Consider the following 53444-nt stretch of genomic DNA (forward strand, 5'->3'; position numbering starts at 1 on the left):
CGCGGGACTGGACGTCCGGCTGACCGATCTTCCGGTGGGCGACTATGTGTTCGGGCCCGGACTGGCCATTGAGCGCAAGGGTCCCCATGACTTGGGGGCATCGATCCGCGATGGGCGGATCTTCGATCAGGCAGTGCGGTTGCAGTCCGCCTTCTCCCAAGCCGTGCTGTTGCTGGAGGGTGAGCCGCGCGGCATCGCCGAGGACGCCTGGCGCGGTGCCGTGTGTCGACTGATCGAGGACGGGTTCACCGTCCTGCACAGCCTGGACGCCGAGGACAGCGCGGCATGGCTCGTCCGCCTCGCGAAGCGTGCCCGCCGCGCCGGACCGACCATCCACACCGTGGGCCCGCGCCGCGCACCTCGACACCCCTCGGCCCAGGCCGAGGCGATGCTCTCGGTGGTTCCCGGGATCAGCGCCGCCATGGCCCGCAGCCTGCTCGCCGCCCATGGCAGCCTTGCCTCGGTCGCTGCAGCCGCGCCCGAGGGCCTGCGGCATCATCCCGGCATCGGTCGGGTGCGTGCGACTCGCCTTGCCGAGGCCCTGCACGGTGAGTTCGTGGCGCCCGTTGATCGCGACCCGGAGCCCGCCCGGCCTTCGCGCACGGAGCGCGCGCCACGTCGCTGGATCCTCACCGGCCCGATTCCCGAGGCGGAGGTGCAGTCGTTCGACCGTCGCGCGATCGCCCTGCGCGCACTGGGCTCCAGCGTCGATGGCACCCAGCTGATCGACGGACTCACCGGCGAGGTGGTCGCCACCGCCGGCGAGGCGGCAGGCTAGTCACAGCTCGGCCGAGCGCGGTTGGCGCACACTCTCCCCCCGTCGAGTCGGCAGTTGTTGACGCCCACGGTGGTCAACAACTGCCGGGTCGACGGGTCGGGGTGTCAACAACTGCCGGGTCGACGGGTCGGGTCAGAGGTCGTACGTCGCACCCGTGCGGGCCATGTCGAGCGGACCGTCCCAGATGCTCTTCGCCTCGTCCAGCGCGATCTGCCGGTCGTGCCACGGCGGAATGTGGGTGAGCACGAGATGACCGGCGCCGGCACGCTGGGCGAGCTCGGCGACCTCGACCCCGGTCAGGTGCAGGTCCTCGGGGTTCTCGTCGCCGTCGCAGAACGCGGCTTCGGCGAGCAGGAGGTCTGCCCCGTCGGCGGCCCGGTCCAGTCCCTCGCACGGTCCGCAGTCGCCGGTGTAGACGAGCAGCTTCTCCTGCGCGGTCACGCGCAGCGAATAGGCAGGCACGGGGTGCACGACCTCGACCGCCTCGACGGTGAACGGTCCGAACTCGAAGGTCCCGAGCGGATAGGTGCGGAAGTCGAACTCCTCGTGCATCCCCGGGCCCAGCGGCAGGTCGTAGGAGACCGCCAGCCGGTCGGCGGTGCCGGGTGGGCCCCAGACCGGGATCTGCGGCTGGGCGCCGGTCGGGTGATATTTCCGCATCACGTAGTAGCCGCAGAGGTCCATGAAGTGATCCGCGTGCAGGTGGCTGAGGAAGACCGCGTCGATGCTCAGCGGATCGACGTGGTTGTGCAGCTCGCCGAGTGCGCCGTTGCCCAGGTCGAGCAGGATCCGCCAGGTGCGCGTCTCCCCGTGCTCGTCGGTCCAGTCCTGCTCGACGAGATAGCAGCTGGCAGGAGAGTCCGGCCCGGGATAGGAACCGGAGCAACCGATGACCGTCAGCCTCATGGGCGCACTCCTGCGAAAGGGGCGGTCCCGGCGATCTGGCCAGCCCCGGCGACCTGCCTCGGCCCGGCGAACGGTCCTGCCCCGGCGAACTGGCCGGCAGAGTGCAGCTCCGGACCGAGGAACCTCCGCCCGATGCTCTCGAACTCATCGGGCCGGCCCGTGGTCAGGAACTGGTGGCTGGGCTCGCCCGAGGCCGCGGCGAGATCGTTGCGCACCAGAAGCTTGTAGACGTCCTTCGCGCACTCCTCGGCACTACTCACCAACGTCACCTGGTCACCCATCACATAGGAGATGACACCAGTCAGCAGCGGATAATGGGTGCACCCCAGGATCAGCGTGTCGACGCCGTCGGAGATCAGCGGGTCGAGATAGTCGTGCGCGGCCTCGATCAGCTCGGGCCCGCCAGTGACCCCGCGCTCGACGAAGTCGACGAACAGCGGGCATGCCCGGGTGAGCAGCTCGACGTGCGGAGCCGCCGCGAACGCGTCCTCATAGGCCATCGACTCGGCGGTCGCAGTGGTACAGATGACGCCGATCCGACCGGTGCGGCTGGCCGCGACGGCGCGACGGGTGGCCGGCAGGATCACCTCGACCACGGGCACGTCATAGCGTTCCCGGGCGTCACGGAGCATCGCCGCGCTGGCACTGTTGCAGGCGATCACCAGTGCCTTGACGCCCTGGTCGACGAGGTGGTCGAGGCATTCGAGCGCATATTCACGCACCTCGCCGATCCGCTTCGAGCCATAGGGCGCCCGCGCAGTGTCGCCGAGATAGAGGATCGACTCGTGCGGAAGCTGGTCGATGACTGACCGGGCGACGGTCAGTCCACCGAAGCCGGAGTCGAAGATGCCAATGGGTCGGTCAGCCACAGTCGACCAATCTAGACGCTCACCCCAACGGACGCCGCACATGGCGATCCATGTCACTGTGGAGTGCCGCTTCAGGCCTCAGGCCCAGAGCTGTCCCTCGAGGCGGTCCTCGGCCTCGTCGATGGTGCCCTCGTAGGCGCCGGTGGAGAGATATTTCCACCCGCCGTCGGCCACGACGAAGGCGATGTCCGCCGATTCCCCGGCCTTGACCGCCTTGGCGGCCTGGCCGATCGCGGCATGCAGGATCGCTCCCGAGGAGATGCCTGCGAAGATGCCCTCGAGCTCGAGCAGCTCACGGACACGGCGTACGGCGTCGCGCGGTCCCACCGAGAAGCGGGAGTCGATCAGGGACGCGTCATAGAGCTCGGGAACGAAGCCCTCGTCGAGGTTGCGCAGGCCATAGACGAGCTCGCCGTAGCGCGGCTCGGCGGCGACGATCTTGACCTCCGGCTTGGCCGTGCGGAAGAACCGGCTGACACCCATCAGGGTGCCGGTGGTGCCGAGCCCGGCGACGAAGTGGGTGATCGTGGGCAGGTCCTCGAGGATCTCGGGACCCGTGCCCTCCTCGTGGGCGAGCGCGTTGGCCGCGTTGCCGTACTGGTAGAGCATCACCCAGTCGGGGTGCTCCTCGCTCATCTTCTTGGCCACGCGCACGGCCTCGTTGGAGCCTCCGGCGGCGGGCGAGGAGAAGATCTCCGCACCCCACATCCGCAGCAGCAGGCGACGCTCCTCGGAGGTGTTCTCCGGCATCACGCAGACCAACCGGTAGCCCTTGAGCTTGGCTGCCATCGCCAGCGAGATCCCGGTGTTGCCCGAGGTCGGCTCGAGAATGGTGCAGCCGGGACGGAGCATTCCGTCCTTCTCGGCCTGTTCGATCATCTTCAGGCCCGGTCGGTCCTTGATCGAGCCGGTCGGGTTGCGGTCCTCGAGCTTGGCCCAGATGCGGACCTCGGTGCCGTTGGCCTGCACTCCCGGGGACAGCCGGGGAAGCCCGATCAGCGGCGTGCCGCCGACCGAGGCCAGGAGGTTGTCGAACCTCATCCGCCGGCGACTGCGGGCAGGACGACGACCTGATCACCGTCGTTGAGGGTGGCCTCGAGCCCACCGATGAAGCGGACGTCCTCGTCGTTGATGTAGACGTTGACGAAGCGACGCAGGTCGCTGCTGCCATCGTCCTTGGTGTCGAGGAGGCGCTCGCCGATTCCCGGGTGGTTCGCCTCGAGGTCGCCGATCAGTGCCGACAGGGTCTCGCCCTTGGCCTCGACGGCCTTCTCACCGTTGGTGTAGGTGCGCAGGATGGTGGGGATCCGGACCTCGATGGCCATCAGTCAATGCTCCTCATGAGCCAGTGCTCGTAGTGGTGATGGTGACCTCTTCCTCGGTCACCTCTCCGTCGATGATTCTGTAGGACCTGAACTCCACAGGGCCCTCGTTATTCCCGTGCTCCTTGGTGGAGACCAGCACGTAGTGCGCGTTCGGCTCGCTGGCCAGGCCGATGTCGGTACGACTCGGGTAGGCCTCCGTGGCGGTGTGCGAGTGGTAAACGACCACCGGCTCCTCGTCGCGATCCCACATCTGCTTGTAGAGCTCGAGCAGCTCGGTGCTGTCGAACTCATAGAACGTGGGGCTGCTCGCGGCGTTCAGCATCTCGATGTGTCGCTCGGGACGGTCGCTGCCCTCGGGGCCCGCGACGATGCCACAGGCCTCGTCGGGGTGGTCCCGCTTGGCGTGCGCGACGATGGCGTCGTACGTCGCTCGATCGATGTTCAGCACGACTCCCAGCGTAGGTGAGCGTGTCCGGATCCCGAGCACTCGCCCACTCCCCGGACCGGCCTGGTCACGCTCACATCCATTGGGCGGACGCGTGCGTCTCGTCTCATGGCGAGCCTTGGACTCCTCACGGCCTCACAAGTCGACGTACCCTGCAGCCATGGCTGAACTTGATCCTGCGCTCTCGCGCGTCTTCTCGACTGTCCTCGACCGCAACCCCGGTGAGGCCGAGTTCCACCAGGCTGTCCGCGAGGTCCTCGACACCCTGAACCCGGTGGTGGCACGTCACCCGGAATATGCCGAGGGCTCCATCATCGAGCGTCTGTGCGAGCCGGAACGGCAGATCATGTTCCGCGTGCCGTGGACCGATGACCAGGGCAACGTGAGGATCAACCGCGGTTTCCGGGTGGAGTTCAACTCCGCACTCGGGCCCTACAAGGGCGGCCTGCGCTTCCACCCGACGGTGAACCTCGGCATCGTGAAGTTCCTCGGCTTCGAGCAGATCTTCAAGAACGCTCTGACCGGTATGCCGATCGGTGGCGGCAAAGGTGGCTCGGACTTCGACCCGAAGGGTCGCAGCGACGCCGAAGTGATGCGCTTCTGCCAGTCGTTCATGACCGAGCTCTACCGCCACATCGGTGAGTACACCGACGTGCCGGCTGGTGACATCGGCGTCGGTGGCCGCGAGATCGGCTACCTCTTCGGCCAGTACAAGCGGATCACCAACCGCTATGAGTCCGGTGTGCTCACCGGCAAGGGCATCGGCTGGGGCGGTTCGCTGGTCCGCACCGAGGCGACCGGCTATGGCACCGTCTTCTTCACCCGCGAGATGCTCGCCACCCGTGGCCTCTCCCTGTCCGGACGCCGCGTGATCGTCTCCGGTTCGGGCAACGTGGCCATCTATGCCGCCGAGAAGGCCGCACAGCTGGGTGCGCAGGTCGTCGCCTGTTCCGACTCCGGCGGGTACGTCGTCGACGAGGCCGGCCTCGACATCGCGCTGCTCCGGGAGATCAAGGAGATCCGCCGCGGCCGCCTGACCGACTATGCCGCAGAGCGCGAGTCCGCCACCCACCATGCCGAGGGCTCGGTCTGGGACGTCCCGGCCGAGATCGCCCTCCCCTGCGCCACCCAGAACGAGCTCGACGGCTCCCACGCCAAGACTCTCGTCGCCAACGGTGTGCTCGCGATCGCCGAGGGCGCCAACATGCCGTGCACGCCCGAGGCCGTCTCGATCCTCGCCGAGAACAACGTGCTCTTCGCGCCCGGCAAGGCCGCGAACGCCGGTGGCGTGGCGACCTCCGCCCTGGAGATGCAGCAGAACGCCTCGCGGGACCGCTGGCACTTCGACCACACCGAGCAGCGCTTGGACCAGATCATGGTCGACGTGCACGCGCGGTGCGCCGAGGCGGCCGAGACCTACGACTGCCCGGGCAACTACGTGGCCGGCGCCAACATCACCAGCTTCATCCAGGTCTCCGACGCGATGCTCGCGCTGGGCGTCATCTGAGACGGGTCCCGGGGGCGCTCATACCTCGATGACCCCGCCGGGATTCGGGTCGTAGGAGGAGACGTAGGGCTGGCACCGGCTGAAGACGCCGTCGTACTTCCCTTCCTCGCGGTCCACCTCCTCGGCCTGCTTGCGCATCCTGGCGGTGATGTCACCGCGATCGGTGTCGTCGTAGTGGTCTGCGCAGATCTTCACCTTGTCGCCGGTCTCGTCGACGTAGAACGCGGTGCTGACCAGGACTTCTCTCAACGCTTCGTTGGCGTTGTCGAGACGGAGGAACGGGCCGTCCGCTCCGATGCCGAGCGCGGCGTCCTTGGTGAAGATCGACCGTGGGACGAAGCACGCGTGCGCCGCGCTGCGCATGTCATCGGCGGCCGGGTGGGTCGTCCGGGCGTAGTGCCGCAGCCTCGAGGTGTCCACCGTGAAACCGCGAGTGTTCGCGATGTCGCCCTTGTCGTCGGCGTCCAGCAACCTCGTGGCCCTGCCCGGGTGGAACGTGTGCGGTGAGCACTTGAGCTCCTGGAGGAGAGCATCCATCCGGTCGGCGACGTACTGCTCCTGGGTGAGCATCCCGCGGTTGATCGTGGACAGTTCTTCCTCGATCTTCGAGAAGACCTCATCCGGGGTTCCACCCATCGGAGCGGGTTCGACCGTTTCGTTCGGCAGGTTGCTCGCCGTCAGGCCGGCAGCACCCGCAGCTGTCGCGAGCGCGACGGCCCCGACCACCGGCACGGCGCAGGCGACGACGGTGGCGACTGCGGCGAAGATCTGAAGGCCGAGGATCGCGCCGCCGTTGTCCTGCGCCGGGGGCTCGATCGCCTCCATCCCGGCGAGGGCTCGCTCCGCCAGGTTGGCGACATCCGTGCGCGCCGCCTCACAGATGGCCCCTTCCTGCTCGAGCGCACCCTTGAGCAGGATGACCGCGTAGAACTTCGCTGCGGTGGTCTTGGGCAGGTCCTCGACGAAGGAGCGCCTGAAGCTGTCCGCGGCCGGTCCGTGCCAGCTCAGCAGCTCGTCATCGCCCCCGAGCAGGCGTCCGATGGAGCCGTTGGCCGGGGTCAGGGTCGAGTCGATGCCCTGGCTGGTGAAGTAGCCGGCGCTCAGCAACTCCGCAGGCGTGTCGTAGTTGGCCGACGCATCCTTGAAGAGTTCCGGATCGGGAATGCTCAGGAAGGGTGCAAAGGCGTCATAGATCTTGTTCGGCCACTTCGCGCGGATGGCGGCATATTCGGCCACCTCGTCCTCGGGATAGAGGAGCGAGTCCTCAGGGTCCTGCTCACGGCCGGCGAAACCCGGGTCCACCTCGTGGACCCACTCCCCCTCCCAGGTGAGTCGGATCGACGACATCCCGCCACGCTTCAGGAAGCTGTCGGGGTGGGAGAAGGTGGTGCCGAAGGATCCGTCCTTGAGTCCGTCGAGCAACCCTGCCGCGGAGTAGCGGGGCTCCCAGCCCGCCAACTCCATGTCCGCGGTGATGGCTGCGTCGACCAGTTGACTGAGGGTGTCGCAGATCTTCAAGTAGTCGACCATGGCCGAGATCCTTTGCCCGAGAGAAAGACTGACCCCCAGCATCTTCCCGGGCTGGCCCCACCCCAAACGGAGCCGCAGAGAACACGACGTACGACGTCAACAAGTGAGCCTTCGGGCATCAACAACTGACACTCGCGACGCGAGACCGACACTGCGTTTCAGTCCATCAGTGCTTGGACCAGCGTCTCCTGGAGATAGCCGACCCACTCGTAGATGTCGTGCGCCTGGGCCTCGGGGTCCTCGTCGGGCAGGGCGTACCACTTCTCCTCGTCACCGTCCTCGACGCCGAGGCGGGTGGCGAGGGCGAGGCGCAGGTCGGTGAAGGAGCGCATCCAGACCTCGGCCGTCGCCTCGTCGAGCTCCACGTCGAAGTGCAGCCCGTCCTCGGTCAGCTCCGGGGGCAGGCCTGCCTCCTCGAGTCCGTCGATGATCGCCACGGCGGCGCGGGCCTTGCCGTCGCGCAACGTCGACTCGGTGAACCGGCGGAACTCGCCCGCGGCCTCCTCGTCGTCGACATAGGCCGACGGGAAGAGTCGGGCCAGGACCGGATCCTCGGGTGCCGTGGTCGGACCGGAGAAGTCCATCAACGCCTCGAACGGATCCCTGTCGTCACTCGGGACGGCTGCCTCGTTGCGCAGCAGCTCGACCAGCTGCGAGGCGAGGGAGCGCAGCAGCTCGGCCTCGAACCCGGTGAAGTTGGCGATGATGTTGCCGCTACGGCGATGCCTGGCGAACCCGCTCACGAGCTCTTCTCCATCGTGGCCCACAGGCCATATTCGTGCATCGCCTGCACGTCGCGTTCCATCTCCTCGCGGGTGCCGGTCGAGACCACCGAGCGGCCGTCGTTGTGCACCTCGAGCATCAACTTCTCGCACTTCTTCTTGTCGTAGCCGAAGTACTTTCCGAACACGTAGGTCACGTAGGACATCAGGTTCACCGGGTCGTTCCAGACGATGGTCACCCACGGCTTGGCCAGGAAGGTGATCTCGTCCGGAGTCAGTGACTGGTCCACCGTGGGATCGGCATGGATCGGGCTCGCAGTTGACACTGCCCCATCGTGACACACCGCGAGCACGGTCCCTGACCACGATCTGCCAGAGTGTGAACGTGACCACGACACCGAGCGCGCCTTCTCCGGCGCCATCCACTGCGCTGCTCACCGACCACTACGAGCTGACCATGGTCCAGGCCGCCCTCAAGGCCGGCACCGCGGACCGCAGGAGCGTCTTCGAGCTCTTCCCGCGCCGGCTGCCGGAGGGCCGGCGCTATGGCGTCGTGGCCGGTGTCGGCCGCGCCCTGGACTCCTTCGAGCGGTTCCGGTTCGGCGACGCCGAGCTGGCGGTGCTGCGAGACGGGCAGGTCGTGGACGAGGCGACCCTGGACTGGTTGGCCGACTTCCGCTTCTCCGGAGACGTGTGGGGCTACGCCGAGGGTGAGGCCTACTTCCCCTACTCCCCGTTGATGATCGTGGAGTCCACGTTCGCCGAGGCGGTGATGCTCGAGACGCTCTTCCTCTCGATCTACAACCACGACTCGGCGATCGCCTCTGCCGCCTCGCGGATGACGATGGCGGCCGGCGAGCGGCCCTGCATCGAGATGGGCTCGCGGCGCACCCACGAGCTCTCGGCCGTGGCGGCCGCGCGGGCGGCGTACATCGCCGGCTTTGCGACCACCTCCAACCTCGCGGCGCGGCAGCGGTACGGCGTACCCACCGCAGGCACCTCGGCCCACAGCTTCACGCTCCTGCACGACAGCGAGGAGGACGCCTTCCGCGCGCAGGTCGCCTCGCTCGGCACCGGCACCTCCCTGCTCGTCGACACCTATGACATCGCGGAAGCGGTCCGACTCGGGGTGGAGATCGCCGGCCCGGAGCTGGGCGCAGTGCGGATCGACTCGGGTGACCTCGGCGTGATGGCCCACAAGGTCCGCGACCTGCTCGACTCGCTGGGCGCGACCGAGACCCGGATCGTGGTCACCAGCGACCTGGACGAGCACGCCATCGCCTCACTCGCCGCGGCCCCGGTCGACGGCTATGGGGTGGGCACCCAGCTGGTCACCGGCAGCGGCCATCCGACCTGCGGCTTCGTCTACAAGCTGGTGGCCCGCGAGGGCGACGACGGCGAGATGGTCGCGGTCGCGAAGAAGAGCAAGGACAAGATCTCGATCGGTGGGCGCAAGTATGCGCTGCGCCGACGCAACGCCAAGGGTGTCGCCGAGGCCGAGGTGGTGGGGATCGGCGAGGCGCCCCTCGACGACGGCGACGACCGAGCCCTCCTGGTCCCGCTGGTCCGGGGCGGGGAGGTCGTCGGGCGCGAGTCACTCGACGCCGCGCGAGAGCGCCACCTGGCCTCGCGCAACGAGCTCCCGCTGGCCGCTCAGATGCTGTCGAAGGGTGAGCCGGTCATCGGGACCCAGCACGTCTGAGGCGTGAGCATCGCGCTCAGACGGTGATGCCGGCCTCGTGCATCTCGATCAGGGCGGCCTGGGTGGACTCAGGCGCAACGCCGGCACAAAGATCGGGCAGCAGGCGTACGGCGAAGCCGCTCTTCACCGCGTCCAGAGCGGTGGCACGCACGCAGTAGTCGGTCGCGATGCCGCACACGTCCACCTCGGTGACGCCCTGTGCGCGCAACCACGTGGCCAGGTCCTGGTCGTCGCCGTTCTTGCCCTCGAAGCCGGAATAAGCCGCTTCGTATTCGCCCTTGAGGAAGATCGCGTCGAAGGGCTGCGGGTCGAGGTTGGGGTGGAATGCCTCACCATCGGTGCCCACCTTGCAGTGCACCGGCCAGGACTCCTTGTAGTCCGGCTCGGTGCCGCGGGGTGCCCAGTGCGCACCCGGGTCGATGTGGTGGTCCTTGGTGGCCACCGCATGCGACCACTCGGGGGCATCGGCGGCCTTGCTCGACCACGCGTGGAGCAGCGCTCCCACGTCGTGCGCCACCTGCGCGCCACCGGCGACGGCGAGCGATCCGCCCTCGCAGAAGTCATTCTGGACGTCCACCACGATCAGTGCCCGGGTCATGTCCCCACCCTAGCCCGCGGGGTGCTCACGACACACGGACGAGATTCACTCCCCCGTGAACGTCGGGTGGCGCTTCTCGGAGAAGGCCCGCATCCCCTCGGCGACATCTGCGGTGCCGAGCAGCATCGTCTGGGTGGTCCGCTCGCTCTCCAGCGCCGCGTCGAGCGTACCCAGGGTCGCCGCGTTCACCGAGCGCTTGGTGGCAGCCTGGGCCAGCGGCGCACCGTGGCTTAGTCGCTTGGCCAGCTTGGCCAGGACGTCGTCGTACTCCTCGTCGGTGACCAAGTGTGAGACCAACCCGGCCTCGAACGCCTCGGCCGCTCCGAGTGGTTCGGCGAGCAGCGCCAGCCGCATGGTCCGAGCGCGCCCGATCGCGGAGGCCACGGTCACGCTGGCACCCCCATCGGGCATCAGCCCGACGCGGGCGAAGGCGAGAAGGAAGGCCGCCGATTCCTTGCAGACCTGGAGGTCGCAGGCGAGTGCGGCCGAGAGGCCGACGCCCGCCGCGATGCCGTTAACCCCAGCCACTACGGGCTTGTCGCAGTTGACGATCGCGCGGATCAGCCGGTTGGCGGCGTCCAGGGCGCGCACGTCGAACCGCTCGTGCGCGTTCTCCCCGCCGATGTCGGCACCGGTGCTGAACGCAGGCCCGGTGCCGGTGAGGACCACGACGCGTACGTCGTCGCGCGCGCTGGCTTCCTCGAGGAGCCGGGAGGTCTCGAGCACCATCTCCCCGGAGAAGGCATTGAAGGCCTCGGGGCGGTCGAAACGGATGGTCAGGATGGCGTCGGAATTCGTCACGACAAGACCTGGTGTGCTCATGGCGCATCACCCTAGCGGTGGGCCTATGGCATCGTTTGGCCAATGCGCGACAGCTCTGGTCCGAGACGATGATGTGGTCCTCAGGACCGCTCGCCGAGCTGAACTTCCGGTGGTACTTCCTGGCTCGCACGGTGAACATGATCGGCGGCACGATGGCCTCGGTCGCGCTAGCGTTCGCTGTCCTCGAGATCAGTGACTCGCCCGCGGCGCTGGGCCAGGTCCTGGCCGCCAACAGCATCCCAATGGTGGTCTTCCTGCTGATCGGCGGCGTGATCGCGGATCGCTTCAACCGGGCCACCCTGATGCGGGTCTGCAACCTGCTTGCCGGCCTCAGCCAGGGGGCGAGCGCGATCCTGGTCCTCACCGGTCGCGCCGAGCTGTGGCACCTGGTCGCGCTGAGCGCGCTCAACGGAACCGTCTTCGCGGTCAGCCTGCCGGCAATGTCGAGCGTGCTGCCGCAGCTGGTGCCCCGCGAGCACCTCCAGCAGGCCAACGTGCTGGTCTCGATGATGCGCGGCGCGTTGACCATCTTGGGCCCTTCGACGGCAGGAGTGATCGTGGTTGCCTTCAGCCCCGGTTGGGCCCTGGCGGTCGATGCCGCATCGTGGCTGCTGTCAGCGGCGATCCTGCTGGGGGTTCGCATCCCCAGCCGGCTGCGAGGCTCGAGCCCCACGTCGACATTGGCAGATCTCAAGGCTGGCTGGTCCCTGTTCATCGGCCACACCTGGTTGTGGGTCGTCGTGCTCGCCTTCGGTGCGCTCAACGCGATCCACGCCGGCGCCTGGTCGACGCTCGGGCCGGCCCTGGCGAAGGACACGATCGGCGAACGCGGTTGGGGGCTTGCCCTCTCCGCCGAGGCAGCGGGATTGCTGCTGATGACGGTGATCCTGCTCAAGGCGAGGTTCCAGCGGCCCCTGCTCGCAGGCATGCTCGGATGCTCTTTGTTCAGCCTGCCCCTGGTGGCGCTCGGGCTCGATCCCTCACTCGTGGTCATCCTCGTCGCGGCGTTCATCGCCGGGATGGGCATGGAGATCTTCGGGATCGGCTGGAACCTGGCGATGCAGGAGAACATCGATGAGTCGATGCTCTCGCGCGCCTACTCCTACGACATGCTCGGATCCTTCGTCGCCATTCCGGTGGGACAACTGCTCTTCGGTCCGCTCGGCGAGCGGTGGGGCGTGCAGGACGTGATCCTGTGGGCCGGTGTCGCCTATGCCGCGATCTGCCTGCTCACCCTGACCAGCGCGTCGGTGCGCAGGCTGAGCCGAGGCGAGGTCAGCACCACTTCCGCGCCAGCGTCGTGACGACGTTGAAGTTGCGGTTGGTCGCGACCCCGAGGAACTTCTCGGTGCGAAGCGGGTCAGCCACACCATCCTGATAGCCCTCGACGAGCAGCAGGTGGCAGGCACGGCCGCGGATCACGGCCCGGTGGCCGCCCTTGTCGAGTGCATGCACCGCCTCGACGGCGTCGGCGTCAGGCTCCTGCTTGAGCAGCCAGATGTAGTGGCGCGCCAGCTCGGGTGAGGTCAGCTCCTCCGCGTCGCGAGCGACCGCGGCGAGCTCCGTCGTACTGAACACGATCGTCGGGACCTCGAAGCCCCGGTCGGTAAGGAATGCCGCCTCGAGCTTCGCCTCGATCCGCTCACGCGATCGCATCGCGGTGGAGAGCCGCACGTTGCCGGTGTTGATGTGCGTCTCCACGTCGGTGAACCCCGCGGACTCGACCGCAGAGCGGATGTCGTCCTTGGGGAACTTGCGGTTTGCCCCGAGGTTGATGGCACGCAGGAAGGCGACGTACGACGGCATGCGGCCATCCTGCCGCATACCGTCGGTTCGGTCAGAGCGAATTTCGGAGCAGCTGTCAGGGCAGCAGGAACGAGGCGCGCCATGCCTTGCGGTTGTGGCCACCGCCGACCATTCCCTGCTCCGCCAGGTAGGGCATGACCTTCTCCCCCATCCACGCGATCGTCGCGCGGTAGTTCTCGTTGCCGAGCGCCGCTCGACGCCCTTGCGCCGGGTCGATGCCGACGGACTTGTAGACGTCGGGGTGGACCAGCGAGCGCATCATCACGAAGGCGCCCTGGGCGGTCAGAGTCTGCGCGATGAGCCGCTCGGCACGCGACATCTTCGCGACGGCGAGCTCGAGCTCGGTCCTGGCGAACGTCACGTGGCGGGCCTCCTCGAGCACGTGAATGCGGGAGACCATCCGGGTCAACGGCTGGATGTCGTCACGCTTCATCATGTCGCGCTGCCACCGGTCGACGGGCTCCTCGCCGATCAGGATCGAGGCATAGGCAGCAGCCCCGTGGGCGATGTGGGGATAGAGCTTCCCGAGGCGCCCGACCAGGTTGCGCGGGCCGTAGGCGGGGATTCCCATCCGGCCGATCGCCTTGCCGAACATCAGCGAGTGCCGGCACTCGTCCGCGATCTCGGTCAGTGCGTAGTGCGTGCGCGGCGAGCGAGGGTCCTGGGTGTAGACGTCGCGCAGCAGGATCTGCATCAGGATGATCTCGAACCACAGCCCGACGCTCGCGATGGAGGCGACCTCGTGCTTGGAGAGCTCGATCTGCTGTTCGCGACTGAGCCCGTCCCACAGCTTCGTGCCATAGAGCGACATCCGCTCGGGCTGCATGAAGAACTTGTCCGGGTCGGGGGGTGCGTCCCAGTCGATGTCGATCTCGGGGTCGTAGGAGTGTCGCGCGGAGGACGCCAGGAGGCGCTCGGCAACGGGGTGCGACTCGACGGTGTTCCCGGTTGGGTGCCCGCTCGAGTGCCCTGTTCGGTGCTTGGTGACGGTCATGGAAAAGACTGCCCTTCACTAACTGTTACTTTGAGTAACGGATAACGCTAGGATGGCTCACATGACACGCAAGGTCAAGACTCCCGACGGCCGCGCCTCACGATGGGACGACCACCGCGAGCAGCGTCGTACCCAGCTGGTCGACGCGGCGATCATCGCCATCGACCGGCTCGGCCACCAGGCCGGAATCGCCGACATCGCGGCCGAGGCGGGGGTGAGCAAGCCGGTCCTCTATCGCTACTTCGCCGACAAGTCCGAGCTGCACGCGGCCGTGGGCGCACGGATGGCCGAGGAGACGATGGCCCAAGTCATCGGCCCGCTGATGACGGCAGCGCCGATCCGCGAGCGGGTCGGCGCCGCGGTCGACGGATATCTCGAGGCCATCTCCGAGCACCCGCAGGTCTTCCTGCTCGTCGTCCAGCACCGCACCGAGGGCGACGCCCTCTCCGACGGGAAGGCGCAGTTCGCCACCACGTTCGCGCGGGTGATCGGCGACGGACTGCGCCAGCTGGGCGTGGACTCCGCCGGCGCCGAGCCCTGGGCGCACGGCCTGGTCGGGCTGGGACTGTCGGTCGGCGAGTGGTGGCTAATCCGGGAGACCATGTCGCGCGCCGCCGCCGGGCGCTATCTGACCGAGTTCATCTGGCATGCCTTCGAGGGGATCTGCCAGGAGTACGGCGTACCCCTCACCGCCCTGGACCAGCCAACTGAAGCCCCCACCCCGATCCGCAAGGAGCGCAAGCGATGACTGCACCCGAAGAGGCCCTGCGTGTGGACCCGGACGATTATGCCGGCCCGGCAACCGTGGCCGGAGTGCCGGTGCAGGTGAACCTGCACAGCTGGTTCGAGCCGATCGACGGCCACGTCCACTGGATCGGTCGGATTGCGGCCAACGACGCCCTGGCCGAGGCCTGCTCGGCCGGCAAGCCGGCGCAGATCGTCGTCGGCGACGCCTCGGCGGAGGGCCGGCTGAGCGATGTCGACCCGTGGGGTCGGTTCCGGATCAGCGGCATCGGCGCGCCACCTATCCCGGCGTCATGACGGAGCACCGGGCCACCCTTGGTCAGGGTGGCCCGGTCACCGATCAGCTGCGTGCGCGCGCCTCATAGGCCGCACGTGCGGCGGGGTCGGCATCGGCAAGGACGCTGTCCGCCTTCAGGGCATGGGTGACGATCTCCTGGAAGCGACGCGGCATGACCTGGGTCAGTTTGGTCAGCCCCTGGCTCCACCGCGGGACCCAGAGCTCGGCCTTGGGCCGGCGCAGGGTCGCCTCGATCACCCGGGCCACGTCGTCGGCCGACACCGGCTTCACCCCACGGGCGGCGGGGACACCGCTCGCGAGCTCAGTCATCACCACCGTGGGCAGCACGACGGACACGTCGATGCCCAGGGGCGCCAGCTCTGAACGGGTGGCCTCGCTGAAGCCGACCGCGGCGAACTTCGAGGCGGTGTACGTCGCACCGTCGGCCAGCGCGACGCGGCCCACCGCGGAGGCCACGTTGACGATGTGGCCGCGCCCGCGCTCGGCCATCCCCGGGGCCAGGGCCTTCGTGCCGTGGATGATTCCGTGCAGGTTCACGTCGACGATCGAGCGCGAGAGTTCCTCGGACTCCTTGAGCACCGAGCCGAGCGGCATGATGCCGGCATTGTTGACGAGCACGTCGATCGGCCCGGCAGCAGCGGTCTCCACGAGGAAGTTGTTCCAGGACTCGGCCGAGGTGACATCGAGGCCAGCGGCCACGATACCGTGGCCGATCTCGGCGGCCGTCTGCCGGACGAGGTCCTGATCACGGTCACCGATGATCACCTTCGCGCCCTGGCGCGCGAGGCGTTCGGCAGTCGCCCGGCCGATGCCGCGGGCACCGCCGGTGATCGCGACGGTCATGGTGGCGATGTCCCGCTGGGTCCTGATGCTCATGCTCGTGCTCCTGTCGGGGCGGCTCGTTCGAGTCGCGCCAGATTGATGGGTTGTCCGTCCTTGGGGAACGGGAGGGAGTGGTAGTTCATCGGGGCGACGTACCCCTTGTCGACGCTCCAGTCGAAGCGCCGCAGCAGCTGGTGGACGATCGTCTTGACCTCGAGCCCGGCGAAGTGCAGGCCGAGGCATTTGTGCACCCCGCCACCGAAGGGCTCCCATGCGTGCCGGTGGCGAAGGTCCTCACGGCGCGGATCCGCGAAGCGGGCGGGGTCAAAGCGCTCGGGCTCGTCCCAATATTCGGCCATGTGGTGCTGGTGGTGCACCATCACCGCGGTCAGCCTGCCAGCGGGGATCCGGTGGCCCATCACCTCCACCTCGGCGACGGTCTTGCGAGCCAGGACCGGAACCGGGGGCACCATCCGCAACGCCTCTCGCATCACCAGATCGAGGCTTTCGAGCCCCTGCAGCTCGTCGATGCTGGGGAACTCCGGCAACTCCATCGACTCCTGCCGGCAGCGTTCCTGCCACTGCGGGGACTGGCCGAGGTGCTGCAGGATCGTGGAGACGGTGATCGTGGTGGTGTCGTGCGCGGCCATCAACAGGAAGATCATGTGATTGATGACCTCCGCGTCGGTGAACCCGGTGCCGTCGTCGTCGACGAGGGTGCACAGTGCGGAGAAGAGGTCGTCGCCCGGCCGCGCGCGTCGCAACGGCAGGTGCTTGCCGAGGAACTCCTCGAGCACCGCTCGTCCTGCCGTGGCCCTGCCCCATCGCGTGCCCGGCAGCGGGGCACGCACGATGCCCATCGCGGCCTGCACACAGGCGATGAAGGCGTCGTTGACCTCCTGCATGCCTTTGTCGTCGGTCAGTTCGTGGCCACCCATGAAGATGTCGGTGGCGATGTCCAGGGTCAGCGACTTCAGCGCCGGGTAGGCCCGGAACCCCGTGCCCGGGCGCCATTCGGTCAAGCCGGTGGCCACTGCCGGGCCGAGCGCACCGAGGTAGCCCTCCAGGCGCTGGCGGGTGAACGCCTGCTGCAGCACTCGGCGGTGGCGGTGGTGCTCTCCGAAATCGAGCAGCATCAGGCCGCCGTGGAAGAAGGGGCCCACCAGTCGACCCCAGCCGGGCTCGCTGGCGAAGGCCTTCTCCGGGTTGCGCAGCGCTGCCGAGGTCGCGTCGGGGCCGAGGAGCACGGTCCAACGCTGGCCGATGAAGTCCATCTCCGAGACCGGACCGAAGCGTGCGTAGTGCTCACTCATCATCCGTTGCGGATCCTTGAGGTAGTCCCAGGTGCCACCCAGGTAGGGAATCCCACGACGGCGAGGGGTTGTTTCGACCATGACGCCTCCATCTGACAGAACGTCCTGTCAGTTTGGCCGTGACCGCCACCACTGTCAAGATGTTGTTCGTGGTCACATCGAGCGAGTCCCGGCGCAGTTATGGCGGCATGACCAGCGAGGAGCGCTCCTCGGCCCGCCGCGAACGCCTGGTCGCCGCCACCATCGAGGTGCTCGCGACCCGCGGCGAGACGGCGACGACGATGACGGCCATCTGCGCCGAGGCCTCGTTGACCGAGCGCTACTTCTATGAGAGCTTCCGCAACCGCGACGAAGCGCTGATGGCCGCCTTGGACCAGGTCTGCAACGAGATCGCAGCGGCCGCCCTGGCAGCGGTCGAGCAGACCGACGGCGACCCCGGCGTACGATCGCGCGCGGCGATCCGGGCCTTCGTCGACCTCGTCGTCGCCGACCCCGCACGCGGCCGGGTCGCGGTCATCGAGTCGACGAGCACGCCCGCGCTACGCGCACGGCGCCACGAGCTGGTGGACTGGTTCGCCGAACTGGTCGCCCAGGAAGCAGCCACGCTCTATGGCGAGGAGGCATGGCCGAGGGAGCGCGCCAAGCTGCACGGCATCGTCTTCGTCGCCGGCTTTGCCGAGCTGCTCGCGGGCTGGCTCGGCTCGGAGATCCGTCTCGACTCCGACCAGCTCGTGGACCTGGTCGGCGAGCTGATCGAGACGTTGAGCCGGCGCACCTGAGCCGGTCTCAGAGGTTTCCGCGGAGCTCCTGCTCGCGCTCGATCGCCTCGAAGAGGGCCTTGAAGTTGCCCTTGCCGAAGCCGAGCGAGCCGTGCCGCTCGATGAACTCGTAGAAGACCGTCGGCCGGTCCCCCATCGGCTTGGTGAAGATCTGTAGCAGGTAACCGTCCTCGTCACGGTCCACCAGGATCTTGCGCTTCTTCAGCTCCTCGATCGGCACCCGGACCTCGCCGATCCGCTCGCGCAGCTCGGGGTCGTCGTAGTAGGAGTCCGGGGTGTCGAGGAACTGGATGCCGCTGCTGCGCAGGATGTCGACGGTGCGCAGGATGTCGTTGGTGGCCAGCGCGATGTGCTGGCAGCCGGCGCCGTCGTAGAACTCGAGATATTCATCGATCTGCGACTTCTTCTGCGCGATCGCGGGCTCGTTGAGCGGGAACTTCACCCGGTGGTTGCCCGACGCCACGACCTTCGACATCAGCGCGGAGTAGTCGGTGGCGATGTCGTCGCCGATGAACTCGGCCATGTTCGTGAAGCCGAGCACCTTGTTGTAGAACTCGACCCACTCGTCCATTCGGCCCAGCTCGACGTTGCCGACACAGTGGTCGACCGCCTGGAAGAGTCGCTTGGGATGCCCCTCGCCTCGGGTCACCGTGGTGCGCGCCTCCACGAAGCCGGGCAGGTAGGGACCGTCGTACCTGCTGCGATCGACAAGGGTGTGCAGCGTCTCGCCATAGGTGGCGATGGAGGCGCGGCGTACGGTGCCGTGCTCGTCACTGATGTCGTGGGGCTCGTCGACGATCGTCGCGCCCATCGCGCGGGCGTGCTCGATGCACTTGTCCACGTCGGGCACCTCGAGCGCGAGATCCACCACGCCGTCGCCGTGCTTGCGGTGGTGATCGAGCACCGCGCTGTCCGGGCGGATCCCGCCGACGAAGACGAATCGCGCCGAGCCCGACCGCAGCACGTAGGCCTTGGAGTCCGCGTGGCCGTTCTCCGGGCCGCGGTAGGCCTCGAGCTCCATCCCCATCGCGAGTTGGTAGAAGTTGGCGGTCTGGGTGGCATTGCCGACCACGAAGCAGATCGCGTCCATGCCGATGACCGGGAACGGGTCGGTGCTGGCGTCGTACTCCACCAGGCCCACGAGCTGCTTGAGCTGGTCGAGCGAGAGCCCGGCCTGCTCTTCCTCGTGCGTCAGCGCGGTCAGGGTGGAGTGCGTCGAGGTCGTCGTCATGACCTCAGGGTGTCGAGGTTCTGGCAAGGTGTGCAACAGTACGTCGAAACATTGCGCAATCTGTCCAGCGAAGGAGTGCTCATGGACGCACTTGATGCCACATTGCTCGACTTGTTCGCCCAGAAGCCGCGGATCGGCGTGCTCGAGGCGTCGAGACGGCTGGGCGTGGCCCGTGGGACCGTGCAGGCCAGGCTCGACAAGCTCGAGGCCGGCGGCGTCGTCACGGGATGGGGGCCGGATCTGGACCCGGAGGCGTTGGGCTATCCGGTGACCGCGTTCCTGACCCTCGAGATCCGCCAGGACACCACCACCGGCGGTGGGCACGACACCGTCGCAGCCAAGCTGGAGACGATCCCCGAAGTGCTCGAGGCCTACACGATCACCGGAGCCGGTGACATGTGGGTGCGGGTGGTGGCACGGTCCAATGCCGACCTGCAGCGGGTCATCGACCGGGTGCTGGGTGACCCCGCGATCGTTCGCTCGACGACCGTGATCGGTCTGGCCCGACAGGTGCCCTACCGGGTGCTGCCGCTGACCCACGTCACCAAGGATTGACCGCTCGGTCCTCAACAACTGCAGGTTCGCGGCGCAACAACTGCAGGTTCGTCGCGCAAGAAGTGCAGGCTCGCGGCACAACAACTGCCAGTTCGTCGAGCAAGAACTGCCGGTTGGACGCGCAACAACTGCAGGTTCGGCGCTAGGCGAGGCGCTTGGCGACCTCGGTGGCCGCAGCCGCGACCATCGGGCCGACCTTCTCGACGTCCAGCTTGCCCAGGGTGACGATGCCGACCGAGGCCTCGAGGCCCTCGACCCCGCGTACCGGGGCGGCCAGGCCCCTCGCGCCGGCCTGGAGCTCGCCGGCGGTGACGGCGAAGTGGGCGGAGGCCGTGTCGCGCAGCATCAGGATCGCCTTGCCGGCGGCACCCTGGGCCAGCGGGTGCCGGGCACCCACCCGGTAGGAGACGTGGAAGTCGGTCCAGGAGGGCTCGACCACGGCCAGGGCCAGCGCCTCATCCCCGTCGGCAACGGTCAGGTGCGCGGTGCATCCGGCCGCCTCGGCGAGCGAGCGCAGGACCGGGACCGCCATCTCGCGCAGCACCGGCTGCACTGCGGAGGCAAGGTGCAGGACACCGAGGCCGACGTGCAGGCGGGCATGCGAGTCACGACGTACCAACGCGTGCTGCTCCAGGGTCGCGACCAGGCGATAGACGACCGTCCGGTTCACCGCGAGACGTGTCGCGAGCTCGGTGATCGTCAGGCCTGACTGGGCTTCGGCGAGCACGCGGAGCACCTGCAGGCCACGGTCGAGCGTCTGCGAGGTCTCCGTTGCCATGCGCCGAGCCTAGTGGGGCACGAGTGCCCGGAGCGCGCGAGACACAGCGGTGTCTCAGGAACTCTGCCGGATCGCCCAGTCCCGGACCAGGTCGATCCGCTTCTGCAACAACGCCGCCGTGGCGACGGCCGCGGCCGGCCCCCCGGTCTCCTTGCGCAGTGCCGCGTGGGTGACGCCGTGCGGCTGGCCGGTGCGGTGGAACCAGGCGGCAACGAGGCCGTTGAGCTCCCTGCGCAGCATCGCCAGCTGTTCGTGCGTGGAGACCTCGGCAACCGTGTCGCCCCGGGAGGTGGTCGCGGAGGCCTTCTGCTTGGCCGCCCGTTCGCTCTGCCGGGTGCGCAGCAGGTCGCGCACCTGGTCGGGCTCGAGCAGGCCTGGGATGCCGAGGAAGTCCATCTCCTCCTCCGAGCCCACGTGCACCTCGCCGGCGTGGCCGAACTCGCCACCGTCGTAGAGCACGCGGTCGAAGGTGGCCTGGGAGCCGAGCGCCTCCCACGGGCCCATCGCCTCGTCACCGGATGCGGACTCGGTGGCGTTGGCCTGGTTCATCAGGTCTTCCTCGGCCGAGTGCATGTCCGCGTCGTCCTTGATCACCTTGCCGAGGACGTGGTCGCGCTCGACCTCCATCTCCGAGGCATGCCCGAGCAGGTTGGGCACCGACGGGAGGAAGACCGAGGCGGTCTCCCCTCGCTTGCGGGCGCGCACGAAGCGACCGATCGCCTGGGCGAAGAACAACGGGGTCGAGGTGGTGGTGGCATAGACGCCCACTGCCAGGCGCGGTACGTCGACGCCCTCGGAGACCATCCGCACCGCGACCATCCAGCGGTCCGGGGAGTCGGTGAACTTGGCGATCTTCTTCGACGCCGCCTTCTCGTCGGAGAGCACCACCGTGGGCGCCTCGCCACTGATCGCCCTGAGCGTCTTGGCATATGCGCGTGCGGAGTCCTGGTCGGAGGCGATCACCAGCCCACCCGCGTCGGGGACGTGTCGGCGTACCTCGGAGAGCCGGCGGTCCGCGGCCTCCAGCACCGAGGGCATCCAGGAACCGTTCGGGTCGAGGGCTGTGCGCAGCGCCTGGGCGGTCTGGTCCTTGGTCAACGGCTCGCCGAGACGTGCCGCGATCTCGTCACCCGCGCGGGTCCGCCACTGCATCTCGCCGGAGTAGGCCATGAACAGCACCGGCCGGACGACGTGGTCGGCGAGCGCCTGGCCATAGCCATAGGTGTAGTCGGCGACCGAGACCTTCACCCCCGGACCCTGCGTCGGGTCGGGGACGTAGGTCACGAACGGAATCGGGTTGGCGTCCGAGCGGAACGGGGTCCCGGTCAGCGCCAGGCGCCGGTGGGCCGGCTCGAAGGCCTCGCGGACACCGTCGCCCCAGGACAGGGCGTCACCGGCGTGGTGCACCTCGTCGAGGATGACCAGGGTCTTGAACCGCTCGGTACGGATCCGGTGGGCCAGCGGGTTCACTGCCACGCCGGCATAGGTGAGCGCGACGCCGACGAAGTCCTTCGAGGTCTTGCCCTGGCCGGCGGAGTAGTTCGGGTCGATCGGGATCCCGGCCCGCGCTGCCGCTTCCGCCCACTGGGTCTTGAGGTGCTCGGTGGGCGCGACGATGGTGATCCGGTCGATCAGTCGACGACCCAGCAGCTCGGAGGCCACGGTGAGCGCGAAGGTGGTCTTGCCTGCCCCGGGCGTAGCGACGGCGAGGAAGTCCCGCGGGGAGGCGGTGAAATATTTCTCCAGGGCGGCCGTCTGCCAGGCACGCAGCGACTGGGCTGTTCCCCATGCTGCCCGCTCCGGATAGGCCGGAGTGAGTGGTGCTGTGGTCGGGACGACGGGCTGGTTGGGCCCTGGGGTCACTCGGAATCCCCGCCGTGCGGCAGGCTCTCCCAGATTTCCTTGCACTCGGGGCAGACCGGGAACTTCTCCGGGGCGCGACTGGGCACCCAGGTCTTGCCACACAGGGCGGTCACGGGCGTGCCCATGACCATCGCCTCCATGACCTTGTCCTTGGGCGCGTAGTGCGAGAACCGCTCGTGGTCGCCCTCGTCGGTCGGGACCGTCTGACGGTCCTCGAGAACGTCTGTCTGGCTGAATCCGATGGGGGTGCTCACGGGTTCGAGTGTATGCCAACCATCAATTCAGCATGGGGTCGACGGGACGTGTTGACGCCCACGCCAGGTCGCCGGGCTGGCGACGCAGCACGTCACGGCGCAGCGTGGTCGCGTCCTCGCGGAAGATGTCGCCGGCCTCGGCGGGCACGACGTACCAGCTGCCCTCCTCGATCTCGGCCTCGAGTTGCTCGGCACCCCAGCCGGCATAGCCGGCGAAGATCCGCATCGAGGAGATCCCGCCCTCGAGCAGCTCGGTCGGCGAGTCGAGGTCGACCAGGCCGATGTCGGCGAAGCAGCGCTGGAACCCGACCGGCTCGTCGCCGGGATCGCGGAGCCTGGCCACGGCCAGGGCGCCGTCGGTGGCGACCGGACCGCCCTTGTGCAGCACCTCGGGGGCGTCGACCAGGTCGCGCCAGGACTCGAGCACGTCGGCGACCAGGACCGGCGTGGGCTGGTTGAGCACGACGCCCAGTGCGCCGTTGTCGTCGGCATCGATGAGCAGGATGACGGCGTCGGCGAAGTTGGGGTCGAGCAGCTCGGGGCTGGACACCAACAGGGTTCCGGGTCGGGGCTCCATGCACCCAGCATGTCAGGAGACGACGAACCCGGCCCGACGCGGGGAGGAGGGAGGGAGGCGGAGGGAGGTCCGCGGTGCGTCGAGCCGGGTTCGTCAGTCAGGGAGCCGCACTCAGGCGGCGGCCATCGCCGCCCGGAGCCGGTCGAGCAGGCGAACGTTGTCGCGGGGGGCAGGAGGCTCGGGCAGGACGTGACCGGCACGGGCTGCAGCCTCGATCTCGGCGCCGATCCGGGCACCGTGCTCGTCGGCATCCATGGAGGAGACCCGACCGGCCACGACGGCCAGCGTCTGGCGTTGCTTTGCCACGGCGGTGCGCATCGCACGGGCCATCTGGTCGTCCACCGGGTGGGCGGCGTAGTGGTCGAGGACCTCGCGGACGCCGGGGATCTCGTCGGCGGCAGCGCGCCAGGCGTGGATCGCCGCGGTCTCCAGGTCGAGCGGCTGGTCGGCCAGCTCGCGCTCGATCTTGCCCTGGAGGCGGGTGTGCCAGCGCAGCTGCAGCGCACCGAGCAGGTCGAGCTCGTCGCGGAAGGTCTCGCGGACACCGCTCAGAGCCATCGGGAGCTGGCCGTCACGGCGCCGGGCGACTTCGTCGAGGACGCGTCGAAGAACGTCCCCGCGGGAGTGGAAGGCTTCCCACGTCATGGTCTGGCTCCTTCTCGTCAGTCGTTCCGTACCCTCGGTACGTACTAAGAGTATGTAGCGAACCGACGGTAGGCAAACCGCCCACGCCGTGACCTCAACCACAGGGAAATGAGAATCGGTTCTAGACTGAGGTAATGAGCAAGTCCGCGGCGAAGCGCCTGATTCCCCCTCTGCCGACCCTTCCGGACCTGCCCGGAGCCTCGCGACGGGCGCAATACTCCGCGTCCACCAAGCGGGCCCTCGTCGAGGCCGCCGCGGATCTGTTCACCGAGAACGGTTATGCCTCGACCTCGCTGGACGCCATCGTCTCCGCCGCCCAGGTCACCAAGGGCGCGCTCTATCACCACTACAGCGGCAAGCAGGCGCTCTTCGAGGCGGTCTTCGAGCAGGTCGAGGGATCGGCCGCCCAGGCCATCGCCCGCGCCGTCAAGGGCGTCCAGGACCCCTGGGAGAAGTCGCTCGAGGGCCTGCGCGCCTTCCTCGACGTGGTGCAGGACCCGACCTATCGACGCGTCGTGATCCAGGAGGGGCCCGCAGTCCTGGGCTATGAGCGGTTCCGCGAGCGCGAGGAGCGCTCGTCGTTCGCGATCGTCCTCGACATCGTCAACAACGTCCTCTCCGCCGGCCCGTGGGAGCTGGAGGAGCCGATGATCGAGGTCTTCAGCCGGATCTTCTTCGGCGCGCTGAGCAGCGCCGGGGACAGCGTGGCGATGTCAGAGAAGCCGGAGGAGACCGGCGCCCGCGTCGAGGCCGCGATCGCGTTCATGCTCCAGGGCATGCGCTCCCTGGTCGATCAGGGAGTGGAGCTGGAGGACCCCGTCACCGGAAGGTGACGCCGGCGTTCTGGTCGGTCGGGACGAGCTCGATCCAGGTCCGTCCGGCCGGCACCTTGAGCGCGCCGCCCTGGCTCGTCTTGAGTCGGAGCTGCCCGTCGAGGCCGCTCTTGTGCCAGGTCACCTGGATCGCCTTGCCCTTGTGGAACAGCACGCCTTGGCCGCTGCCCTCGAACTTGGTCTCCGGCACCGGGTTGCCTGCGGGGTCGCGATAGCCGGCGTCGCCGACCGTGGCCCTGATGACCAGAACGTTGTCGGCCTTGAACTCGTCGCCCTGCGCGGCGAAGGTGCCGTCGAGGCCGTAGCGGCCCGAGGCGTAGGTCCAGCGGGAGGTGTGGCCACCGGAGAACCGGGCCTCGATCGACTTGGCGGGCTTGCCGGTCGGCAGGTCTGTCGAGTCGCCCCACTCGAGGTAGTCATCGGGTCGCTCGCCGGAGCCCTTGGCGCCGCTCGCGAGCGAGGTGAGGTCGGCGAACACGTTGTAGGGAGCCCTGCGTCCACGGTTGCGGTAGACGCCCTTGGCGCCCTCCTCGTGCCAGGTCACCTTCGAGTCGCGCAGACGGCCGTAGGTCCGGGTTGCGGCACCACTGGTCACGAGCTCACCCGCAACCGGCTTCACGATGCCGATGTCGGAGGCGCGCATGGACCGGACCGGACCGACCTCCTTGGGCAGCTTGGAGTAGTAGAAGACGGCCAGTCGGGTGCTGCCGCCCTCGACCAGCTCCTCCACCACGAGATCGGCGGTCTTGAGCCCTACCTGCGGGCTGCTGCTCGGAGTGTTGTCGATCTTCACCACGTAGACCGGGTGCTCCTCGATCGCCGATCCGCCGTCCTTGACCGGGAGACCGGTCAGCGGCCAGACCGCGGCCAGCGCCGCCTGCGAGGCCAGGTCCTTGACGGCCGCCTTCTCCTCGGGCGCGGACGAGCCGTCCTCGTCTCCCCCACCGCACGCGGCGAGGAGGAGAGCTGCGGCTGCAGTCACGGCAACGGTCAGGCGGGCACGACGCACGAAGGAACTCCGATCAACAGGCATTGGACCGACCCATTGTGAAAGGCGCGCCTCCCGATTCACGGGAGGCGCGCCTTTGCGATGCTGTGTGCTGGGTCAGCTGGCCCGCAGGGTGCCGGGGAACCAGGAGCTGGTCCAGACCTTCTCGCGCTTGACGTCCTGGCCGCTGCGCGGGGAGTGCAGGACGACGACCTTGCCGTCGACCTTCCCGGTGTAGATGCCGACGTGGTAGACGTCGCCACCGTTGTGGAAGAAGACCAGGTCGCCCGGACGCATCCAGCGCTTGCTGATCTTGCGGGCGTACTTCGCCTGCTGGTCCGAAGTGCGCGGCACGTTGAAGCCGGCCTTCTTGAAGGAGTACTGCACGAGGCCGGAGCAGTCGAAAGAGCTCGGGCCGTTGCCGCCGGCGCGGTAGGGGTCGCCGACCTGCTTGCGGGCGATCCGGTAGCCGTCGGCGATCTTCCGCTTGACGACCTTCTTGGTGTACGCCGAGGCGGCGTCCGCCTCGGGCGGAGCAACGAACTGGGTCGTCACGACGAGGCCGGAGACGAGGAGGGGCAGTACGAGCAGGATGCGGGCGTGCTTGAGCATGCGAGAAATCGCAGGCATGGCGGTGTTCCTTTCCCACGCCTGTGAGGTGAGCTGTCGGGTTGGAGCTGGAAAGTGCTCTGCCACCAGATGGTGACTTCACCCCGAGCGCTGCGAGCTGGGCTCGCTTGCGCGTGGAACCTGTGGGTCCCCCACTCCTGCCCCTCGATCTGATTGAGGTCAATGGCGCATTGTCGGACGGGGCAGGACTCGGCGTTGTCCGAAATGCGTTGTTGAGTTGTGCGGCCCAGACCGTAGGCAGGTGTGCTGGCAGATTTCCAGTCGACGAACGCCAGAACCGGGCGTGATCGGCCCGATCACGCCCGGTTCCAGGCTCAGCCTGTGGCGAACGACACGCCACAGGTCAGGTCAGCCGAGCTTCGCCCCGCCGTCCACATAGAGCGTCTGGCCGGTGATGTAGGAGGCCTCGTCGGAGCACAGGAACGCCGCTGCGGCGGCGATGTCGGCCGGATATCCGACGCGGCGCACCGGGTTGGCCTCGGCGTTCAGGGCGCGGAACTCGTCGACGTCCATCTTCAGGCGAGCAGCCGTGGCGTCGGTCATCTCCGTGGCGATGAAGCCCGGTGCGATCGCGTTGGCGTTGATGCCGAACGGGCCGAGCTCGATGCCCAGGGTCCGGGTGAACCCCTGGACGCCCATCTTGGCGGCCGAGTAGTTCGCCTGGCCCCGGTTGCCCAGGGCGGAGACGCTGGAGAGGTTGAGGATCTTGCCGTACTTCTGCTCGACGAAGTGCTTCTGGGCGGCCTTGGTCATCAGGAATGCGCCCTTGAGGTGCACGCCCATGACCAGGTCCCAGTCGTCCTCGGTCATCTTGAAGAGCAGGTTGTCGCGGGTGATGCCGGCGTTGTTCACCAGGATGTGGATGCCGCCGAGCTCACTGACCACCCGCTCGATGGCGGCCTCGGCTGAGTCGGCGTTGCTCACGTCGGCGCCGATGCCGATGGCGCGGGACGCCCCGACCTTGCCGGCGGCCTCGGCCGCGGCGCTCTCGTCGAGGTCCACGATCGCGATCGCGGCGCCCTCTTCGGCGAAGCGCTGCGCGGTCCCGAATCCGATTCCGCGTGCGGCACCGGTGATGACGGCAACTCGCCCGTCGAAGCGACCCATCTGGTTCTCCTAGGTTCGAGGTTCAGTGACGGATTCAGCCTAGTGCCGCGCGCAGGCGGGCGGCGTACTCCCCCGGCTCTCCGTCGGCATATTTCGTGCGCGGCCAGAAGAACCCACGCAGGCCGTCGCCCTTCGTGCGGGGTACGACGTGCAGGTGCAGGTGCGGCACCGACTGCGAGACGGTGTTGTTGATCGCCACGAAGCTGCCCTGGGCGCCCAGTGCCTCGACGACCGCGGTGGCCAGGCGTTGCCCCGCGGCCAGGAACGGGTCGCGCAGCGTTGCGGGCAGGTCCGGCAGGGTGACCACGTGCTCGCGCGGCACCAGCAGCACGTGACCCTTGAACACCGGGCGCCGGTCGAGGAAGGCGATCAGGTCCTCGGTCTCGAGCACCACGTCTGCCTCGGCCTCACCGTTGGCGATGGCACAGAAGACGCAGGTCATGCGCGGGACCGTCGCCCGACACCGCCCTCGAGCAGGCCGAGCACGACCAGCGCGACCACGACCGCGGCGACGAAGCTGACCACGTTGAGGTCACCCCAGTCGTCGCCGCGCAGCGCATTCGTCGCCACCCCACCGACAAGGGCTCCGACCACGGCTGCGGGGACGGTGAGGTAGACCTGCGGGTCACGCAGACCCCCGGCCAGGGTGCGGGCAACGACGCCGAGGACGAGCCCGGCCACGAGGAAGGCAATCATGCGCGAAATCTAGCCTGCGTGTGCCTCATCGTGCGTCGAAGTGGTGCAGGTCGCCGGCGCCGTAGGTCCAACGCAGACCGTTGTAGTTCATCACGCGCACCACGATGTGGCTCGAGTTGCGCCACGCCACCTTGGAGTGGGAACGGTAGGGCCACCAGGAGTTGGGCGTGTAGCCGGTGGCCGAGCGGTAGGGGTTCTCCCACGGGTTCACGTCGATCGACCCGCCGTAGGAGTGCGGCGAACGCACCCCGGGCTTGTTCACCACCGTGCGGCAGTTGAAGCCAGAGGTGTTGTCGGCGGCCATCGACTTGTAGTCATCGGCACCGTTCAGCCGGGAGTTGTAGCCGAACCGGTCTACGCGATACATGCTGCGGATCGGCAGCCTGCGGGCATACATCGACGAGAACGCCTTGCCCACCTTGCGGGCCGCGTCCTCGTGGACCACGATCTCGCCGCGGCGGCGATAGCCGTCGAAGGCCCAGTAGTTGACCTGAACGAGCCGCAGCGACCACCGTCCGACCGGACACCCGCTGCGCCAGCTGATGCCGGTCATGTTGTTCCAGACCGAGCGCGGGATGGTGCGGATGACCAGGTCGGCACCGGTCTTGGTGGCCCGCGGCTGCGCAGGGAGCTTGGTCGGCTTCGGCGCCGAGGACGGCAGCTTCACCGGCGTCATCCGGGGGCGGTTGTCGATCCACCGCGACGCACTCGTGTCCGACTTGACCCAGCTGACCCCGACCCCGCGGGCCCGCCAGCTGCTGTCGATGCGGATCTTGGTGACCCACTGCGCAGCGCCCTTGGAGTTGGTGCGCACCGACTTCATCCGCTTCCAGGTCGAGCCAGAGCGGCGGTCGAACTGGACCAGCCCGTTGGTGACCGGGTCGCCGGCGGAGGTCCGCCAAGTGACCTTCAGCGTCGAGGAGTGCTCGTCATAGACATAGGTGGGCATCGAGAACGAGATCGAGCTCGCCCAGGCGGTGAGCTTCGCGGTGACCTCGTCCGAGGAGGAGGCCGTGTGGGTGTCGGTGCCGGCGAAGTTGGCCACGAAGGTGTTCACCGAGCTGGCGCGGTATTGGGTGGCGGTCGTGGTGGCCGTGCCATCGGCGGCGGTCGTGACCGCGGCGACAGGCGTGGTGCCGTCGCCGGCACGGCGTACGACGTCGATGGTCGCGCCGGGGACCGGGGAGCCGTTCGCGTCGGTCAGGGTGACCGTCAGTGTCGTCTCCTCCCAGGCTCGGGCCGCGGTGGCGGTCATGGCCAGGGTGGTCGAGAGCTGGTCCGCGCTCGGGGCGGTCGGGGACTTCTGCTCCGGGGTGGAGGGCTCGTCCTCGGACGGCGTCGGCTCGGGCGTGGGATCGGTGGAGGGGTCGGTGCTCTCGGAGGGCTCGGTGGTGTCGCTCGGCTCCGGCGTCTCGCTCGGCTCAGCGGTGTCGCTCGGATCGGTCGTATCCGACGGTTCAGCCTGGGTGGGGCTCGGCTCGTCGGCGTGGGCGCTGATCGGCGCGGCGAACAGGCCGAGCACGACGACGAGGGCCACCAGGATCGGTGGGAGGGCTGAGGGGACGGATGCGGGGCTGCGGGTTCCGAGACGCATGCGCTTCATTGTGCCTCACGACACACCCCTGCGTCAGATCAGTGAGGTGTGGGGCAGCACGAACAGCCGCTCCGGGTGACCGGGGCGGCTGTTCGTCTCAAGAGGGCTGTCCGCCGTGGCGGACCTGTGGTTGGTGGAGCTGGCGGGAATCGAACCCGCGTCCTCGAGCGTCGAACCAGGTCTTCTCCGGGTGCAGTCAGTGATGTCGCTTTTCTCGGCCCCGGCGCTCGCACAGACACGTCGCCGACAGGCTCAGCCAGGAAAAAGTCCCGATCAATCCTCCTGACAGGAATTGATCAGCAAGCCTTCTGAATGAGGCCAGGGTCCGGGACGAAGGCGGATGCCCGGTCTGACCCTTCGATCACTGCTCAGGCAGCGAGAGCGAAGTCGTTGCGCTTAGAGTCGGCAACTATAGTTTTCCAGCGATCGTTTACGAGATGACGCTGGCTTCTCGACCCGCTTCCCCTGGAACTAACGTCCCAAGTCGAAACCGATCAGCCCCTCTTGAATTGTCAACGTCTCAACCCTACGCCACGGCTCATTCATTCCCCAACGGGATTGTCCTGCGTCACGTATGACCGTCACTGGTCACTGCGACCGAAGAGCTCGGCGCCGTTGTGCCAGAGCACCCGGGCCAGCCACTCGTCGCCGAGACCGAGCTGTTCGATCGCCTCGATCTGGTGGGCGTAGTCATAGGGGATGTTCGGGAAGTCCGAACCCAGCAGCACCTTGTCGGCGAGGTCGACCAAGCGTGGTTCCAGCTCGACCGGGAACGGCCCGCCCATCTCGGCGAAGAAGTCGGTGAACGCCATCGTGGTGTCCAGGCGAACGTTGGGATAGCGCTCGGCCATCGCGATGAACTCGGCATACTCGGGAGCACCGAGGTGGGCCATCACCAGGGCCAGGCGCGGGTGCCGCTCGAGCAGGGTCTCCACGGGTCCCGGGCCGGTGAACTCGGTCGGCACCGGGCCCGAACCGGCGTGCAGCACGATCGGGGTCCCGGCCTCGGCCAGCACGCCCCAGGCGTCGTCGAGCAGTGGGTCGGTGACCCAGAACGCGCCCACCTGGACGTGCACCTTGAAGAGCTCGACGCCGGCCTCGATCCGACGGCGTACGTAGTCGGCGGCACCCGGCTCGGGGAAGAACGTGCCGCAGCGCAGGGCGGCGGGGAATCGCTGCGCGAAGCCCACCGACCACTCGTTGAGGAACTCGGCCATCCCCGGGCGGTGGGCATAGGTGAGCTGGGAGAAGTGGCGTACGCCGAACCCCGTCAGCGTCTCGACGAGCTCCTCGTCGGTGCCGCGATAGCGCAACGGCCAGGGCCGACCGATCAGCGGGCCCGCGGTCTCGAACACGGCACGCACCTTGGTGCCCATCGGCTCGGGATAGAAGTGAGTGTGCAGGTCGAAGAGGCCGGGGATGCCCAGCCGGTCGAGGGTGTCGATCACCGCATGCCCTTGAGCCTGCGCCCGACCTCGATCTCCTTCTCACGGTTCGCGGTGCGCTCGGCGATGGTGTGCCGCTTGTCCCACGACTTCTTGCCCTTGGCCAGGGCGATCTCGACCTTGGCGCGGCCGTCCTTGAAATAGAGCGACAGCGGGACCAGGGTCAGGCCCTTCTCGCTGACCTTGCGCTCGATCTTGTCGATCTCGACGCGGTTGAGCAGCAGCTTGCGCTTGCGGCGCGACATGTGGTTGGTCCACGTGCCCTGGGTGTATTCGGGGATGTGCACGTTGAGCAACCACACCTCGCCGTTGTCGACCTCGGCGAAGCCGTCGACCAGCGACGCCCGGCCGGCGCGCAACGACTTCACCTCGGTGCCGACCAGGACCATGCCGGCCTCATAGGTCGTCTCGATGTGGTAGTCGTGCCGCGCCTTCTTGTTCTGCGCGACGATCTTGGTTCCCTGCTCACGTGGCATACCGATGATTGTCTCAGGTGCGGCAACCGGTTTGGGTCACAGCCAGTTCATCGGGTTGGTGGGGGCGCCATCGACCATCACCGTGAAGTGCAGGTGGCAGCCGGTCGACCACCCGGTGGTGCCGACATAGCCGATCAGCTGACCGCGGGTGACGCGACTGCCGACCGAGACGGTGTAGCGGGTCGCGTGGTTGTAGATCGTGGCCAAGCCATGGCCGCGCTGGTAACCGTTGTCGACGATCAACCGGTTTCCCCAGGCTGACTGGAAGTACTTCTCCACCACTACGCCGTTGGCCGCGGCATAGAGCGGCTGCCCGCAACCTGCGCCGAAGTCGACTCCGTCGTGCAGCGAGGTGTAGCCATAGATCGGGTGCACCCGGTAGCCGTAGGGCGAGGTCACCCGGCCGTTGACCGGATAGCTGAGATAGCCGCCTGAGGAGCGCGGAGCCTTGGCGGCCCGGCTGGCGAGGGCCTTGCGCCGGGCCTCGGCGGCGCGCTTGCGCAGCATCCCCTGGATGCGTGCGTCCTCGCGCTCGACCGTGGCCAGCACTGCCTTGTCGCGGTCGCGCACCTTCTGCGCCGCTGCCGCGACCGTCGAACGGTCGGAGACCAGCGAGGCGACTGCCGCCTCTTCCTTGGCAGCCTTCGCCTCGAGGCGACGCATCAGCTTGAGGTTGTCGGCGGCGGCCTTCCGCTTCGCGGCGACCTTCTCCTTCTTCTCCTCGACCTTGGTCTCCTTGACCCCGAGCAGGATCTTGGCGGCCTCGAGCTCGGTGAGGACGGCGTTCTCCTTGTCCAGGATCGCGTCGGTGGCAGCCAGGCTGCGGGTCAGGTCGCCGGGGTTCTGGGAGCTGAGCACCGCGGTGACGCTGGCGAGGCGGGGGTCGCCCTTCTCGTAGGTCGCGGCGACTCGGTCGGCGACCTTCTCGGCCTTCCACTCGACGCGGCGCTCACCCTTCTTGAGCTCCTCGCGTGCGGACTTCAGGTCGGCCTTGGCCTGGTCGAGGGCGGCCTGGGCGGCGACGTCGCGCGCCTTGGAGGCGGACAACTCGCCGCGGGTCTCCCCCAGCTTGGCCTGCGCGGTGTCCAGCTTCTTCTGGGCCCGGCGCAGGTTGATGGTCGCCTGCCGCAGCTCCGTGCTCGACTCGTCGAGGTCGTGGTGCGCCTGCGTCTTCTGCTTCTTGACCTCGCGCTGCTTGTCCTTGAGGTCGTCGGCTTGCGCGAGCGGGGCGAGCATCAGACCGATGATGACCAACGCGGCACTGAGCAGTGCCACGAGGCCTCGCCGGTCATCGCTGGGGAAGTAGCGAGACACAGTTGGAGCCTTTGTTCGGGGAAGTGAACGACTCGACGTTAGACGACGCGGGTCAGACTTTGAGGTATTTGCGCGTCAACAGGAGAGTCGGAATCAGGGTGAGCAGTGGACCGATGACCGCAACCCACACCACCGCGTGCGCATAGTCACCCCAGCCGACCCATGGCAGGAAGGTGATCTGGGGCTCCACGCCGTCCTTGATCCCGAGCTGCATGAAGACGGCCAGCGCACCGGCTGCCATCGCCACACCAGCGAACGCCGTGACCAGTGCCTCGAGGAGGAACGGCAGCGAGATGTAGAGGCTGGAGGCGCCCACGAGTCGCATGATGCCGATCTCGCGTCGACGCGCGAAGGCGGCCAGGCGGATCGTGTTCGCGACCAGGAGCAGCGCGGCGAAGATCAGGAAGCCGGCGACACCGATCGCGCCCTTCTCGAGGACGTCGATGGCCTTGAAGATCGGACGGACCTCGTCGCGCAGGTCGCGCACGTAGTAGACGCCGTCGAGTCCTTGGACGGCGCTGATCACGCTCTCCGCGTCGTCCTGGCCCTTGAGGTCGATCCAGATCGACTCGCGCAGGTCGTCGGGTCCGAAGCCGGAGGGCAGCGTGGCCTTCTGGTCCTTGGAGAAGATCTCCTTGGTCTTCTCGTAGGCGGTCTCCTGGGACTCGACGCGATAGCCGTCGGTGCCCGGGTTCTTCTTGACCGCCTCGAGGATCGCGTCCTTCTGGGCGTCGGTGACCTTGCCGGAGCAGTTCTGCCCCTGGATCTGCTTGTTGCACATGAAGACGGTGATCTGGTTGAGGCTGCCGAACTGTTCCTCGGTCTTCTTGGCCTCGGTGTTCAGGAGCACGCCCAGACCGACCAGGGTCAGCGAGACGAAGAGGGTCAGCACCACCGCGATGTGCATGGTGAGGTTGCGCCGGAGTCCTTGTCGGAGCTCGGAGAAGACATGGCGAAGCTGCATGAGTGGGGGCTCCTCTTAGTTCTGGTAGCCGTAGATGCCGCGGGCCTGGTCGCGCACGACCTTGCCGCCTTCGAGCTCGATGACCCGCTTGCGCATCTGGTCGACGATCCCGGCATCGTGGGTGGCCATCAGGACGGTGGTTCCGGTGCGGTTGATGCGGTCGAGCAGCTTCATGATGCCGACCGATGTGTTGGGGTCGAGGTTTCCGGTGGGCTCGTCGGCGATCAGGATCATCGGCCGGTTCACGAAGGCGCGAGCGATGGCGACGCGCTGCTGCTCGCCACCGGACAGCTCGTCGGGCATCCGGTCGCCCTTGCCCTCCAGCCCCACCAGCTCGAGCGTCTCGGGCACCACCTTGTCGATGGTGGACTTCGGCTTGCCGATCACCTGCAGGGCGAAGCCGACGTTCTCGGCGACGGTCTTGTTCTGGAGCAGGCGGAAGTCCTGGAAGACGGTGCCGATCTGGCGGCGCAGCCGGGGCACCTTCCACCCCGCGAGCCGGCTGATCTCCTTGCCGGCGACGTAGACACGACCGGACGTGGCGCGATATTCACGCAGAGTGAGGCGCAGGAAGGTCGACTTGCCGGAGCCGGACTGGCCGACGAGGAAGACGAACTCGCCCTTCTCGATGTCGACGGACACCTGGTCGAGGGCTGCGCGGGCCTGGCCCGGGTAGGTCTTGGTGACCTTTTCGAAGCGAATCACTGGATGGAGTCTAGGTGAGGGGCCAAGGTCGATCGGGGAGGCGGCGTACGCCGTGGTGTCGCCCGTGGTGTTGCCCGTGGTGTCGGCGGTGGTGTTGCTGGGAGGCCGCCGGGCGTGGGGATAGCCTTTCGGCCATGTCCTTCCTCGGCCGACTCCTTCCTGCCGCGGCGACCGTTGCGCTCCTGTCCCCCTTGTTGGTGGCGTGCTCCGGGGACGACGCCGAGAAGGAGCCAGGTCACGAGCCCACCAGCCTGGCCGAGTTCGACGCCTCGTCGGTGCGGGTGGACCGGAGCGACTTCTGCGAGCGCTTCTCCGACGAGGCAGTCGCCGCGTCCGTCGGCACGGTCGAGGAGACACGGCACTATGGCAACGGCGAGTCGGCGACCCTGACCGACGGCGTGAAGGACGTGAGCCACGAGTTCAACTGCACGTTCGTCGGCGCCGACGGCCGGATCGCGCGGGCCTGGGTGTTCGTCCCCCAGGTCCCACCGGCGCGGGCCGAGTCGCTGGTGGCGGATGCGAAGAAGAAGCGGACCGGTTGCACGCCCAACGCCGGTGGCGGGTTCGGCTCCCCGGCCGTCGGCAGCGTGTGCCGGACCGAGGACGGCTCGCAGGCGACGTACGCCGGGCTGTTCGTCGATGCCTGGCTGTCCTGCTCGCTCAGCGTCCCGGACGCGAAGGCACCTGCCCCCGAGCTGCGCGCGAGTGCCGGCGAGTGGTGCGTGGAGGCAGCGCAGGCGGCGAGCTCCCCCGCTGCTTGAGGACCTCAGCGGTGGACGACCTCGCAGCCGTACAGCCGCGGGTTGGCGCCGGCGCCCTTGATGTAGACCTCGTCCCGCCCGGTGCCGCAGTGGACGGTGTCGGCGTGGACACCACGGCGGACGACAACCATGTCCTGTCCGGGACCGGCATGGACGTAGTCCAGACCGGATCCGGTGTCGATGGTGTCGTAGCGGGGCCCACCGTAGAGACGGTCGTCCCCGGCGTCACCGTAGATCTGGTCGTCGCCGTCCCCACCGTAGATGTGGTCCGCGCCCTGATCGCCCCGAAGCTCGTCGTGCAGGTCGTAGCCCAAGATCGTGTCGTTGCCGCCGTACCCGTTGATCCGGTCGACTGTGTTGGTGCCATGCAGCACCTCGCCCAACCAAAAGGCCCTGCTGGCGTGCGCCGTACCGGCGGTGCCCAGAGCAAGGATGCTGGCGCTGGTCAGGACGAGGACTCCGGAGAGGGCTTTTCGCATGCACGTTCATTGCCCGCGCATGGAACGGGTCAAACCTGCGACTGCCGAGGCGAACTAGCTGTTCTGGTCGGCGCCGCGACGCCAGCGGATGCCGGCCTCGAGGAAACCGTCGAGGTCTCCGTCGAAGACCGCCTGCGGGTTGCCCGACTCGAAGGTGGTCCGCAGGTCCTTGACGACCTGGTAGGGGTTCAGCACGTAGTTGCGCATCTGGTCCCCCCACGAGGCCTGGACGTCGCCCTTGAGCTCGTCGAGGTGCGCCTTCTCCTCGGCCTTCTTCAACGCGAGGAGCTTGGCCTTGAGCACGATCATCGCGCTGGCCTTGTTCTGGAGCTGGGACTTCTCGTTCTGGCAGGAGACCACGGTGCCGGTGGGGATGTGGGTGAGCCGCACCGCCGAGTCGGTGGTGTTGACCGACTGGCCGCCGGGACCGCCGGAGCGATAGACGTCGACGCGGATCTCCTCGTCGGGTACGTCGATCTCGTCGGTCTGCTCGAGTACCGGGACGACCTCGACCGCGGCGAAGCTGGTCTGGCGTCGGCCCTGGTTGTCGAAGGGGCTGATCCGCACCAGGCGGTGGGTGCCGGCCTCGACGCTCAGAGTGCCGTAGGCATAGGGCGCACGCACGGCGAAGGTGGCGGACTTGAGCCCGGCCTCCTCGGCGTAGGAGGTCTCGAAGACCTCGACCGGATAGTTGTGCTGCTCGGCCCAGCGGGTGTACATCCGCATCAGCATCAGGGTGAAGTCGGCGGCATCCACGCCACCGGCTCCGGCGCGGAGGATCACCAGCGCCTCGCGGGCGTCGTACTCACCGGAGAGCAGGGTGCGCACCTCGAGTGCGTCGACGGCGGCGCGGGTCTTGCCGAGCTCGCGCTCGGCTTCGGCCATGGTGTCGGCGTCGCTCTCCTCCTGGCCCATCTCGACGAGGACTTCGAGGTCGTCGATGCGCTCAGCGAGGTTGGTGAAGCGATCGAGCTCACCGTTGAGCATGGAGAGACGTCCGGTCACGCGCTGGGCGTTGTCCTGGTTGTCCCACAGGTCGGGCGCGGCGACCTGCTCGCCGAGGTCCGCGATCTCCTCGCGCATGGAGTCCAGGTCGAGCACCTGCTCGATGGTGTGCATCGTTGCCCGGAGCTGCTTGATCTCTGCGTCGAAGTCTGTGCCTGCCACAAGGGTTGAGCCTACGTCACCGACCTGACCAATGGCTCATCACCAGCCTTCGGCCTGGTGGCCCGGGGCGATTGACGGGCACTGGTTGGATGGAGCCATGAGCACCCCGCAGCGTCCCGCGCGCCCGGCACGTCCCCTCGTCGAGCTGGTCGTGGAGTCGACCGAGTGGTTGAGTCCGCACCTGGTCCGGGTGGTCGCGGGCGGGTCCGGCTTTGCCCAGCTCACCGACAACGGGTCGACAGATCACTACGTGAAGATCCAGTTCGAGGACGTGACGCGGACCTACACGCTGCGCTGGGTGGATGCGGCCGCGCAGCGCCTCGCGATCGACTTCGTCGTGCACGGCGACCAGGGACTGGCCGGTCGTGGGCGGCATCGGCGCAAGCAGGCGACGTACTCCGCTTCTCCGGCCCGGGCGGCGCGTGGTCACCGGACCCGACGGTCGACTGGCACCTGTTTGCCGGGGACTCCTCGGCGCTGCCCGCGATCGGCTCCGCCTTCGAGGCCCTGCCCGCGGATGCTCGCGGCGTCGCGCACCTGGTCGTAGAGGACTCCGTGGAGGTCATCGACCTGCCCGCGCCCGAGGGTGTCGAGCTGCGCTGGCTCTTCCACTCCCCTGCCGGCAGTGACCCGTCACTGCTCGCAGCCAGCATCGCCTCGACGCCGTGGCCCGAGGGTCGGGTGGGGGTCTTCGCCCATGGTGAGCGCGAGTCGATGAAGGCGATCCGTGCGCTGCTCCGCGAGCGGAGCGTGCCGCGTGGGGACATCTCGCTGTCGGGCTATTGGGCACTTGGGCGCACGGAGGACAGGTTCCAGGCCGAGAAGCGGGAGCCGATCGGCAAGATCGAGGACTGACCGGGCCGGGGTCTGAGGCTCTACACCCCTAGGGGTGTAGACACGCACCGTAGCGTCGTAGGTATGAGTGCAATAACGGTGGCCTTGGTGAATGACTACGAAGTCGTCATTCGTGGGCTGGCGAACATGTTGCGCAACTACACCTCCGAGGTGTCGATCGTGGAGCTGGACGCGAACAAGCGCGTCGGCAGGCCGGTCGACGTCGCGCTGTATGACACGTTCGCCGCCACCCAGGGCGATCGCGACGAGATCCGGCGGCTGATCGCCAACCCGGAGGTCGAGCGGGTCGCGGTCTACACGTGGAACTTCACGCCGCACCTGGCTGATGACTCCATGTCCCACGGGGTGTGTGGCTATCTGTCCAAGGGGCTGCCGGCCCGAGAGCTCGTCAAGGCGATCCAGCAGATCCACGAAGGCCAGGTCGTCGTCTCACCCAAGCCCTCGCACAGCGGTGCCGCCGCCACCGGCGGTGACTGGCCCGGCCGCGAGGAAGGCCTGACCGAACGCGAGGCCGAGGTGCTGGCCCTGATCACCCAGGGCTTCGACAACGCGGCCATCGCTGACCGCATGGGCCTGTCACCCAACTCGATCAAGAGCTACATCCGGACCTGCTATCGCCGCATCGATGTGGCCAACAGGTCCAACGCCATCCTGTGGGGCGTCAAGCACGGCTTCACCCCCGATCACCTGCGCATCACGGACACCGCAGACATCAACCGAACAGAGGACAAAAAATGATCATTCTTGGCGTCGTACTTCTCATCCTCGGCCTGCTGGTCTCCGGCCTGAGCATCCTCAAGACCATCGGGATCATCCTGATCCTCGTCGGCCTCGTCCTCAACGTCGTCCCGATCGGCGGCACGCGCCGCCGGGTCTTCTGAGCCGTCCATTGCATCCCTTGCAACGCCCTGCAGGCGTCATCGCCTCAGGGCAGGCCGAGCCAATGACTCGGGAGGTGCACTTTGACCTCAACCGCGTGTCCGGCTCCGCCACTGCGGCGGGAGCCGGAGTGCTGAGCGTGTCCGATCTCGCAGAGCTCGGAACGCTGCTGCAGAACTCCCTTGCCGAAGGCTGCACGAGCTTGGTCCTCGACCTGGCTCACTGCACCGATTTTCCTCCGCATGCCGCAGGCCTCCTGAACAGGCTGGCCGACGAAGCCCATGCGGTGGGCGGTCGGCTCGCGGTCCACGGGGTGCCGTCCTTCGACGCGATGATGCTGCGCGCCGATGGGCTCGCACCCGCCATCGACATCGTCCTGCGGGACGCTGCGATGCCGATCGAGGCGTCCCCGGGCGAGCTGGGAGCGACTGCATGACGTTGGCCGAGATGGGCAGGCCCGGTCCTGGACCATACAGCCAGATTCTCAGCCAGGACCCGATCGCGGTCCACGTGCGTGTCGGGCGGGCTCGCCTGACCGCCACCGCTCACGCGACCCGGACCACACGGTTCGGCGAGCAGGTGCTCGTTTCACTCAGTGGTCGCCTCACCTGGGTCGGGGCCCATCGGATCGAGGACGAGGCGTCCCGTCCCGAGGAAGGCGCGGCACAGCCCGGGGCGTAGCCAGCGGCCGGCTCACTCGTTGCTGAGTCACCTGATTCCCCACGAGGAGCCGCCACGCTGTGCGACGTACCACTGGACTTTGTGCCCTGCTCGCTGCTGCCGTCCTCGGCACCGGGTTCCTGACCGCCGACCCCGGTCGCGGGGTGTCAGCAGAGGCCGCAGCGCCGGCCCCGAGTACCCAGCGCGACGTGATGTTCGTCGGCAACAACTGGGCCGGGACCGCGACGGTCGTCGACGCCCGGACCTACAAGCCGATCAAGACGATCAACATCGTTCCTGACAAGCAGCAGGAACTGAAGGACATCTATCTCAACCCGGTGCGGCTGCTGCTCTATCTGGCAGTGCAGCAGGTTGTGGCCGAGGGCCACGACCAACTCGTCGACGACATGTTCACCACTCCCGACGGGAACCTGGTCGCGGTCTCACGCCCGAGCTTCGGCGACGTCGTGTGGATCGACCTGGCCACCAACAAGATCGTCGCCGAGCAGCAGATGGACGGGTTCCGGACCGACCACATGCAGGTCTCCCCCGACGGCAAGCGGCTGCTGGTCTCCGACTCGACCTCCAAGCAGGTCATCGAGTTCGCCCTCGGCGGACGCGGCCAGTCGTGGACCGGGAAGCGGATCCGCACGTTCACCTCGGGCGAGACCCCGCACGAGAGCAACTACACCAAGGACGGCGAGCGGATCTTCCACGCCAGCATCGGCCGGGTCTACACGCCCCTCGACGCGGGCGAGCTCGGCCCACTCGGTGACCTGATCAAGGCCGACCGCTGGTTCCAGATCGTGCGGAACTCCGACTTCAAGGTCCTGAAGCGCTGGGACATGGGCAAGGAGCTGGCCGAGTACGGGCTGAAGAACATGAGCTCCGCGGTCCGTCCGATGGCGATCTCCCCCGACGAGCGCTATGTCTATCTCCAGGTCTCGTTCTTCCACGGCTTCGTCGTCTTCGACACCCAGGCCAAGGACGCCAACGCGACGGTCGACTACACCTTGGGCGGGCTGCCCGAGCCTCGGACCGGCAAGGTCATCCGCACCGTCAACCTGCGCCAGAGCGAGGCGGTCAAGAAGATGTTGCGCGAGCAGTACACCCTCGACTCCGCACACCACGGCCTCGCCATCGACCGGACGGGCAAGAAGCTCTGCGTCGCGGGCACGATGTCCGACTATGCGGCACTCGTCAGCACCGACGGCAAGCAGCGGACCTACTTCGAGGGCGGGAGCAAGCCCTATTGGGCGACCACCAGCCCCTTCAACAACACCTGCTGGGTCTCGATGAGCGGCACCGATCAGGTCTTCGTCATCGACTATGCGACCCGGAAGGTGATCCGGAAGATTCCCGTGGGCACCCACCCGCAACGGGTCCGCGAGGGTCACCTGAGTGTGCGGGTGCAGCAGGCCTGGGGCAAATGACTCAGGTGCTGGCGAACAGCTGGACGACGTAGTACTTCCCGCCAGCCTTGTAGGCAGAGATCGACATGTAGCGGAAGCTCTTGCTCAAGATGTTCTTGCGGTGTCCCCAAGAATCCATCCAGCCATCCACCACAGCCTTGCCGGTGGGGAATCCGACGGCGACGTTCTCCCCAGCCGTGCGCAGGTTGCACTTGCGCATGATCGGACCGAGATCCTGGTGATAGATCCGGCGCGCTTCGCCCATCCGCTTGGCGTGCGCTCTCGCGAACGTGGCCAGGCACTTGCTCGTCCGCAGCTTGGCCAGCCCACGCTTGGCGCGCTCGGCGTTGGTGGCGTTGTAGGCGTCGAGCCAGTAGGACCCACTGGTCGCTGCCGCCGGGGCTGGCGCCGGCGCGGCAACCGAGCTCGCCGCCGAGAGCGGCAGCAAGGCGAGAGCGAACAGGATGACCGAGATCAGACGTAGCGTCCTCATGCACACCACGGTAGGCATCCGAACCTGGAAATCAACATCCCGGAGTCGGCGTGGGCAACTGCGCCCGCCTAGGACTCGATCGTCGGAATGCACCCCATGTCGCGGGGATAGCCCGGCGGCTTGTCGCCATACCACTCTGCTTCTCGACCGCCCATCTCCAAGAGCGCAGTCAGGATCGAGAGCGGGTTGTCGAGTCGCAGCTCTGGATGCGGCCCCACAGGGGTCAGCGAGAAGGTGTCGCCCTGGTGGAGAGCCAAGGTCTCCCTGACCCATTCGCTGTCCCACCCGCGGATCTGCACGCGGTCTTCGAGCTCGCCGCGCCAGAAGACGGCGACCCAGAAGTGCCGCCCGGAGAGCCGCCCCTTGACCCAGAAGCCCTTCGCCTTGATGAGTAGCGATCCCCCGAGCGGGTTCGGGTTCACGTCGTTATGGCCATACATGCCGTTGTCGCTGTAGCCCCGCGCGTGGATCATCTGCTTGTCGATGCGCCCGTCTTCGCCCGTGCACCGCTTGATGAGCTTGCTCATGTCGTCCATCTGGGTCCCCCTTGGTCGTGAAGCACGATCGTCGCAGCGACCACCGACACTCGGCCGAGAGTGCGTGGATTGAGCGTCAACCGCCGAGGACCAGCGAGGAAGTTCCGGTCGACGAGACCCGCGAGTCGGTGACGCCCTCGACCATGATCGGCAGCTCCATCGCCGCGCTGAGTGTGACGACGACGGTGTCCCCCTCGACGGCCACGTCCCATGCCAGCGACTTGAAGTCCGCGTAGGCACCGACCTGGTTCAGGTAGTCGCCAACTGCCTGCCGGGCGGTCCGCTCGTCTAGTTCCACCCGGTCCTGGCCCAGGCCCTGGTCATAGCCCTGCTCGCCCTCGATGGTGGCGCCCGCCAAGGCTGCACCGTCGGCCAACGTGTCCAGGCTCTGTCGGTTGAGATAGGCAGCCGAGGTGTCCACCACCACGCCCACCGCCATCAGCAGGATCAGCGCGAAGCCGACGATCAGCACCGTGACCTGACCGGCCTCCTCACCCCTGTTCATGACGCTGCCCGGTATTTCCCGTAGGGCACGCTGTGCTTCGCGTCGAGGCGGAACGACGGCGCCCCTCCACCGAGCACGTCGGGGGCCAGCGGCAGCCGGATCTGGGTCCGCACGATCACGGTGATCACCGAGCCGGGTTGATGGCAGTTGCCACGCCCGGCGGAGCAGTTGATCTCCAGGCTGAACGCGCCCGGCTCGACTCCTTGGTCGCGCAGGCTGACCTCGGCCGCCAGACGGGCCTGCCGTTCCCCCGCCTCCTCGCTCTCCGCGATCGAGAACGCGCGTCCGGCCGCGCGGCTGGCGGCACTCGTGCCGAATGCAGCGCTCTGGACGGTGAAGACGGAGATCAGCACATAGACCAGCGGGACCATCAAGAGGATCGAGAGCCAGGTGACCTCGACCAGGGCGCTGCCGTCTTCGTCGCACTCGCGACGGTTCGAGCGGTTCAGGCGGTTCATGGCGCGCCTGCTTCGTCGGGGTCCTGCTCCACGATCGCGTGGCCCTCGACCTCGATCCGGATCGCCGGCCCCCACAACCCCAACGGCGGAACCTCGGCGGAGACCGTCACCTCGATCATCTCGGTCCCGTCGACGACGGTCTGGCGAGCTCCGACGTCCTTGGCGAAACGATCTGCGATCACGTTGCCGATCTGTTGGCGGGTGTACGCCGCGCCGTCCTCGGGACCCCGATCGAGCACCGAACCGTGCCGCGCCCCCTCGGTGGCCGCAGCCGTCAGCGTGTTGCGCACGTGCAGCACGATCGCCAGCTGGAGGATCCCCAGGACCAGTGGGATCAGGACGACCAGCACCAGCACGAAGTCGACCACGGCCGACCCGCGCTCACTGCGGAGGCGTCGAGGCCTGATCTCAGCCTCCCACCGAGTTGAGCGCATCAACCAGCATCTGTTGGAGCCTCGGGCCGGCCACGAGGGTCAAGGCGCCCACGATGCCGGCGGTCATCACCGTGATCATCACCCAACCGGGGACGTCTCCCTGCTCGTCGCGGGCGCGCACCCCGATGCCGACGTAGAGCCGCACGAACAGCTCGTTCCACTTTTCCATCCCGAGAACCTTTCCTATGGAGCTACAAGATTGAGGCCGATCACTCCCGGCCAGAACGCGAACACGACTGTCACCGGGAGGACCAGGAAGACCACCGGAACCATCATCAGGGTCTCCTTGCGGGCACCCGACTCGATCAACTCGCGACGCCCTGCTTCACGTACGTCGGCTGCCTGGGAGTGCAGGACATCGGCCAGGGGCGTGCCGCGTTCGATGGCGACGGCCACGCCGGAGGCGAACCGGCTCACCACCGGAAGCCCACTACGGCTCGCCAGGTCGTCGAAGGCCGCACTGACCGGCTGCCCCGTGCGGATCGCGGCCAGCACCCGCGACAGGTCCTCGCTCAGGGCGCCGCGGCTGCGGCGTACGACTCTGTCCAGCGCCGCGACCGGACTCTCCCCGGCAGCAACCGCCAGTGCCAGCAGCTCGGCCACCGTGGGGAACTCCACCAGTACCTGTTGGTCGCGCTTGCGTGCCCGAGTGGACAGGTTGTTGTCGCACAGGATCACCCCACCGGTGAACCCGACGGCGCACAGGAGCAGGAACGGAAGGAGCCGGCCCGGGGTCTGCCAGACCTGGAAGGCCGAGGAGGCCGCCACCAGCGTGAAGCCCGCGACTCCCCACAGCACCTGCTCGATGCGGAACTCCTGGACGCTCTTGTCGATGGCGGAACGTTCGAGGCGACGCCGCACCGACGCCGATCCGCCGAGCACGCTCTCCACACCGTCCGCCGCCCTGCGCAGCACCGGTCCGAAGACCGAGCCGACGACACCGGTGGGCTCACCCACGGATCGCCGCTCGACCGACGGCAGGTCGCGCACGTAGGGCAGCACCCGCGTGCCCAGGTCAGTGCGACGCAACGAGACAACGCGGGTGCCGAACAACAGCACCCCCAGCGCGGCGACGCCGCCCAGCAGCGCGCCCCAGATCGTCGCAGTCATTCGAGGATCCGCCGTTCAAGCGGCAACCGGCCGATGCGCATCATCAGCCAATAGGCGAACACACAGCAGAAGGCGCCGATCGCCAGGACCAGCATGCCGACGGGCGAGCGATAGCGCTGGATCACCTCCGGCTGGAAGCACAGGATCAGCAGCACCAGCCATGGTGCGGCGACGGCGAGCTTGGCGCCGTTGACCGTCCACGCCTGGCGGGCCTCGAGCTCGGAGCGCGTGCGGGCATCGTCGCGCAGGTGACCCGACAGGCTGCGCAACAGGCGACCGAGCTCACCACCGCCGACCTCACGGGCGATGCGCAGCGCCTCGACCACGCGATCCCCCACCGGGTCGGCAAGCTCGGCCTTGAGCCGTTCGAGGGACTCGCCGAACCGTCCGGTCACCTGGTAGTCGAGGGCGAAGCGAGCAAAGGCGGGCTGCAGCGCCTCGGGACCGCGCGAGCCGAGCTGGGCCAACGCCTCGGGGAGCGACATGCCCGCCCGGACCGCGGAGGCAAGGTGATCGACCGCCTCCGGCCACACCTCGGCGAACTCCTTGCGGCGCTTGCGCGCTCGACCCCGCACCACCGCAATGGGCAGATAGGCCGACATCACGCCGAAGACCAGTGCCACCGGGAAGGTGCGCGAGATGACCTGCACGAAGAGGAGTCCGGCGATCCCCATAACCACACAGAGAAAGACGAGGCTGCGGCTGGTCACCGATGACATGCCAGCGCTGATCAACCACTGATCGATGCGTGCCGGCCCTTTCGTCGTGCGCACCGTGGTCCGCGGAATGGTGAACGCCGCCCAGACCAGGGCCAGGCCCAGTCCGAGCACGAGACCGATCAACGCACCCATCGCTCAACCCGCCCGCACCAACTGGTGCACGTCGATGCCCATCCGCTCGAAGGCCTCGACTCGTGGCGGCATCCCGCCGCGCGAACGCAGGGTCTGACCATCGCGGACGAAGATCTGCTCGGCTTCGATGATGCCGTTCTCCACCCGGCCGGGCACCGAGACGATCTCGTTGACGTGCCGGTTGCCCTGGGCGTCGAGGCCGAGGTGAACCACGATGTCCAGGCTTGAGGCCACGGTCGGCAGGACGAAGCCTGCTGAGATGTTCTCACCGGCCAGGAGCGGCAGCGTGCAGACCTTCATCAGCGCCTCACGCGCGCTGTTCGCGTGGATGGTGCACATCCCCGGCAGACCAGCGTTGAGCGCGAGCAACAGGTCAAGGCACTCCTCGGCGCGGACCTCGCCCACGATAATCCGACTCGGGCGCATCCGAAGGCTCTCCTTGACCAGGTCGCGGAGCCGCACCTCGCCGGTGCCCTCGAGCCCGGCCTGCCTGGTCTGGAGGGGAACCCAGTCGGGATGCTGGAAGCGCAGCTCGAAGACCTCCTCCACCGAGATCACCCGGTCTCCACCGGGGATCGCCGAGGCGAGACAGTTCAGCAGCGTGGTCTTGCCGGCCTGCGTGCCGCCGGCGACGAGGATGTTCAGGCCCGCGCGCACGCAGGCCTCAAGGAACCCTGCTGCCTGCGGGGTGAGCGAGCCGAGCTCAACGAGGTCGTGCAGGCGACTCGCCCGCATCGTGAACTTGCGGATGTTGATGGCGGTGAAGCCGCGCGAGACGCCCTCGAGGACCACGTGCAGCCGGTGTCCCTCGGGGAGCATCGCGTCGACGAACGGTGTGGAGATGTCGAGTCGACGTCCACTGGACTTGAGCATCCGCTCGACCAGCTCGGTCACCTCGGCCGCGCTGAGCACCGTGTTGGTGAGCTCGTGGCGACCTCGTCGCGCGATGAAGACCTGGCTCGGATCGTTGATCCAGACCTCCTCGACGCTCGGGTCGTCGAGATAGGGCTGCAGCGGACCGAACCCGGAGACCCGGGCCACGATCTCGCCGACGATTGCCTGCGGGTCCGGCACCGGCGCGACCTGGCCGGTGAGACTGAGCTCGTCGTGCGCCCGGACCACGTCCTCGGCGATCCGACGCACCACCAGCGCCTCCGCCTGCGGGTCGACGCCATCGCGGCGGACCACCTCGCGCACGCGCGCGTCGAGCGTCTGCACCAGTGAGGCGTGCGCGTCGGCGTACGTCGATGTCATGCCGGTCCCCGTCCCGAGATGAAGGTTCCTGTGCGGCAGTATGCGTGACGCGTGCCCGCCTTGGGAATGCCCCGGGTCAGGAGTTGTGGACAACCTGGGACTGGTGTGGCACGGGGCAACCACCGGGGAAGGTGCCGAGCTCCTCGAGCTTGAATCCGTCCGGGTAGGAACGGATCCACGGCAGGTCCTCGATGACCTTGGGCCGGCGTCGCGCCGGGAAGGCACGGAGCAGGGCGCCGCGGGCCTTGAGCGCGGCACGCGAGGCGCGCTCGACGGACGGTCGCGGAGCCGCATAGCCCAAGGCCTCGCGCAACGGCTGGTCCATCAGCGCGCGGCTGAACACCTCGACCGCACGGCTGGCCGCGCGGGGGTGGAAGGTGAGCATCAGCTCGAGCGTGGAGTCGGCGACCCGGCGCCCGCCGGGATCGAAGCCGAAGTGCTCCTGCTCGTAGGTGTCCATCAGCTTCTCGAAGCCCTCATAGGTCTCCGGCACGTCGCTGATGTTCATGTGCTTGGCCAGGATCCGGTAGTAGGCCACCGAGGCCGTGACCTCGTGATAGCTCATCGGACGCTTGCCATAGTCGTCGAGCCAGCGCTTCGGGACCACCACGAACGTGCTGAGCACATAGAGCATCTCGTGGTTGGGGATGTCGTAGGAGCGGTGCATCTGGTTGATCCGCCGGATCGCCGCCCTCGCCTCGGGGTGGTCGAACCCGTGGCGCGCCGGGGGCTCGAGCAGCAGCGCGGTGTCGTCGTAGCGCTTCTGGACGTTGCCGGTGAACTCACCGGTCTCGTCGAGCAGTCGTCCGATGCCGGGCACCGCATAGGTGCGGAAGAGGGCGAAGCTGAGTGCCTGGTTCATGTCCCAGGGGAACTCGTGCATCAGCAGGGTGCGATAGATCTCGACGCAGTCCTCGATCGGGTCGAGGGACTCATTGCGGAGCTTCCAGTGGGCACGCTTCATGAGGCCATCATGACAGCAAAACTGTCACTATGGGAGTGTCAGGATGAACTATCTGCCGCCCGGCAATGCCCACGCCACAAGGCGATTGCCGCTAAGGCGACTTTGACGGGGCGAAATCGACGGGCGACGCAGTCGGGCGCTCAGTCGCGGTTCTCGTCCTGTGCCCGACGGGCGGCATCGCGGATCTCGAAGAGCTCGGAGGCCAAGCCGCCGAGGGTGCGCGCCACGTCCCGGACCGCACCGGTGACAGCGCCACCGACCTGGCCGACCGCGTTCACGGTGGCCTCGAACGAGTCCTGGATGGCGTCCTTGCGGATCTCGTTGCGGCTGATCTGCTCGGGGCCGCGGGGTTCTCTGCTGTCTGGCGTCATGGTGCCTCCAGTGTCGATCAAGTCGGGTGATGCCCACAAGAGATGTCCCTCACGCGAGCGCACGCACCAGGAAATGAGCGCTACCCGCCGTGGTTCCGGCGGGTAGCGCACATCAGATGCGGTGGATCAGGCGGGAGTGAGGCGTTCCTGCGCGGTGGCGGTGAGCACCTCGTGCAGCGCGGGGATCCGCTCGCACATCTCGGTGACCGCCTCGGCCGTGAAGTGGATGACCTCGAGCGGTGTGGCGGCGACGACCGTCGCCGTACGCAGCTTCTGGTTGACGACCGCCATCTCGCCGACCACCTCACCGGGACCGAGGCGGGCGACCTCGACGTTGTTGCGTCGGATGGCCACCTCGCCGGCGACGATCAGGTAGGCCTTGTCGGCCGGGGTCCGCTCCCACATCAGGGACCAGCCCTGGGGGACGGTGACCCGGGTGCCGTGGGCGTGGAGGAGCTCCAGCTCCTTGTGGGTCAGCTTGTCTGCAATGTGTGTCATGTGTTTCTCCTGCAATGAAGGGTTCAGGCTGCCGAGACGCGCGGGTCGGCGTCCTCTACGAGTGAGAGGTCGGGCTGCTTCCGCTTGGGCGGAAGGGCCATCTTGAAGATCTTCTTCGCGACGCTGCCGAGCTGCCGGTGCAGCGGGCCGGTGTTGTAGGCCAAGCCGTAGCGCTCGCAGATCTCGCGCACCTCTTCGGCGATCTGCGGATAGCGACGCGCCGGCAGGTCCGGGAACAGGTGGTGCTCGATCTGGTGGGACAGGTTGCCGCTCATCAGGTGCAGCAGCTTGCTGCCGCTGATGTTGGCCGAGCCGAGCAGCTGGCGGTAGTACCACAGCCCCTTGGTCTCGTTCTCGGTCTCCTCCTGGGTGAAGGTGGCGACACCGGCCGGGAAGTGGCCGCAGAAGATGATGTTGAACGCCCAGATGTTGCGGATCAGGTTGGCGGTCGCGTTGCCGACGATCGTGGGCACGAACAGCGGTCCGGTCAGCGCCGGGAACAGGACGTAGTCCTTGAGCGCCTGGTTGCGCATCTTCTTCATCAGGCCGGGATAGAGCGGCTTGTTGTCGGCCAGCGAGCGCTTGCCCGAGACGATGTTCTCGACCTCGAGGTCGTGCAGGGCCACGCCCCACTCGAAGAAGACCATCAGCAGGAACGCATAGACCGGGTTGCCCAGGTAGTAGGGGTTCCACTTCTGGTCCTCGTCCATCCGCAGGATGCCGTAACCGATGTCGCGGTCCTTGCCGAGGATGTTGGTGAAGGTGTGGTGGATGTAGTTGTGGGAGTACTTCCACTGGTCGCTCGGGCAGACGTTGTCCCACTCATACATCCGCGAGTTGAGGCCCGGGTCGCCCATCCAGTCGTATTGCCCGTGCATGACGTTGTGGCCGATCTCCATGTTGTCGATGATCTTGGAGATGGACAGCGACGCGACGGCGAGCGGCCAGGCCGGCGGCAGGTAGAACAGCGCGCGGCCGGCGATCTCGAAGCCGCGCTGGGCCTTGAGCACGTTGCGGATGTAGGTCGCGTCCTCCTCGCCGAGCTCGGAGATGACCCGCTGGCGGATCGCGTCCATCTCCTCGCCGAACTTCTCCAGCTCTTCGGGGCTGAGGCTGATCTTGTCGCTCATGGTGTCTCCTCTGGTTGAGGTGGTCTGGGGTGTACGTCGGGTGCGCGCAGCGCTGCTAGAGCTCCACCGTGCAGTCGCCTTCGGGGGCCGAGACGCAGATCCTGATGTCTTCGTCCGGCAGCGATGAGGTCTCGCCTGTGAGCACGTTGGTCACGGTGCCCTCGGTCTTGCGCGAGGTGCAGGAGAAGCAGATGCCCATCCGGCAGCCGAACTCCGGCGCCAGGCCGGCGGCCTCGGCCTGCTCGAGCAGGTTGGTCCCACTGTTCGCCGCGCTGAGCCCGGACCGGGCGAAGCTGATCTCACCCTCGGTCGAGCCGCCCGAGACCTTCGGCGGCTTGAAGAACTCGACGCGCAGCTCCTCGGAGCCGTCGTACGCCTTCTGCACCGCGTCGATCAGCGGAGCCGGACCGCAGGCCCAGGTGGGGACGTCGCGATAGCCGGGGACCAGGCGCTCCAGCCAGGCCGGGCTGAGGGCGGGGTCGCCGAGCTCGGGGTGGAGCAGGTGGATGTCGACGCCGTAGCCGGTGCGGGCCGCGTCAGCGAGCTCCTCGGCGAAGATCTGGTGCTCGGGCGACTGGGCGTAGTGGATGAAGGTGACCCGGCCGCGGTGCGTACGGCGCTGCAGCGTGCGCAGCATGGACATCAGCGGGGTGATCCCCGAGCCGCCGGAGATGAACACGACGTGGCCGGGCATGGTGTCGGGGAGGGTGAACTCGCCCTGCGCCTGCGAGAGGTGCACGACCTGACCGGGCTGGGCCTCTTCGACCAGGAACTTCGAGACCAGCCCGTCGGGGTTGGCGCGCAGGGTGATCGTGAACCGCTCCCCGGCGCCGGCCTCGTGGCTGGAGACCGAGAAGACCCGGGTGGTCCGGCGGGCGCCGTTGATCTCCACCCCGAGCTGCACGTGCTGGCCGGCGCGGTGGCCCTGCCAGGTGCTGGTCGGTTGCAGCGTGATGGTGGCGACCGCCGGGTGACCCTCGACGTCGACCTCGCGGTGGATCTCGACGATCCGCGCCCGGACCTCCTTGGCGGCCCACATCGGATTGACGAGCTCGAGATAGCGGTCGACTCCGTGGGGCGAGGTCAGTGCCTCCAGCGCCCGGGAGCCGAGGATGCTCTGAACGATGCTCATCTGCCCGTCCTTCCGATCAACTTTTTGAGTGAACATGCGTACACTGAAACTGTACCGAAGGACCCGCACCCCGCGTCAAGCCATCACGCTGTGACCCCGCCCACCCGGAGAGCACATGTTCACTCAAAGCTTGGAAGCTCGTTCACTAGACTCGACTCCCGTGAGCAGCAACGAGATCGTCGCCAATGAGAGCCGCCAGGAGCGCAAGGAGCGCACCCGCCGCGCGATCCTCGACGCGGCGCTCGACCAGCTCTCCCACACCAGCTTCGACTCGATCTCCCTGCGCCAGCTGGCCAAGGCGGTCGGCATCGTCCCCACCGGCTTCTACCGGCACTTCGCCACCCTCGACGAGCTCGGCCTGGCGTTGGTCGAGGAGTCCTTCGGCACCCTGCGCGACCTGATCCGCGAGGTCCGCCTCGACAACGACCTCGTCCCGGACACGCTGATCGACCGCTCGGTCGACGTGCTGGCCGAGCAGCTCATCGAGCACACCGATCACTACCGCTTCATCAGTCGCGAGCGCCACGGCGGCTCAGCCGTGCTGCGCGAGGCCATCCGTCACGAATTCACCCTCTTCGAGCGCGAACTGGTCACCGACCTGGCGCGGATGCCCGAGATCTCGCACTGGGGCGCGCGCGACCTGCACGTGCTGGCCAGCCTGTTCGTCGAGGTGATGGTCTCGGCCGCCTCCGAGCTGGTCAGCCCCTCCGCGGACCAGCCCGCCGTACGTCGTGGCCTGATCGACAACCTGCGCAACCAGGCCCGGATGATCGTGGTCGGCGCCGCCGGCTGGCAGCCGCTGAAGTCCTAGCGCAACTCGCCGCGGTTGCGACGCCGCCTGCTCTCGCCGGGCATCGCCTTGCGGACCACGGTGACCCCACCCATCAGTGCGAAGCCCTTCACCCGGACGACCTGCGAGTCGGGACCCACCTCGGCAGGGACCCGGTCCCTGGCCTGGCTGAAGTCGCCCATGATCCCGATCCCCGACACGATCACGTGGGTGTGGGCGTTGACGATCACGTCGATCCCGCCCATCACCGTGTTCGCGATGATCGTGGTCTCCGGTGACGTGAAGACGGCTTGGCGCAGGTCGAGGTCGATGCCACCCATCAGCGCGAACGCGGTGTGCGTCTCCCCCATCTCCCAGACGCCTCTGCGGTCCTGGCCACCCATCAGGGCGAACGATGCGTTGTGGCGCGGTGCGGTGACGTTGGCGGCAGCTCGCCGCGCCGGGGTCGCCGGCGGGGCCAGCTCGATCCCCCGGGCCGGCAGGTCCGCGGTGATCGGGACCAGGTCGGCATAGACCTTGGCGGCGTACGTCGCCTCGAGCCGCTCGTCCAGCTCGTCGAACTCCAGGCGCCCCTCACCGGCGGCGTCTCGCAGGAGGTCGGCCACCTTGTGCCGGTCGCTGTCCGAGATGCGCATCCGCGACGGGTCGTCCATGGCCCTCACCCTAGCGATCAGGCCACGGCCTCGTCAGCCAGAAAACGACGAACGGCATTGGCAGCCACCCGACCCGCGCGGTTCGCGCCGATCGTGCTCGCCGACGGCCCGTAGCCCACCAGCTGTACCCGGGGATCGGCCACCGCCGTGGTCCGGTCGAGCTGGATGCCTCCGGCCGGGCTGCGCAGGCGCAGTGGTGCCAGGTGTGCGATCTCGGGACGGAACCCGGTGGCCCACAAGATCACGTCCACGGCCTCGAAACTGCCATCGGCCCAGCGCACCCCGTCCGGTTCAATGGCCTCGAACATCGGCCGGCGTGCGGCGTAGGCACCGAGCCGCTCTGCCTCCCGCTCCTGCTCGCGCAACACCAGGCCGGTCACGCTGACCACGCTGCGGGGCGGCAGGCCACGACGTACCCGATCCTCGACCAGGGCGACCGCCTCGCGGCCGCGGTCCGGGGTGAAGTCGTCGGTGCGCCAGATCGGCTCCCGACGGGACACCCACACGACCTCGGCGACCGGAGCCAGCTCACCGATGAATTGGACCGCGGACGCGCCGCCACCCACGACCAGCACCCGCTTGCCGACGAAGTGCTCGCGACCGGGATAGCCCTGGGTGTGCAGCTGCTCGCCGGTGAAGGTCTCGACGCCCGGATAGTGCGGCACGAACGGTCGGGTCCAGGTGCCGGTCGCGTTCACCAGGGTGCGGGTGCGCCAGCTGCGCTCGGCGGCGCCGACGACGAGCAGGTCGCCATCGGAGCTCACCCGATCGACCCGGACCGGGCGGACGACCGGCAGCGCGTGCCGCTGCTCGTAGTCGCGGAAGTATGCCGGCACCACGAGATTGGCCCGCAGCCCGCTGCGCCGTGGCGCGGGCTCCTCGGGCAGGTCGGCGACGCCGTGGACGTCGTGCATCGTCAACGAGTCCCACCGGTGCTGCCAGGCACCGCCCGGAGCGGAGCCGGCGTCCAGCACCACGTGGTCGATCCCGAGACGCGTGAGGTGGAAGGAGGAGGAGAGGCCGGCCTGTCCGGCGCCGATCACCAGGGAGTCGAGGATGTCCACATCCTTTCCAACGTGGGGCGTGACGGGTCTATGCCCGGTCCTCTCCCAGCACCGACAGCCGCCGCTCTGCCTCAGCTCCTGCTGCCGTAATCTGGGTGCCGTGCCGAACGACGCTGAGTTCCTCTATTCCGACCTGCTCCCGACCGGCAAGGACGACACTCCTTATCGGCTGATCACCACCGAGGGCGTGAGCACCTTCGAGGCGACAGCCCCGGACGGCTCGACCCGGACCTTCCTTCAGGTCGAGCCCGAAGCGATCCGCCAGCTGACCTCCGAGGCGATGCACGACATCAGCCACTACCTGCGCCCGGCGCACCTGGCCCAGCTGCGCAAGATCATCGACGACCCGGAGGCCTCGGGCAACGACCGCTTC

68 protein-coding genes, 1 other RNA gene and 1 riboswitch (2 of these 70 cut by a window edge) are annotated in these 53444 nt (G+C 67.9%); of the genes, 19 read left to right on the forward strand and 50 right to left on the reverse strand.

Annotated features, from left to right (window positions below):
- Positions 1-778, forward strand: the 3' portion of a protein-coding gene (locus BJ980_RS06415; protein WP_179501523.1) for an ERCC4 domain-containing protein. 71 nt of this gene lie to the left of the window's left edge; only the last 778 of its 849 coding nucleotides appear in the window; its start codon lies off the left edge, out of view; the stop codon is at positions 776-778.
- A 132-nt stretch (positions 779-910) separates the two neighbouring features.
- Here the strand turns inward: BJ980_RS06415 and BJ980_RS06420 are convergent, their stop codons facing one another.
- The 5 genes from BJ980_RS06420 to BJ980_RS06440 are packed head-to-tail and all read right to left on the reverse strand — an operon-like array spanning position 911 to position 4326.
- Positions 911-1684: an MBL fold metallo-hydrolase gene (locus tag BJ980_RS06420; RefSeq protein WP_179501524.1), complete on the reverse strand. Its 774-nt coding sequence runs from the start codon at positions 1682-1684 to the stop codon at positions 911-913.
- Positions 1681-2595: a glutamate racemase gene (gene murI, locus BJ980_RS06425; protein WP_218855428.1), complete on the reverse strand. Its 915-nt coding sequence runs from the start codon at positions 2593-2595 to the stop codon at positions 1681-1683. The genes BJ980_RS06420 and murI overlap by 4 nt, the downstream gene beginning before the upstream one ends.
- Positions 2596-2631: 36 nt before the next feature.
- The gene (locus tag BJ980_RS06430) at positions 2632-3594 is read right to left on the reverse strand and encodes a PLP-dependent cysteine synthase family protein (RefSeq protein ID WP_179501526.1); all 963 of its coding nucleotides are present in this window, start codon (positions 3592-3594) and stop codon (positions 2632-2634) included.
- The gene (locus tag BJ980_RS06435) at positions 3591-3878 is read right to left on the reverse strand and encodes a MoaD/ThiS family protein (protein WP_179501527.1); all 288 of its coding nucleotides are present in this window, start codon (positions 3876-3878) and stop codon (positions 3591-3593) included. Before BJ980_RS06435 ends, BJ980_RS06430 begins: the two co-directional genes overlap by 4 nt.
- Before the next feature lie 13 nt (positions 3879-3891).
- Positions 3892-4326: a Mov34/MPN/PAD-1 family protein gene (locus BJ980_RS06440; protein ID WP_179501528.1), complete on the reverse strand. Its 435-nt coding sequence runs from the start codon at positions 4324-4326 to the stop codon at positions 3892-3894.
- Positions 4327-4483: 157 nt separating this feature from the next.
- Here BJ980_RS06440 and gdhA point away from each other — a divergent pair, with 157 nt between their 5' ends.
- Entirely contained in the window at positions 4484-5830 is a 1347-nt protein-coding gene (gene gdhA / locus BJ980_RS06445) for an NADP-specific glutamate dehydrogenase (RefSeq protein ID WP_179501529.1), read from the forward strand.
- An 18-nt stretch (positions 5831-5848) separates the two neighbouring features.
- On the opposite strand, the gene BJ980_RS06450 is transcribed toward gdhA, so the two are convergent.
- From BJ980_RS06450 to clpS, 3 genes are all read right to left on the reverse strand, one after another.
- Positions 5849-7360 (reverse strand): hypothetical protein, encoded by a 1512-nt coding sequence (locus tag BJ980_RS06450; RefSeq protein ID WP_179501530.1) that lies wholly within the window; start codon positions 7358-7360, stop codon positions 5849-5851.
- A gap of 158 nt (positions 7361-7518) precedes the next feature.
- Entirely contained in the window at positions 7519-8103 is a 585-nt protein-coding gene (locus BJ980_RS06455) for a DUF2017 family protein (protein ID WP_179501531.1), read from the reverse strand.
- Entirely contained in the window at positions 8100-8390 is a 291-nt protein-coding gene (gene clpS, locus BJ980_RS18875; protein ID WP_425490356.1) for an ATP-dependent Clp protease adapter ClpS, read from the reverse strand. The genes BJ980_RS06455 and clpS overlap by 4 nt, the downstream gene beginning before the upstream one ends.
- A gap of 77 nt (positions 8391-8467) precedes the next feature.
- Between clpS and BJ980_RS06465 the strand changes: the two genes are divergently transcribed.
- On the forward strand, positions 8468-9784 hold the full coding sequence (locus tag BJ980_RS06465) for a nicotinate phosphoribosyltransferase (RefSeq protein WP_343047717.1): 1317 nt from the start codon (positions 8468-8470) through the stop codon (positions 9782-9784).
- 16 nt (positions 9785-9800) lie between these two features.
- Here BJ980_RS06465 and BJ980_RS06470 read toward each other — a convergent pair whose 3' ends face one another.
- The gene (locus tag BJ980_RS06470) at positions 9801-10382 is read right to left on the reverse strand and encodes an isochorismatase family protein (protein ID WP_179501534.1); all 582 of its coding nucleotides are present in this window, start codon (positions 10380-10382) and stop codon (positions 9801-9803) included.
- Positions 10383-10427: 45 nt separating this feature from the next.
- The gene (locus BJ980_RS06475; protein WP_179501535.1) at positions 10428-11204 is read right to left on the reverse strand and encodes an enoyl-CoA hydratase-related protein; all 777 of its coding nucleotides are present in this window, start codon (positions 11202-11204) and stop codon (positions 10428-10430) included.
- 71 nt (positions 11205-11275) lie between these two features.
- Here BJ980_RS06475 and BJ980_RS06480 point away from each other — a divergent pair, with 71 nt between their 5' ends.
- Positions 11276-12508: an MFS transporter gene (locus tag BJ980_RS06480; protein WP_246279934.1), complete on the forward strand. Its 1233-nt coding sequence runs from the start codon at positions 11276-11278 to the stop codon at positions 12506-12508.
- Here the strand turns inward: BJ980_RS06480 and BJ980_RS06485 are convergent.
- Both BJ980_RS06485 and BJ980_RS06490 read right to left on the reverse strand, forming a co-directional pair.
- Entirely contained in the window at positions 12480-13010 is a 531-nt protein-coding gene (locus BJ980_RS06485; RefSeq protein WP_179501537.1) for a DUF1697 domain-containing protein, read from the reverse strand. The two genes, BJ980_RS06480 and BJ980_RS06485, sit on opposite strands and share 29 nt — an antisense overlap.
- 55 nt (positions 13011-13065) lie before the next feature.
- A complete protein-coding gene (locus BJ980_RS06490) occupies positions 13066-14004 on the reverse strand; it encodes an AurF N-oxygenase family protein (RefSeq protein WP_179501538.1) in 939 nt (312 codons plus the stop codon).
- A 61-nt stretch (positions 14005-14065) separates the two neighbouring features.
- On the opposite strand from BJ980_RS06490, the gene BJ980_RS06495 reads away from it, so the two are divergent.
- A complete protein-coding gene (locus tag BJ980_RS06495; RefSeq protein WP_179501539.1) occupies positions 14066-14752 on the forward strand; it encodes a TetR/AcrR family transcriptional regulator in 687 nt (228 codons plus the stop codon).
- Positions 14749-15045, forward strand: coding sequence for a DUF4873 domain-containing protein (locus tag BJ980_RS06500; RefSeq protein ID WP_179501540.1), 297 nt, complete (start codon positions 14749-14751; stop codon positions 15043-15045). The genes BJ980_RS06495 and BJ980_RS06500 overlap by 4 nt, the downstream gene beginning before the upstream one ends.
- Positions 15046-15088: 43 nt before the next feature.
- Here the strand turns inward: BJ980_RS06500 and BJ980_RS06505 are convergent, their stop codons facing one another.
- Both BJ980_RS06505 and BJ980_RS06510 read right to left on the reverse strand, forming a co-directional pair.
- The gene (locus tag BJ980_RS06505) at positions 15089-15922 is read right to left on the reverse strand and encodes an SDR family oxidoreductase (RefSeq protein ID WP_179501541.1); all 834 of its coding nucleotides are present in this window, start codon (positions 15920-15922) and stop codon (positions 15089-15091) included.
- Positions 15919-17262 carry a cytochrome P450 gene (locus BJ980_RS06510; RefSeq protein WP_179501542.1) on the reverse strand — a complete coding sequence of 448 codons (1344 nt, stop codon included), beginning with the start codon at positions 17260-17262 and terminating at the stop codon, positions 15919-15921. The genes BJ980_RS06505 and BJ980_RS06510 overlap by 4 nt, the downstream gene beginning before the upstream one ends.
- Positions 17263-17330: 68 nt before the next feature.
- On the opposite strand from BJ980_RS06510, the gene BJ980_RS06515 reads away from it, so the two are divergent.
- Positions 17331-17960 carry a TetR family transcriptional regulator gene (locus tag BJ980_RS06515; protein ID WP_179501543.1) on the forward strand — a complete coding sequence of 210 codons (630 nt, stop codon included), beginning with the start codon at positions 17331-17333 and terminating at the stop codon, positions 17958-17960.
- A 7-nt stretch (positions 17961-17967) separates the two neighbouring features.
- On the opposite strand, the gene hppD is transcribed toward BJ980_RS06515, so the two are convergent.
- Entirely contained in the window at positions 17968-19191 is a 1224-nt protein-coding gene (gene hppD, locus BJ980_RS06520; RefSeq protein ID WP_179501544.1) for a 4-hydroxyphenylpyruvate dioxygenase, read from the reverse strand.
- 81 nt (positions 19192-19272) lie between these two features.
- Between hppD and BJ980_RS06525 the strand changes: the two genes are divergently transcribed.
- Positions 19273-19746 (forward strand): Lrp/AsnC family transcriptional regulator, encoded by a 474-nt coding sequence (locus tag BJ980_RS06525; RefSeq protein WP_179501545.1) that lies wholly within the window; start codon positions 19273-19275, stop codon positions 19744-19746.
- 142 nt (positions 19747-19888) lie between these two features.
- Here BJ980_RS06525 and BJ980_RS06530 read toward each other — a convergent pair whose 3' ends face one another.
- The 5 genes from BJ980_RS06530 to BJ980_RS06550 form a co-directional block, all read right to left on the reverse strand.
- On the reverse strand, positions 19889-20524 hold the full coding sequence (locus BJ980_RS06530) for an IclR family transcriptional regulator (protein ID WP_179501546.1): 636 nt from the start codon (positions 20522-20524) through the stop codon (positions 19889-19891).
- A 54-nt stretch (positions 20525-20578) separates the two neighbouring features.
- Entirely contained in the window at positions 20579-22387 is a 1809-nt protein-coding gene (locus BJ980_RS06535) for a DEAD/DEAH box helicase (protein WP_179501547.1), read from the reverse strand.
- The gene (locus BJ980_RS06540) at positions 22384-22641 is read right to left on the reverse strand and encodes a DUF3039 domain-containing protein (RefSeq protein ID WP_179501548.1); all 258 of its coding nucleotides are present in this window, start codon (positions 22639-22641) and stop codon (positions 22384-22386) included. Before BJ980_RS06540 ends, BJ980_RS06535 begins: the two co-directional genes overlap by 4 nt.
- A 22-nt stretch (positions 22642-22663) precedes the next feature.
- Entirely contained in the window at positions 22664-23218 is a 555-nt protein-coding gene (locus BJ980_RS06545; RefSeq protein ID WP_179501549.1) for a YqgE/AlgH family protein, read from the reverse strand.
- 111 nt (positions 23219-23329) lie between these two features.
- A complete protein-coding gene (locus tag BJ980_RS06550) occupies positions 23330-23863 on the reverse strand; it encodes a hypothetical protein (RefSeq protein ID WP_179501550.1) in 534 nt (177 codons plus the stop codon).
- 134 nt (positions 23864-23997) lie between these two features.
- Between BJ980_RS06550 and BJ980_RS06555 the strand changes: the two genes are divergently transcribed.
- Entirely contained in the window at positions 23998-24696 is a 699-nt protein-coding gene (locus BJ980_RS06555; RefSeq protein ID WP_179501551.1) for a TetR/AcrR family transcriptional regulator, read from the forward strand.
- Here BJ980_RS06555 and BJ980_RS06560 read toward each other — a convergent pair.
- The 12 genes from BJ980_RS06560 to ftsE all read right to left on the reverse strand — a co-directional run bounded on the left by BJ980_RS06560 (position 24683) and on the right by ftsE (position 34615).
- Positions 24683-25705 (reverse strand): DUF3048 domain-containing protein, encoded by a 1023-nt coding sequence (locus BJ980_RS06560; RefSeq protein WP_179501552.1) that lies wholly within the window; start codon positions 25703-25705, stop codon positions 24683-24685. The two genes, BJ980_RS06555 and BJ980_RS06560, sit on opposite strands and share 14 nt — an antisense overlap.
- Before the next feature lie 96 nt (positions 25706-25801).
- Entirely contained in the window at positions 25802-26314 is a 513-nt protein-coding gene (locus BJ980_RS06565; protein ID WP_179501553.1) for a C40 family peptidase, read from the reverse strand.
- A gap of 5 nt (positions 26315-26319) precedes the next feature.
- Positions 26320-26492: riboswitch (cyclic di-AMP (ydaO/yuaA leader) on the reverse strand.
- Between the two features lie 170 nt (positions 26493-26662).
- A complete protein-coding gene (locus BJ980_RS06570; RefSeq protein WP_179501554.1) occupies positions 26663-27421 on the reverse strand; it encodes an SDR family NAD(P)-dependent oxidoreductase in 759 nt (252 codons plus the stop codon).
- Positions 27422-27455: 34 nt separating this feature from the next.
- Complete coding sequence (locus BJ980_RS06575) at positions 27456-27863, reverse strand: HIT family protein (RefSeq protein ID WP_179501555.1); 408 nt, start codon at positions 27861-27863, stop codon at positions 27456-27458.
- On the reverse strand, positions 27860-28117 hold the full coding sequence (locus BJ980_RS06580; protein WP_179501556.1) for a hypothetical protein: 258 nt from the start codon (positions 28115-28117) through the stop codon (positions 27860-27862). The genes BJ980_RS06575 and BJ980_RS06580 overlap by 4 nt, the downstream gene beginning before the upstream one ends.
- Before the next feature lie 25 nt (positions 28118-28142).
- Positions 28143-29711, reverse strand: coding sequence for a M15 family metallopeptidase (locus BJ980_RS06585; RefSeq protein WP_179501557.1), 1569 nt, complete (start codon positions 29709-29711; stop codon positions 28143-28145).
- A gap of 131 nt (positions 29712-29842) precedes the next feature.
- Positions 29843-30213, reverse strand: a transfer-messenger RNA (tmRNA) gene (gene ssrA / locus BJ980_RS06590).
- A gap of 79 nt (positions 30214-30292) precedes the next feature.
- Positions 30293-31159 (reverse strand): amidohydrolase family protein, encoded by an 867-nt coding sequence (locus BJ980_RS06595; RefSeq protein ID WP_343047718.1) that lies wholly within the window; start codon positions 31157-31159, stop codon positions 30293-30295.
- The gene (gene smpB / locus BJ980_RS06600) at positions 31156-31632 is read right to left on the reverse strand and encodes an SsrA-binding protein SmpB (protein ID WP_179501558.1); all 477 of its coding nucleotides are present in this window, start codon (positions 31630-31632) and stop codon (positions 31156-31158) included. Before smpB ends, BJ980_RS06595 begins: the two co-directional genes overlap by 4 nt.
- Positions 31633-31668: 36 nt before the next feature.
- Positions 31669-32946: a peptidoglycan DD-metalloendopeptidase family protein gene (locus tag BJ980_RS19415; protein WP_179501559.1), complete on the reverse strand. Its 1278-nt coding sequence runs from the start codon at positions 32944-32946 to the stop codon at positions 31669-31671.
- A 52-nt stretch (positions 32947-32998) separates the two neighbouring features.
- The gene (gene ftsX / locus BJ980_RS06610) at positions 32999-33910 is read right to left on the reverse strand and encodes a permease-like cell division protein FtsX (RefSeq protein ID WP_179501560.1); all 912 of its coding nucleotides are present in this window, start codon (positions 33908-33910) and stop codon (positions 32999-33001) included.
- A gap of 15 nt (positions 33911-33925) precedes the next feature.
- Complete coding sequence (ftsE, locus tag BJ980_RS06615; protein ID WP_179501561.1) at positions 33926-34615, reverse strand: cell division ATP-binding protein FtsE; 690 nt, start codon at positions 34613-34615, stop codon at positions 33926-33928.
- Positions 34616-34749: 134 nt separating this feature from the next.
- Here ftsE and BJ980_RS06620 point away from each other — a divergent pair, with 134 nt between their 5' ends.
- Positions 34750-35376, forward strand: coding sequence for a hypothetical protein (locus tag BJ980_RS06620; RefSeq protein WP_179501562.1), 627 nt, complete (start codon positions 34750-34752; stop codon positions 35374-35376).
- Positions 35377-35381: 5 nt separating this feature from the next.
- Here BJ980_RS06620 and BJ980_RS06625 read toward each other — a convergent pair whose 3' ends face one another.
- Positions 35382-35855 (reverse strand): calcium-binding protein, encoded by a 474-nt coding sequence (locus tag BJ980_RS06625; protein ID WP_179501563.1) that lies wholly within the window; start codon positions 35853-35855, stop codon positions 35382-35384.
- A gap of 54 nt (positions 35856-35909) precedes the next feature.
- Positions 35910-37022 carry a peptide chain release factor 2 gene (gene prfB / locus BJ980_RS06630; RefSeq protein WP_179501564.1) on the reverse strand — a complete coding sequence of 371 codons (1113 nt, stop codon included), beginning with the start codon at positions 37020-37022 and terminating at the stop codon, positions 35910-35912.
- A gap of 97 nt (positions 37023-37119) precedes the next feature.
- Here prfB and BJ980_RS18885 point away from each other — a divergent pair, with 97 nt between their 5' ends.
- From BJ980_RS18885 to BJ980_RS06660, 7 genes are all read left to right on the forward strand, one after another.
- A complete protein-coding gene (locus BJ980_RS18885; protein WP_246279936.1) occupies positions 37120-37569 on the forward strand; it encodes a siderophore-interacting protein in 450 nt (149 codons plus the stop codon).
- Positions 37509-37877 (forward strand): siderophore-interacting protein, encoded by a 369-nt coding sequence (locus BJ980_RS18890; protein ID WP_343047907.1) that lies wholly within the window; start codon positions 37509-37511, stop codon positions 37875-37877. Before BJ980_RS18885 ends, BJ980_RS18890 begins: the two co-directional genes overlap by 61 nt.
- Before the next feature lie 87 nt (positions 37878-37964).
- Positions 37965-38615: a LuxR C-terminal-related transcriptional regulator gene (locus BJ980_RS19420; RefSeq protein ID WP_218855430.1), complete on the forward strand. Its 651-nt coding sequence runs from the start codon at positions 37965-37967 to the stop codon at positions 38613-38615.
- The gene (locus tag BJ980_RS06645; RefSeq protein WP_179501566.1) at positions 38612-38758 is read left to right on the forward strand and encodes a hypothetical protein; all 147 of its coding nucleotides are present in this window, start codon (positions 38612-38614) and stop codon (positions 38756-38758) included. The genes BJ980_RS19420 and BJ980_RS06645 overlap by 4 nt, the downstream gene beginning before the upstream one ends.
- A gap of 137 nt (positions 38759-38895) precedes the next feature.
- Positions 38896-39192 carry an STAS domain-containing protein gene (locus tag BJ980_RS06650; RefSeq protein ID WP_179501567.1) on the forward strand — a complete coding sequence of 99 codons (297 nt, stop codon included), beginning with the start codon at positions 38896-38898 and terminating at the stop codon, positions 39190-39192.
- Entirely contained in the window at positions 39189-39437 is a 249-nt protein-coding gene (locus tag BJ980_RS06655; RefSeq protein ID WP_179501568.1) for a hypothetical protein, read from the forward strand. Before BJ980_RS06650 ends, BJ980_RS06655 begins: the two co-directional genes overlap by 4 nt.
- A gap of 59 nt (positions 39438-39496) precedes the next feature.
- Positions 39497-40849: a YncE family protein gene (locus tag BJ980_RS06660; protein ID WP_343047720.1), complete on the forward strand. Its 1353-nt coding sequence runs from the start codon at positions 39497-39499 to the stop codon at positions 40847-40849.
- A 1-nt stretch (position 40850) separates the two neighbouring features.
- Here the strand turns inward: BJ980_RS06660 and BJ980_RS06665 are convergent, their stop codons facing one another.
- The 14 genes from BJ980_RS06665 to BJ980_RS06730 form a co-directional block, all read right to left on the reverse strand.
- Positions 40851-41321 (reverse strand): CAP domain-containing protein, encoded by a 471-nt coding sequence (locus BJ980_RS06665; RefSeq protein ID WP_179501569.1) that lies wholly within the window; start codon positions 41319-41321, stop codon positions 40851-40853.
- A gap of 68 nt (positions 41322-41389) precedes the next feature.
- Positions 41390-41848 carry a hypothetical protein gene (locus BJ980_RS06670; protein WP_179501570.1) on the reverse strand — a complete coding sequence of 153 codons (459 nt, stop codon included), beginning with the start codon at positions 41846-41848 and terminating at the stop codon, positions 41390-41392.
- Positions 41849-41933: 85 nt separating this feature from the next.
- On the reverse strand, positions 41934-42362 hold the full coding sequence (locus BJ980_RS06675) for a pilus assembly protein TadG-related protein (protein WP_179501571.1): 429 nt from the start codon (positions 42360-42362) through the stop codon (positions 41934-41936).
- Entirely contained in the window at positions 42359-42820 is a 462-nt protein-coding gene (locus BJ980_RS06680) for a hypothetical protein (protein WP_246279937.1), read from the reverse strand. The genes BJ980_RS06675 and BJ980_RS06680 overlap by 4 nt, the downstream gene beginning before the upstream one ends.
- Positions 42817-43188 carry a TadE family protein gene (locus BJ980_RS06685; RefSeq protein ID WP_343047721.1) on the reverse strand — a complete coding sequence of 124 codons (372 nt, stop codon included), beginning with the start codon at positions 43186-43188 and terminating at the stop codon, positions 42817-42819. Before BJ980_RS06685 ends, BJ980_RS06680 begins: the two co-directional genes overlap by 4 nt.
- Positions 43189-43228: 40 nt before the next feature.
- Positions 43229-43423, reverse strand: a complete 195-nt coding sequence (locus BJ980_RS06690) for a hypothetical protein (RefSeq protein ID WP_179501573.1) — start codon at positions 43421-43423, stop codon at positions 43229-43231.
- A 14-nt stretch (positions 43424-43437) separates the two neighbouring features.
- Positions 43438-44364 (reverse strand): type II secretion system F family protein, encoded by a 927-nt coding sequence (locus BJ980_RS06695; RefSeq protein ID WP_179501574.1) that lies wholly within the window; start codon positions 44362-44364, stop codon positions 43438-43440.
- On the reverse strand, positions 44361-45215 hold the full coding sequence (locus tag BJ980_RS06700) for a type II secretion system F family protein (protein WP_179501575.1): 855 nt from the start codon (positions 45213-45215) through the stop codon (positions 44361-44363). The genes BJ980_RS06695 and BJ980_RS06700 overlap by 4 nt, the downstream gene beginning before the upstream one ends.
- Positions 45216-45218: 3 nt before the next feature.
- The gene (locus tag BJ980_RS06705) at positions 45219-46469 is read right to left on the reverse strand and encodes a TadA family conjugal transfer-associated ATPase (RefSeq protein ID WP_179501576.1); all 1251 of its coding nucleotides are present in this window, start codon (positions 46467-46469) and stop codon (positions 45219-45221) included.
- 76 nt (positions 46470-46545) lie between these two features.
- Complete coding sequence (locus tag BJ980_RS06710; RefSeq protein ID WP_179501577.1) at positions 46546-47433, reverse strand: oxygenase MpaB family protein; 888 nt, start codon at positions 47431-47433, stop codon at positions 46546-46548.
- 140 nt (positions 47434-47573) lie between these two features.
- Positions 47574-47804 (reverse strand): hypothetical protein, encoded by a 231-nt coding sequence (locus tag BJ980_RS06715; RefSeq protein ID WP_179501578.1) that lies wholly within the window; start codon positions 47802-47804, stop codon positions 47574-47576.
- A 126-nt stretch (positions 47805-47930) separates the two neighbouring features.
- Positions 47931-48302, reverse strand: a complete 372-nt coding sequence (locus BJ980_RS06720) for a Crp/Fnr family transcriptional regulator (RefSeq protein ID WP_179501579.1) — start codon at positions 48300-48302, stop codon at positions 47931-47933.
- 23 nt (positions 48303-48325) lie between these two features.
- A complete protein-coding gene (locus BJ980_RS06725) occupies positions 48326-49432 on the reverse strand; it encodes a fatty acid desaturase family protein (protein WP_179501580.1) in 1107 nt (368 codons plus the stop codon).
- A 55-nt stretch (positions 49433-49487) separates the two neighbouring features.
- Positions 49488-50564, reverse strand: coding sequence for a ferredoxin reductase (locus BJ980_RS06730; protein ID WP_179501581.1), 1077 nt, complete (start codon positions 50562-50564; stop codon positions 49488-49490).
- Positions 50565-50724: 160 nt separating this feature from the next.
- Between BJ980_RS06730 and BJ980_RS06735 the strand changes: the two genes are divergently transcribed.
- Entirely contained in the window at positions 50725-51375 is a 651-nt protein-coding gene (locus BJ980_RS06735; protein ID WP_343047722.1) for a TetR family transcriptional regulator, read from the forward strand.
- Here BJ980_RS06735 and BJ980_RS06740 read toward each other — a convergent pair.
- On the reverse strand, positions 51372-52007 hold the full coding sequence (locus BJ980_RS06740) for a DUF1707 SHOCT-like domain-containing protein (RefSeq protein ID WP_179501583.1): 636 nt from the start codon (positions 52005-52007) through the stop codon (positions 51372-51374). The two genes, BJ980_RS06735 and BJ980_RS06740, sit on opposite strands and share 4 nt — an antisense overlap.
- Before the next feature lie 17 nt (positions 52008-52024).
- Complete coding sequence (locus tag BJ980_RS06745; protein WP_179501584.1) at positions 52025-53071, reverse strand: NAD(P)-binding domain-containing protein; 1047 nt, start codon at positions 53069-53071, stop codon at positions 52025-52027.
- 100 nt (positions 53072-53171) lie between these two features.
- On the opposite strand from BJ980_RS06745, the gene BJ980_RS06750 reads away from it, so the two are divergent.
- Positions 53172-53444: the start of a FumA C-terminus/TtdB family hydratase beta subunit gene (locus BJ980_RS06750; protein WP_179501585.1), read on the forward strand. The gene runs 1449 nt beyond the window's last position; the window shows 273 of its 1722 coding nt (coding positions 1-273); its start codon is at positions 53172-53174; its stop codon lies off the right edge, out of view.

Origin of the sequence: Nocardioides daedukensis (genome assembly GCF_013408415.1) — a bacterium.
Taxonomy (GTDB): domain Bacteria; phylum Actinomycetota; class Actinomycetes; order Propionibacteriales; family Nocardioidaceae; genus Nocardioides; species Nocardioides daedukensis.

Bases quoted from the DNA above. Each gene is read 5' to 3' on its own strand.
- smpB (WP_179501558.1), bottom strand. From the start codon at position 31,632: ATGCCACGTGAGCAGGGAACCAAGATCGTCGCGCAGAACAAGAAGGCG.
- BJ980_RS06675 (WP_179501571.1), bottom strand. From the start codon at position 42,362: ATGAACAGGGGTGAGGAGGCCGGTCAGGTCACGGTGCTGATCGTCGGC.
- ftsX (WP_179501560.1), bottom strand. From the start codon at position 33,910: ATGCAGCTTCGCCATGTCTTCTCCGAGCTCCGACAAGGACTCCGGCGC.
- BJ980_RS06470 (WP_179501534.1), bottom strand. From the start codon at position 10,382: ATGACCCGGGCACTGATCGTGGTGGACGTCCAGAATGACTTCTGCGAG.
- BJ980_RS06705 (WP_179501576.1), bottom strand. From the start codon at position 46,469: ATGACATCGACGTACGCCGACGCGCACGCCTCACTGGTGCAGACGCTC.
- BJ980_RS06480 (WP_246279934.1), top strand. From the start codon at position 11,276: ATGTGGTCCTCAGGACCGCTCGCCGAGCTGAACTTCCGGTGGTACTTC.
- BJ980_RS06730 (WP_179501581.1), bottom strand. From the start codon at position 50,564: ATGAGCATCGTTCAGAGCATCCTCGGCTCCCGGGCGCTGGAGGCACTG.
- BJ980_RS06585 (WP_179501557.1), bottom strand. From the start codon at position 29,711: ATGCGTCTCGGAACCCGCAGCCCCGCATCCGTCCCCTCAGCCCTCCCA.
- BJ980_RS06740 (WP_179501583.1), bottom strand. From the start codon at position 52,007: ATGGACGACCCGTCGCGGATGCGCATCTCGGACAGCGACCGGCACAAG.
- BJ980_RS06500 (WP_179501540.1), top strand. From the start codon at position 14,749: ATGACTGCACCCGAAGAGGCCCTGCGTGTGGACCCGGACGATTATGCC.
- BJ980_RS06565 (WP_179501553.1), bottom strand. From the start codon at position 26,314: ATGCCTGCGATTTCTCGCATGCTCAAGCACGCCCGCATCCTGCTCGTA.
- BJ980_RS06690 (WP_179501573.1), bottom strand. From the start codon at position 43,423: ATGGAAAAGTGGAACGAGCTGTTCGTGCGGCTCTACGTCGGCATCGGG.
- BJ980_RS06475 (WP_179501535.1), bottom strand. From the start codon at position 11,204: ATGAGCACACCAGGTCTTGTCGTGACGAATTCCGACGCCATCCTGACC.
- BJ980_RS06525 (WP_179501545.1), top strand. From the start codon at position 19,273: ATGGACGCACTTGATGCCACATTGCTCGACTTGTTCGCCCAGAAGCCG.
- BJ980_RS06435 (WP_179501527.1), bottom strand. From the start codon at position 3,878: ATGGCCATCGAGGTCCGGATCCCCACCATCCTGCGCACCTACACCAAC.
- gdhA (WP_179501529.1), top strand. From the start codon at position 4,484: ATGGCTGAACTTGATCCTGCGCTCTCGCGCGTCTTCTCGACTGTCCTC.
- BJ980_RS06575 (WP_179501555.1), bottom strand. From the start codon at position 27,863: ATGACCTGCGTCTTCTGTGCCATCGCCAACGGTGAGGCCGAGGCAGAC.
- BJ980_RS06485 (WP_179501537.1), bottom strand. From the start codon at position 13,010: ATGCCGTCGTACGTCGCCTTCCTGCGTGCCATCAACCTCGGGGCAAAC.
- BJ980_RS06665 (WP_179501569.1), bottom strand. From the start codon at position 41,321: ATGAGGACGCTACGTCTGATCTCGGTCATCCTGTTCGCTCTCGCCTTG.
- BJ980_RS06495 (WP_179501539.1), top strand. From the start codon at position 14,066: ATGACACGCAAGGTCAAGACTCCCGACGGCCGCGCCTCACGATGGGAC.
- BJ980_RS06715 (WP_179501578.1), bottom strand. From the start codon at position 47,804: ATGACGCCAGACAGCAGAGAACCCCGCGGCCCCGAGCAGATCAGCCGC.
- BJ980_RS06725 (WP_179501580.1), bottom strand. From the start codon at position 49,432: ATGAGCGACAAGATCAGCCTCAGCCCCGAAGAGCTGGAGAAGTTCGGC.
- BJ980_RS06620 (WP_179501562.1), top strand. From the start codon at position 34,750: ATGTCCTTCCTCGGCCGACTCCTTCCTGCCGCGGCGACCGTTGCGCTC.
- BJ980_RS06720 (WP_179501579.1), bottom strand. From the start codon at position 48,302: ATGACACACATTGCAGACAAGCTGACCCACAAGGAGCTGGAGCTCCTC.
- BJ980_RS06450 (WP_179501530.1), bottom strand. From the start codon at position 7,360: ATGGTCGACTACTTGAAGATCTGCGACACCCTCAGTCAACTGGTCGAC.
- BJ980_RS06680 (WP_246279937.1), bottom strand. From the start codon at position 42,820: ATGAACCGCCTGAACCGCTCGAACCGTCGCGAGTGCGACGAAGACGGC.
- BJ980_RS06420 (WP_179501524.1), bottom strand. From the start codon at position 1,684: ATGAGGCTGACGGTCATCGGTTGCTCCGGTTCCTATCCCGGGCCGGAC.
- BJ980_RS06545 (WP_179501549.1), bottom strand. From the start codon at position 23,218: ATGGAGCCCCGACCCGGAACCCTGTTGGTGTCCAGCCCCGAGCTGCTC.
- BJ980_RS06700 (WP_179501575.1), bottom strand. From the start codon at position 45,215: ATGGGTGCGTTGATCGGTCTCGTGCTCGGACTGGGCCTGGCCCTGGTC.
- BJ980_RS06710 (WP_179501577.1), bottom strand. From the start codon at position 47,433: ATGAAGCGTGCCCACTGGAAGCTCCGCAATGAGTCCCTCGACCCGATC.
- BJ980_RS18885 (WP_246279936.1), top strand. From the start codon at position 37,120: ATGAGCACCCCGCAGCGTCCCGCGCGCCCGGCACGTCCCCTCGTCGAG.
- hppD (WP_179501544.1), bottom strand. From the start codon at position 19,191: ATGACGACGACCTCGACGCACTCCACCCTGACCGCGCTGACGCACGAG.
- BJ980_RS06695 (WP_179501574.1), bottom strand. From the start codon at position 44,364: ATGACTGCGACGATCTGGGGCGCGCTGCTGGGCGGCGTCGCCGCGCTG.
- BJ980_RS06530 (WP_179501546.1), bottom strand. From the start codon at position 20,524: ATGGCAACGGAGACCTCGCAGACGCTCGACCGTGGCCTGCAGGTGCTC.
- BJ980_RS06505 (WP_179501541.1), bottom strand. From the start codon at position 15,922: ATGAGCATCAGGACCCAGCGGGACATCGCCACCATGACCGTCGCGATC.
- BJ980_RS06490 (WP_179501538.1), bottom strand. From the start codon at position 14,004: ATGACCGTCACCAAGCACCGAACAGGGCACTCGAGCGGGCACCCAACC.
- murI (WP_218855428.1), bottom strand. From the start codon at position 2,595: ATGTGCGGCGTCCGTTGGGGTGAGCGTCTAGATTGGTCGACTGTGGCT.
- BJ980_RS06570 (WP_179501554.1), bottom strand. From the start codon at position 27,421: ATGGGTCGCTTCGACGGGCGAGTTGCCGTCATCACCGGTGCCGCACGC.
- BJ980_RS06655 (WP_179501568.1), top strand. From the start codon at position 39,189: ATGACGTTGGCCGAGATGGGCAGGCCCGGTCCTGGACCATACAGCCAG.
- BJ980_RS06510 (WP_179501542.1), bottom strand. From the start codon at position 17,262: ATGGTCGAAACAACCCCTCGCCGTCGTGGGATTCCCTACCTGGGTGGC.
- BJ980_RS06645 (WP_179501566.1), top strand. From the start codon at position 38,612: ATGATCATTCTTGGCGTCGTACTTCTCATCCTCGGCCTGCTGGTCTCC.
- BJ980_RS06625 (WP_179501563.1), bottom strand. From the start codon at position 35,855: ATGCGAAAAGCCCTCTCCGGAGTCCTCGTCCTGACCAGCGCCAGCATC.
- BJ980_RS06430 (WP_179501526.1), bottom strand. From the start codon at position 3,594: ATGAGGTTCGACAACCTCCTGGCCTCGGTCGGCGGCACGCCGCTGATC.
- BJ980_RS06555 (WP_179501551.1), top strand. From the start codon at position 23,998: ATGAGCAAGTCCGCGGCGAAGCGCCTGATTCCCCCTCTGCCGACCCTT.
- BJ980_RS06550 (WP_179501550.1), bottom strand. From the start codon at position 23,863: ATGACGTGGGAAGCCTTCCACTCCCGCGGGGACGTTCTTCGACGCGTC.
- BJ980_RS06580 (WP_179501556.1), bottom strand. From the start codon at position 28,117: ATGATTGCCTTCCTCGTGGCCGGGCTCGTCCTCGGCGTCGTTGCCCGC.
- BJ980_RS06670 (WP_179501570.1), bottom strand. From the start codon at position 41,848: ATGAGCAAGCTCATCAAGCGGTGCACGGGCGAAGACGGGCGCATCGAC.